Consider the following 57,671-nt stretch of genomic DNA (forward strand, 5'->3'; position numbering starts at 1 on the left):
TTTATGGCTGTGCCAAAGCTAATCGCCTTTTTCACTGCTTCACGATTAAGCACGGGCAGCGCGCCGGGCAGCCCTAGACAAGTGGGGCAGACATTTTTATTAGGCTCTTGCCCAAAGCTTGTGGCACAAGAGCAGAAAATCTTTGTAGCGGTGTTGAGCTGGACATGGACTTCAAGCCCGATGATGGTTTCAAAAGCTGACATAATATGACCTTTAGGGTGGAATCTATTGAATAAAAAGTGAAAGTATAGGCAAAAGCGTATAAAACATTTATAAATCCTTAAAAAGATTTGAGATAGAATATATTAAGCAGTGTTTTTTAGGATAGCGATTCTAGCAAGTGGCATAAAAGCCGATTTAATGGGATAAGAGAAGATTAAGATAGATATAAGGGTGCAGAAGAGTGAAAAAGATAATGTGTTTATTGGGCTTTGTGCTTGTTGTTGGTGGAGCTGAAGAGCTTATGCTGCGACAAGAAAACACAGAATCTTCCACAAATCCACTTGCAAAACAACTTGAAAAAAAAGAGAGCGAGGAGAAGTCGGGAGCAAAAGTTGGCAAGAATCTTTCTATAAAAGCTGATGCGTTTGTGAATGATGGATATTCCGAAATGGAGCTTGAAACAGGCAAGGCAAATCTTAATGAGCTTGATACGCCAATGTCTCGCTATGGAGCGGGAGTAGAGCTAAACTACTCTATAAAGCCAGATTCTCGTGTAGAGCTAGAGCTATTCTTTTCAAACGCTGTGGAGCTTAATACGCAAAGACGCAGTGGCAAGATAAAGGCATACGATACGGTGCAAAGATATGAGGAGAATGCCTATAACTATGGTAATAAGGTTATGTATCCTGCGTGGGTTAATAGCATTGGTATGACTATTACAATTTTAAAGACACATCGCATAATGCTGACTTTAAAGCAAACGCAACTCTCTGCTAATGATGCACTTTTGGCGATGAGTGCTTCGCAGGGTATGTCTCAAGCTCCTTCACAAACTATGCCAAATGGTGTAGTTGGAACGCCTGTTGTAGGCAATGTAGCCTCAAACACTGCTATCAATGCTAATCCGTATGTGCTAACAACGCAAGTATTTTTGACATATAGCTATGTATTTTGATAAGTGAAATAAGGGGAATATGATATGAATGTAAGTGTATTTGGCGGTGGAGCTTGGGGCAGGGCATTAGCCTTTGCATTGGCAGAAAAAAATGATGTGAAAATTGTCTCTCGGCGTGATATTAGCTCTCTTCTTGCACCTTTGAATGAGCGTTTGTTAAAGCAAGATTCTAAACCTATTATGCAGGTAAGTCATAATGAAGCTCTAGATTCACAATATTTTGTGATGGCTATTGCTACAAGTGCTTTGAGGGAGTGGCTTATGAGCGTAAAGCTCCCAAAGGAGATAAAAATTTTATGTGCAAGTAAGGGTATAGAATCTGGGAGTGGGGCATTTGTGAGTGATATTATGGAAGAGGAGATTTGGCATAAGAATCTTGCATATTTGTGCGGTCCTAGCTTTGCTTCGGAAGTGGTGCAGTCTCTGCCTTGTGCATTGGTTATCCATTCGCGTAATCTTGCTTTGAGTCGTGAGTTTGCCGCTTTAATGCCAAAATTTATTAAAGCCTATGTGAGTCCTGATGTGATAGGCGGAGAGATAGCTGGGGCGTATAAAAATGTCATTGCTATTGCCGCGGGAATCTGCGATGGATTGGAGTTTGGGGCAAATGCTAAGGCATCATTGGTTGCTAGAGGATTGGTAGAGATGTGCCGTTTTGGAGAACATTTTGGAGCAAAAATGGAGACATTTTTGGGACTTTCTGGAGCTGGAGATTTGTTTTTGACTTCAACTTCTACAATGTCGCGTAACTATCGCGTTGGACTTGGACTAGCCGCCAAAAAACAAATTAGCGAGATATTGCGTGAGCTTGGTGAAGTAGCTGAGGGTGTTATTACAGCTAGGGCAATTACAGAGATTGGGGAGGGAGAAGATATTTATACGCCTATTGCAAAAGAGATTAGCCTAATACTTGATGGAAAAAGTGTAAGTGAGAGTTTTAAGAAGTTAATGTCATAGCCTTTTTTAAAAGGCTATGAATGAGGATTTATTTCTTAGCTTTAGCCACTTGGTCTTTCAAACCTTTTCCTGGGCGGAATTTAGGCACAGCTTTTTCACTTGTTTTGTAAGTTTTGTTTGTTCCAGGAACTTTACCTGTTTTAGCTTTTTGAACAGCTGTTTCAAACTTACCAAAGCCTACAAGCTCAACGCTTTGTTTTTTAGTAAGAGCTTGAGAAATAGCATCTACAAAAGAATTAACTGCTTTTTCAGCATCTTTTTTTGTGTCGTATTCGCCAACTTTCTTTACTAATTCTACGAATTCTGCCTTGTTCATTGCAACTCCTTGTTGTTAAAATTTTGAACGCACCTATTCTATACGATTTTAGGCTTGAAGTCAAGGCATATGCGGATTTTTTGGGAAATTTGTCGCAAAAAACCCATCTAATAGGGAAAATACAAGTTTAAAGATGAGAATTTTGCTTGTTTGGCTCGTTAATTGGAGTTTTCAAGGAACTTTTTTGCCGCCTTGATTTGCTCCATATTAATTCTTACTTGAAGTTGTTTAGATTCTAAGAGAAGCTTGGTTTGAGAGATAAGCTCAAGGGCTTGGAGCTTGTCCTCAAGCGGTGCAGTGGCGAGATTTTCCGGGAGATTACTCACTAGGGCAAAGGCAGTTTTATCATCTTGATTCAGTAAGGCAACCTTTAGCTTATCGTGCCAATTCATCTTGGTTAATCTCTCTCCACGCTTCTAAAAGCCCTTTGGCAACATTAATAACAATATCAATCTTAGCTGTATCATTAGCGACATTGGCTTGAGTAAGGAGCTTGATTTGATGTGTGTAAAGCCCTGTAAGATAAGTTGCTACCTCACCACCTTTTTCATAATCAAGTGTATTGAGCAACTCTGTGAAAATATCTGTTGTGCGGTTGATATAGTAGATTTTTTTCTCAATATCTTCTGCTTCCATATGTCGCTTGGCTTGAGCACAGAATCGTAAAATGCCCTCATAGAGCATTTCTATAAGTTTTACCGGAGATTCTACTGAAACTGAATTTTGTTGATAAAGATTATACGCGTTATTGCCATACATTGCTTACTCCTTAGAATTTATTTTTTCGCCACAGATTGGTCAATCATCAACTGAACACTACTAAAGGCATTATTGGTTTTTGAGATTTGAGAATCATAGGCTGCAAATCTCTGTGCCATAATGTCATAGCGTGTGTTGAGCTGCTCAACAGCCCTTTTTCTGTCCTCACGCAACTTCTTGTCATCTTTAGTGAGACTTTCTTCAAGTAGCTTAAGCCTTGCATTGCCCCCATTAAGAAGTTTATCAAGCTCTTGGTCAAACTTTTTAAACACACCATCAGTTTGCACCTCCTTAAATTCTGTGGTTTTTATGCTCCCGTAGAAAAATTCCTGTGTCCCTTCTGGGTCAGTGCTTAGAGCCATTGAAAGCTTACTTGTATCAAGGCTCATTTTCCCTTTTTCATCAAGGGCAAGTCCGTATTTGGCAAGACTTTTAATCTCCGTTTCAGTTGGGATATTGGTAGAGAAGATTCTCGTGAGCGTGGGGCGTATCATACGAATATCGCTATTGCCATTAAAGATTCCAGCAATTTTGGAATCTTCATCATAACGCGTTACTTCATCAAGCTTGAGTGAAAGCTCATTGTAAGATTCTACAAACTTTTTCACACTCTCTGTTATCTCTTCATCATTGCGTGTAATGCTAATTACCGCCGGTTTGCCCGGCTCTGTTGTGGTAAGTAGCTCAATATTTACTCCACTCACAATATCATCAATATTATTTGTGGGGCGTTTCATAGCAATTCCATTATAGGAGAACTTTGCATCTTCAGCCATTTGCACTTTGCGTATTTTGAATAAATCCTCTTGTGTTTTGGCATAATCCATTGTTGTGCCTGATTTTAACCCCAAATCTTCTAATGCCTTTTTGCTTTCTGCATCATTGTTGGCATAAATATTGACTTCGCCGGTATCGGAGTTAATCACGAGTTTGCCCTCATCATTTACAGAGCCATAGATTCCAGCAATATTATTAATAGCATCGGCAATGGCTTGTGCATTTTGCTTAGCAGTGTTTTTCTTATCTGTCAAAGTTGAGAGATCAAGTGGCACACTGCCGATGTTGATTGTCCCAGTGAGTTTTCCTGCACCTATGCTTTTGGTGGTTACCATAAGATCTTCTTTTTGCGTGGTTTTATTATCCTCGCCAAAACCTAATGCTTGGGATTTTGCACCTTCTATCTTTATGCCATAGCCTCGTCTGTCATTGATAGTGATCATATCGCTATTAGCCCCACCTATGCCTATGTTTAAATCGCTATCAAGCAGTCCTTCAAAGTCTGCATTGTCCTTAATCGCAGCAATTAGAGCTTCTTTTAAAGCCTGTGCATTATCTTGTGTTTTAGATTCAGTAGCAGTTTTTGGAAGTTTGATAGATAGGGTTTTATCAATGCCTTTTTTATCTTTAAGAGTAATGTTCAAATCCCCATCATTAAGCTCAAAAGCACCACTTGGGACAACAGAGCCTGTGGCAGTTGAGCCAAAATACACTCTTGAGGCTTCGCCTGTATCTTTGGAATTTATCATAAGTTGATAAGGGTTTGAACCGCCTGTTTTCATCACAATCCCCATAACTTCGCCTTTTGTGGTGTCTGTGATGAGCTGTGCAACTTCAGCTAATCCCATACCTGCTTTAATTTCAATCTTGTAGTCTTGCCCTTTGTGATGAAACTTGAGTGTAGAATCTTTTTGACTAAATGCAGATTCTCTACTCTCATATTTTGAGCCTATCTCATTAATGTCTGAAGTCGCCACAGAATCTATGTCAATCTTAATATCTTGGGTTGGCACACCAGAAGATATAGTAGCTTTGAGTGCATCGCCGATGACATTGCTTGAGCGTCCCAAATAGGTTGAATAATCAGCAAGTTTGCTTGTGCTAGATTTTAAATCCCGCAAAGTAGAGGTGATGGCAACAAGCTCGGTTTGTTTTTCTACATTTTGTTCTATTTTTTTATCAATAGGATCAATATGTGTGCTTTCATCAGCTTTTCGTAATTTATCAATCACATCGTGATTTAAGACCTTACTTCCAAGCCCAAGAGAGCTTAAACTACCAAGTGCCATACAACCTCCTTTCGCAAATTTAGATTCTAGAATCTTAAGCTTATTTAACCTCTCTTTTTAACCCTGCTTGTCAAAAATCACACCAATAACTTCGCGCATTCTTTTCATAAGTTCAATAGCTTCTTTTGATGGAATTTCCCTTATGATCTTATCGCCATTAAATTCTTTGACCGTTACCATAAGTCCCGGAATATTCTCATTATACGAGAAGTTCAAATCTGTGCCGATTTTTTTCATCTCATCATTGAGCTTCTTGCTCAGTTCGCGTAGCTCACTTTCAAGTTGCTTTTTGTTTTCCTTATCGTGGTGCTGCGCTGTTTCTTGCTGCAAACGCACTTCAGTTGGGCGGGTATCTTCCGTGACTGCCCGACCACTCGCATTTACCATATTCACAAGCCGATTTTTAACAGCATCATTATTGTTGCCAATACTATTAACACTATTAATCATAGCTTCCTCCTTGAAGTTCTAAAATAAAGCAAAAGACATATCGGCTAAAAAAAATTTTTTTTTAATTGAGTTTGATAAAATCTGCTGGATTAATATGTTTATCTTTTTGAGTGATTTCAAAGCTTAAACGCTCATTGACCTTGCCTATAATTGCACCTTTTTTAACGCTTGAACCTACTTTGATGTTAGATTCTATTTTGTCTAAATATGCATAAATGGTGTGAATGGCATTGCTATGCTCAATAATGATGACTTTTTTTAGCCCCGGAGCGTCTTTGGCATATACAACCTTACCATCAAGCACACTTTTGACACTTGCATTAGCACTTCTAGGATTAAACATAATGGCGGCATTAAAGATTTTAAACTTATACACAGGATCAAAATAAGGTCCAAACTTTTTCTCAATCGTGTAGTTTTCAAGTGGCGGAATAGTTTTGCTCCCTTTGTATGCAATTGTTGGCACATCGCGGTATGAAGTGCCAAATTGTTTTGGGGCTTTTATACTATCTGGCTTCTTTTGGTTGTCAATAAAGGCTTGTTGGTTTTTGCTCTGTGATTTTTGCTCTTTTACAATATTGAGACGAGAGAGAATCTCATCAAGGCTTTTTCGCTCTTTGACAATGGCTTTAAGCTGCTCATCATAGCTTTTAAGTTCAGTTTGCATTTTGCTCAAAGTGGCTTTTTGCTGCTCTTTGGCAGATTGCAGGTTGTCTTTTTTGTTTGTTTGAATCTTGATTGAGCTTTGAAGTTGTGAGATTGTATTTGTGATTTTTTCAATCTCATTATTTAAAATGCTTTGCCTAGCATTGAGTGTTTTGATAGAATCTTTTGTATTTTTATGCAAGATTCTATAAACTTCATATTCTACCACACCATCAACAGAATCAATACTTCCTTCACGCTCCATAATCATACTAAATGCAATGTTTTGTGTAAGCAATTTAATCATTTGAGATTCAATCTCACGCTTTTGTTCAAGCAACATATTTTGTTGGCGTTGTGAATTTTTAAGCGTTTTTTCTTGACTTTGGGATTTACCTTGATTTTGGCTTATATCTTGTGAGAGTGTTTCTATTTGTTTGCCTAGCCTTGTAAGCTCGGCATTTTTAGCATTAATTGCCTTGCCTAACTCATCAAGCTTTTTGCTTATGGCTCGCTCTTGATTTTGTGCGTTAGCAAGTTTATCTTTATTTGTTGCAATATCTTTGTCAATATTTGCCAAAGATAGGCTAACAATAGCACATAATGCAAGAGAGGCAAAGCCTTGTTTCATTAGAGGTCTTTTTGCTTAATGATAACAAACACAACTGATACGATAGATACAAGTATAGATGTGAAAAGCAAAATGATAAAATCACTTCCCATACGGAAAATATCGCTTGTTACTTCAAGTGTGCTAAGCACCCCTTGCATTTTGCTGCTATTAATGAGATATGTCATACCCGCGATAATAGCAATCGTTGAGATAAATGAATCTATCAATGCAAGGCGGAATAAAATACCATTTTTCATCCACGCTGGAGCACCCAAAAATGCCATAATCTCCATTCTATCGCTATGCTCAAATTTCCATATTTCAATTTGTTTGACCATAAGAATATAACTCAAAATTGCAATGAGTGAAGCAAATACAACAATGGAGCTTTTGATGATAAGGAGCAATTTATAGACTTGTGAATGACTTTTACTAAAAGATTCTACTTTTGTTACACCATTAAGCTTTGAGAGTGTGGCATTTATCTTTTGCAAACGCTCTTCATCTGGGAATACGGAAAGTTTCAATGAATAGAAAAAAGGCAATTCTCTTTGCAATGTCTCTAAACTCTCTCGGCTAAGGTCCTTTTTTAGCTCATTCATCATATAATCAGGCGTAATCGCCTTAAGCTCCTTTGCCTCACGGATAAAGTTTTCTACCTTATCAAGTGTGAGAGCATTTTTTGATGCGATGACAATGGAATAATTATCCGAGAGTTTGTTTTCGTGCTTTGCCACCGCACGATTAACAAGTATAATGCTCTCCAAACTAAAAAGCAATGCAAGGAGAGGAACAATAAGTGCCAAGTGTCTTTTAAGCAAATTCATATACCACTCCTTCTTCAATATGTAGTCTTCTATAAGGGATATTGAGCCTATCTGGCATTCTGTGTGTTACGACAACAACGGTGATTCCAAGCTGTTCATTTACACCTTTAAGTAGATTCCAAATAAGCTCACTTGAGTAGTCATCAAGGTTACCTGTTGGCTCATCGGCTAGGATTATGGTTGGGTTATGGGCTAAAGCTCTTGCCATTGCTACGCGTTGTTGCTCCCCACCGCTTAACTCTAAAGGAAACTTATTTGCCTTGTGGGATAGCTTAATATGCACCAAAAGCTTTTCTACTTGAGATTTACACACTTCTTTTTTATATCCATTAATCACCATAGGCAACATTACATTGCGTTCTATATTCCACTCTTTAATAAGTTTATAATCTTGAAAAACAATGCCAATATTTCTACGAAGATGATTGATGCGGTTTTTTGATGCTTTTTGCATACTCACACCAAAAATATTCAAATGCCCACTCTTCACACCTAAATGTCCAAAAAATGAGCTTAAAATCGTGCTTTTACCACTTCCTGAAGCCCCGGTAATAAATACAAACTCTTTAGCATTGATATTAAAGGTTGCATCTTTGATGACAAGCTCGTCATTGTAGCCTAGATTCAGATTTTTTGCTTCTATGATTGGGCTCAAACTTCACTCCTTACTTTAGTAGAATCTGCTAAGTTTAAAAACTCTATTAAATGTTTATGTGCTAGATATGCTGCCTTTGTTGGGATAGGATCACCACTGATATAATGTGTCGTATAAGTTGCACAAAAAGAGATTTGCAAAAACTTGCTTTGTGGCTGATTGAAGTCTCCAAAACACAATGTCAACACATACACACCTCCAGCACAATACACATTGTCAATATGTAAGAACCAATCCTTAGCGATTTTCTTGTATGGAAAATCCGTGTAATTATCCAAATTTTTTCTTAGAATCTTATCAAAATTAAAGTTTTTTTCTGCATTTTGTGCGTTTTTTGCTGATTTCATATGAGAATCTTGACTTTCGCTTGAGGTTTTAAAAATTTTTAAATCAAAAATATCTTTGTTTTGTCGTTCCCACCTTGCTTCGTATTTGCTGACAATGGCATTTTTATGATTTTTTTGCACTTGCAAATTAATATGCTTATAAGAAAGGGCGAGATTCAGTGCATCGCGGAAGTATATCTCATCATCGCTCCTTAAATGCAATACCCCATTATCATCTAGCACACGCAAAGATTCTTGTAAGAAAGCTTTGCAAAATACACGCCTATGGGGCTTTTTGTTCCAAGGAACAGGAAAATGCACATAAATGCCCTCCGCAATACAAGAAGGCAAAATCTCAAGTAAGATTCTCGCATCAGTGTGGATAATATAGAGATTTTTAAGCCCTAAAAGCTCAATCTGCCTTAGAATCTGCTCAATAGAGGGGCTATGAATCTCAATGCCAATACAAATAAGATGTGGATTGCTCTTAGCTAAGTGTAAGAGATGTCGCCCCGAGCCAAAGCCCACTTCAATAAGGCATTTTTGAGAAAAATCTAAAAAATACTTTACGGATTTAAAAAATGGCGATTGTAGATTCTGCCTTGGGGAATTGTTGTTGAGATTGTGCGTGATGAGATGTTGATTGCTTTGTTGTTCCATAAGCGTTTTGATTGCATTTTTGATAATACCCGTTGGCTGGGCTTTGCTACTTTTTTCACATTTGATAATGCTGTTATTTTTGCTTGGTCGCTCTACTTTACGCAAAAAGAATTCATCGGGCAAAGATTCATTATGTGAGGTGTCATTTTGCCAAAACCGCACTAAAATAAGGCTTTGATGGGAATCTGCCCTGCATTGAGCCTCATAGGCAAACTCATACTCCCCACTTTTAAAAGGCAGGTTTGGCAGAGTGATGGTTGGAGAGAGAAAATGCGGCACATATAATCCTTACTCAAGTATCAGTTCAATTTCTTGGCTAGGCTTAGATTCTATCCCGTGTTTATCCACACTCACTACGCTATAACTATATTTTTTACCTTTTTGCATTTCTTTATCAATAAAGCCATTGTTGTGAATGTCAATAAACTTCGCACTTTGTGTCCATAACGCACCCTCTTTGCGATAGACAATATAACTCACAATGCGATCATCACTTGGTGTTTGCCAAGAAAGTGTTGCCTTGCCTTCTACCATTTTGCCTTCAAATTGTGTAGGTGTGCTAGGTGATGGGAGAGAAGAGCCTTTGGCAGGGTTGCTGCTCATTCTTCCTTCCAAGCCATTGTCTCCTAAAAGCACAACCTGATAATAGTAAGTTATACCATCATCTTTAGCTTGAAGTTTATGCGTGTAGTTTGTTTGGTTTGTGGTGGCTATGCTTTTGTAATCTTTGTCATTTGATGAGACAAGAATCTTGTAGTATTTTTTACTCACCCCTGCTGAATCTGGTGCGTCTTCCCAAGTGATATGAATGCTACGAGGTAAATCATTTGAAGCTTGTATGTTTTCAATCGGTGTGGGTTGTGGAATCGTGCTAACACTAATGCCTTGAGTGGGCTTAGATTCTACACCTTCGTGGTTTTTTGCGATAATGCGATAAGTGTAAGTCTCCCCATCTTTTAAATCTTCATCAAAATATTCCACGCTTAAGCGATGAGGGATTGTTTTAATTGTTTTAAACTCTCCGGCTTTATTGAGGCGTTGGATAAGATAAGAATCTACGCTAGGATTTGGGTGGGGCGACCATATAAGCTTAATGCTTCTTGGCTGATTATTGATAGCAAAGACACTCTCCACCGGGTCTATAAAGGAGGTTTGAATGTGTATAGGCTCACTTTTTGGCGAGATTGTGTCATTCTCCCCAAGGACAGCAAAGGCATAGATATATTTTGTTTGAGGTGAAAGATTGATATCATAAAAATGTGTTGCAAAGCGATTTTTGATTGTAGCAATTTGTTGCAAACCTTTGCCTTCACCAGATTCAGATCGGTAAATGACATAGCCTTTGACCTTTTCATTATTGATGAGTTTCCACTCAAAGCCCACAGATGAGACATCAATGAGCGTATTGACAGAATCTAATCGTGGGAGCGAAGAATCTTCTTGTAAATTTGCATTAAAAAATGAAAAGCATGCACTAAGAAAAACACTCAAAAGCACGGGTAATGCTATCAACCTCAAGTAGTTCCATAACATTCTTGCAACCATTTGGCAACTCCTTTGTGAAGTGATTTTGTATAAATTCTAGCATATCTAATAAAATGGGGGCTTTAAAAGTGTAGTTTTGCCCATTTTTAGGGTGGGTAAGGTAGAGAATGTAAGCGTGAAGCAAGATTCTACCTTCATAAAATACGCTCTTTGCACTTGGCTTATAACCATAGAGTGTATCGCCTAAGATATGGCGTGAAAGGCTCTCAAGATGTGTGCGGATTTGATGAGTTCTGCCGGTATGGAGCTTTATGGCAATCAGCTCAAGTGTGCCATCATTTGAGGTGGCGAGTTTGACAAAAGAGCTTTTAGAATCTCGCACACCTTGTGGTGGATTCTCATTTTCGTCAATATGAATCTTACTCATTTTCAAGCGGTTTGTGGGACATCGCCCCATAAAGCATTGCACTTGGAGATTCTGCTTTAAGGGTGTATCAATGATGGCTAGGTAGTATCGCCCCATTTGACGAGATTTTAGCTGATTTGGAAGAATCTCGTAGGCAAGAAGTGATTTAGCAATGCAAAGCACACCGCTTGTTTGCTTATCAAGGCGGTGGATAATCCCATATCGTTCCTCTCCACTAAGTGTATGCAGTATGTGGGAGTGGAGTTTGAGCCATTGGGTTAGGGTTGGGTCTTTTACACTTGGGGCATCGTGAATAACGAGATTTGGCGGTTTATTAAGGATAAGAATATCATCATCTTCATGCAAAATATCAATGCTAAGATTTTTGTAGAGATTTTGCAAAGATAGGCTCATATTTTGAGCGTTAGAATCTAGGCTATGAGGCTTTGGGAGATTAATATGAATCTTATCATTTGGCTTTAATAAAGTGCCATTTTTGATACAAGGCAGTCCATTGAGCGTGATATTGTTGGCTTGGATAAGGAGCTGAATCTGATTTTTGCTCATCTGCAATTGTGAGGAGAGAAAAGAATCAAGTCGCAATTTACCATTATTGCTATTATTTAAGTCAAGTTCTGTTACAATGAGTTCTCGCATTTGTTCCGCCATATTTTAAAGTTGATTTGGATTTTAGGAGTTTTTTGTGATTGATAGACGGATTCTAGCACATTTTGAATATATTTTATTACTTTTGATTCTGCCTTTGGTTGGGCTATCATTATTTTTGATTAATGAGCTAGATTCTATGCTTTTTTCTAAGCAAATCAAGTATATTACCTTAAGCTGTGGGCTTGTATTTTTTCTCTTTTTTGTGCCTTTTAGAAAGCTAAAAAGTTTTATCGTAGTGTCCTATGTGATTTGTCTTGTTTTGCTGATTTTGGTGCATTTTATCGGCACACAGAAGCTTGGCGCACAACGCTGGGTGGATATTCCTTTTACGAGTTTTTCAATCCAGCCAAGTGAGATTATGAAGATTTTTTTAATGTTGCTTTTAGCCTCATATATTGCAACGAATCCTCCGCCAAAAGATGGCTATGGTGTGAAGCAGTTTTGTATTATTAGCTCTTTTATTCTTATTCCTTTTGTGATTATTCTCAAAGAGCCGGATTTGGGGACGGCTATGGTGATTTTACTAACCGGATTTGGCACACTTTTTCTCATTGGTGTGAATAAAAAGATTTGGATAAGTTTAGGGCTTGTTGTTGTCTTTTTAGCACCTGTTGCCTATGTCGTAGATCCTTTGAAAGACTATCAAAAAAAGCGTATTATGGACTTTGTGTCTGATAAATATCCATATCAAGTAAATCAAGCTCTTATCGCCATTGGTGCAAGTGGGATTGTGGGGAAGTCAAAAGAGGAGGCGACACAATCTCAACTTAAATTTTTGCCCTATGCAAATACGGATTTTATCTTTGCGTATTTTGTGGAGCGGTTTGGATTACTTGGGGCTTTTGGGCTTTTGGCATTGTTTTTTTGCTTGATCGTGTATGTGCTAAGTCTTGGATTTGTGTATGAGAGAGATTATTTCCTGCGTGCAGTAACAGGCTATATCGCTATTTTGATTTTCTTGTATGTGGGGATTAATGTGTGTATGGTGATAGGATTAGCCCCTGTGGTTGGGATTCCCCTGCCGTTAATGAGCTATGGAGGCACGAGCTTTGTTACATTTATGACGCTTTTTGCGATTCTTGAAAACATTCTTGCCTTTAAGTTTATTTTTGAGTATAATTCCAGCCCTAACGCTCAGGGACCTTTAGCTCAGCTGGTCAGAGCACTCGGCTCATAACCGATTGGTCGCAGGTTCGAATCCTGCAAGGTCCACCACTGCTACTTTATTCTCTTGTAAATAAATACTGCAAAATTGTGAGCTAAAATCATTTCAATTTACATTTAGTTTGTTAGACAAATCAGGGACAGATTGGGATATTTTGGTTGGAAGATTCCTATAAATCGGCTAGTATTTTATGGATTCACAACTTTTAAGCAAACAATTAAATGGGGGGGGGCAGAACAAGAATCTACTAATCCCACATCTTTTACATCACACACTTTACACGCATTTCATACACTTTCAATCATCATTCCCTGCTTTAATGAAAAATCCACCATTTTAGACATTTTGCAAGTGGTGCAAAATGTGCAAATTCCCTATCATAAAGAAATTATCATTGTTGATGATTATAGTAGCGATGGCACAAGGGAGATTCTCGCCACCTTAGAATCTAAAAAATCTGCAGATTCTAGCTTAGAATCTAGCCTAGAATCCACTTCCCCTAACTGCTCTTTTAAGATTCTTTACCACGAGAAAAATCAAGGCAAGGGCGCAGCACTTCGCACAGGAATTACACACGCAAGCGGTGATATTGTGCTTATCCAAGATGCAGATTTAGAATACGACCCTAATGAATACCCAAAACTTCTAGCCCCTTTTGAAAAAGGTGTGGCTGATGTGGTGTTTGGCTCAAGATTTGTAAGTGGGGAATCTCATCGTGTGCTTTACTTTTGGCATAGAATGGCTAATGGGCTTTTGACACTCCTATCAAATATGATGACAAATCTTAACCTCACAGATATGGAAACTTGCTACAAGGTTTTTAAACGCGAGATTATACAAAGCATCACCATAGAAGAAAATAGGTTTGGCTTTGAGCCTGAAATCACAGCAAAAATCGCCAAAATTAAAGGCATTAGAATCTATGAAGTGGGCATAAGCTATTATGGCAGGACTTATGAAGAGGGCAAAAAGATTGGGGTTAGAGATGGCTTCCGTGCATTATGGGCGATAGTGAAGTATAGATTTAAAGGTTAAAAAGTATGGAATGGATTATAGTAAATCTTAAAATTACATTTGTGCTTTTGGGGTGGATTCTAGCTACTTATGGTTTTGGGTTGGCATTTTTTGCTTTACTTGTAAAGTTTTATAATACCTTTATAGTGCCTAGCACTTATGCAAATGTCATACCTAATCCTCCGCTTAGAAAAACATACATACATTACCATAAAAATTTACCATTTGGCTTGGCAATACCCATTATTGGGTTGCTTGGTGTCATTTGTGTGAGTGTCTTGGTAGGGTGGATTCATATCTTTATGCCTATTAGTCCTATCATTTCCGTTATGGGGCTTGTGCTGGGCGTGTGTTTTGTATTCTTTTTTATGACACGAGGATTATTCAAGGATATGTGCAACAAAACCTACATCTTTGCTTTTATTGTTGCATTTTTATTTGTGATGTGGGCTGGATGCTTAAGTGAAAGTGCTTATGATACGGGGCTGTATCACATACAAGCTACAAAATGGGTGCAAGAATCTCCGCTTATTTTTGGTCTTGCTAATATTCATACGCGTTTTGGATTCAACAATATTCTTTATAATTTTTCAGCCATAAGCGAAGTTTCACATATTGTTGGTATTCGTAGTTTTATCACTAATGAAATAATGACATTTTTCACGCTTATGGCTTCCCTTATGGTGTGTTTTAGTTTGCGTTTTGATAGTATTTATCGCTGCTTTGTTGCATTAGGCTGTGTATGGCTTCTTGCTGTATTTCTCAATCTGCAAGGATTGTATGCTGAGGGATACTTAGGACTTGTAGGATTTTGTATTGTAGCTTATCTCATTTATATGCTAGAATCTAGCCCATCGCATATACAAGATTCTCTTTTTGCTTTTTTTCTTCTTTTTGTTTTGGCATTTTTTAGCGTATATATTAAAATATCTGCTATTATGCTTATCCCTTGTGTTCTTGTGCTATTTTTTCAATATTTTAAGCTTTCAAAACATTCTTTTAAGATTCTTGTATTTTTGCTTATTATTCCTTTCTTGCTTGGCATTATATGGGGTATTAAGGGGATTTGTTTATCGGGTGCAGTAGCTTATCCTGCTGGTTTATTTTATTTTGAATCTTTACCTTGGGCTGTGGATAATACAATAAGAAGTGGAGAGGTTACAACTATCCATAATTGGGCAAAAGTTGGAGGCGCATCAAACCCAAAAGAGCTACTTGAAAGTGGAAAATGGATGGGGTATTGGTTTTCTCAATACATTATGCCCCTATCGTATAGAATAGGGCTAATCTTATCCATCATTGCAATCTGCATTGGTGCGGTTTTAGCATTCACCAAAAAAAGTGTTTTTAAAGTTTATACACCACTTCTTGTATGCTTATTTTTGGGCATTCTTTTTTGGTTTTTCTCAGCTCCAGACCCGCGTTTTGGTTGGCAATATTTTGTGCCATTTTTTGGGATTTTACTTGCTATGGGGCTATATCACATATCGCACAAGATTGTTTTAAAATCCCAAAATGCTCTTTTTTATTGTGCTTTATTGGGTATTGGTGCGGTATATGCTTTGGGTTCAAATAATGAGCCATTCAATTTAAAAACAATCAGCGGTTTTAAGGATACAAGCAAGATTCCATCTATCCCATTGCAAAAATATACAAATCATAATAATCTAAGCCTTTTTATCCCATTTGAGGGCGAAGATAGGGTGTATGATGCCCCACTCCCTGCCTCCACTTCTCAACGACCCAATCTTGCCAAAGGCACATTTTTAGGACGAGATATGTATTATATACAACCTCCGCACACAAAACAAAAAGCTCAAGATTCAAGCTTATCACAACCAAAGGATAAAAAATGAAAGAAGCATTGCTAGAATCCACACTGCGTAAAATGCGGCTATCCCGTGTCCTACCGACAATCAAAAGCTTTAAAAATCCAAATGTCTTAGATATTGGTTGCGGCTGGGAAGCAAGACTTTTAAAGGAAATTGAACCACATATTGCTAAAGGCATAGGCATTGACTTCAAAGCCCCAACAATACACACAGATAAGATTCAAACTTTTGCCTATTATTTTGAATCTAAAGATTCTCAAAGCGTAGATTTTAACGGGGGGGGGCAATGCTATTTTTCCGCAAAATTCAAAATGTCATCTCCCATTTGAAAATGAGAGTTTTGAAGTGATAACAATGCTAGCTGTTTTGGAACACTTGAATTATCCGTTAGAAATGCTCAAGCAAATCGCTCGTGTGCTAAAGCCAAATGGTGTTTTAATCCTTACCGTGCCAAGCCACTTAGCCAAACCTGTATTAGAATTTCTCGCTTACAAGCTAAAAATTGTCAGTGAAGCAGAGATAAGAGACCACAAAGCTTACTATGACAAGAAAGATTTGCAAAATCTCATCGCCCAAGTCCCTAGCTTACATCTCAACACACACAAATATTTTCAGTTTGGTATGAATAATTTTGCCATTGTGAGTAAAGCCTAGCCTATGCCCTCACATAATTCACAAAAGCAAGATTCTATAAATCCGCATAATACTAACTCTGCTTTCACAAGAGCATTTTACACATCATTTTTCACAAAACTTTACAAATACATACTTGTTGGCGGCTCTGCTGCCCTTATTAATTGGCTCATCTTTTATATCACTATAAAGTTTGGTTTGTGGTATATCACAGCTGGATTTATAAGCTTTATATTGGCGACTTTGTGGAATTTCCTCTTTGCAAGAATATTCATATTCAAGCACTCCACTCATCATCTTTTTAAAGAGAGTGTATTGATTTATCTTGTAAGCTTTTGTGGCTTATTGATTGATATGGGTGTATTATTTGTATGTGTGGAGATTCTAAACTTTCATACAATGCTTGGCAAAATTATCGCCACAGGCATTGCTTTTATTTTTAATTTTTCTGTGCGTTTTTTTGGAATCTACAAGGAATAAGCATATTTGCTTAAAAACTACCAAGCCTAAAATGTATAGCTTACCTCAACCAAATATGCTTTTGAAATATCTATAAACACAAACATCGGCTGATTTTTCTCTTCTAAACCTATCAAAGAAAGCCTAATCAATCTCTAAATCTTTTTAGGATTCTATAATGCCACCAAAGAGATAGAGCAATCAGCAAAGAGCCAAGCAAAAATTGTCCCAAATTCTCTATACTTTGTCCCCACACAAGAGTATTTGCCACAATAGCCAAGGGGATAAGCACATTATTCATAATCGCTAAAATACCACTATCCACACTACACGCCCCCTTATTCCACCAAAAATACCCAAGCCCTGAAGCAATCACACCAAGATAGAATAAGATAAGCCATTGATGAGCTTCACTTGGTAGCATATTTACATCGCCAAAACACGCATAGCTCACAAGCCCCACACTTAATGCCCCAATATAAAAATACCCAAAAACCTGCTCTTGCTTTGGCATAGTAAATCGCTCCATTGTATATTTATACGCACTCTGCCCAATACCAAAGCACATATTTGCCCCCTGAATCCACAAAAACCCTACAACAAAATCATCACTCACATCACCATATTTAATGATATACGCACCAATCACAGCTAGAGCGATACTTGGCAAATATCGCCAACGCATATGACGCTTACATATATCATAAAACACACTCACATAAAAAGGCGTAAAAATCGTAAATAACGCTACCTCGTGAATCTGCAAATACTTAAATGACTGATAATAGCAAATATACATTATGCCTATTTGCACTCCACCTATACCAATAAGTGAGAGCTTAAGCTTATGGGGCACACTTGCAAAGCGAATAAAGGGTAAAAACACAAGCAACGCAAGGGCAAATCTCGCCACAATCACAAAGTAGCTATCCACCGGATTTGCTACATTTCTCCCCACAAGATAATGCCCAATCAAAGGAAAAGAAAATGCCCAAATCACGCTCACAATTACCAAATACCGCATTTTGCTCCCTTTTATCAAAATAGAATATAGAATTCTAGCTTAATTTAGTAATATTTAATAAAAACTCAAGTAACATTAGCCCCTTTTCAAATTATATTAATGACGCGTTGTGCGGTATGCTGTAATTTGTGCAATTTATACTTTTAAAAGGTTTATGATGAATAATTTTAGTAAAATCGGCTTTATCCTTGCCGCGCTTGGTAGCTCCATAGGGCTAGGGCATATTTGGCGTTTTCCATATATTGCTGGGACAAATGGTGGCGGTGCATTTGTGCTATTGTATTTGTTTTTGGCTCTTACCATCGGCATTGCTATGCTTGTAGGTGAAATGCTTATAGGAAACAAAGGGCAGGCAAATGCATTTAAGAGCTATGAGAATCTTGACCCAAACCCTAGCAAAAAATGGCGATACGCTGGGCTAACGCTCATTGGTGGACCCATTATCCTTTCATTTTATGCCATTGTTCTAGGCTGGGTGTTTTACTATCTCTTTATGGTAAGTTTTAATCTCCCTAGTGATATGGAAAGTTCAGGGGCGATTTTTAATGCACTCTACACAGATGGCTTTGTTCCACAAACGCTTGGGCTGTTTTTTGTGATGGGCTTGACGGGCTGGATTATCTCTCGTGGGGTGAAAAAAGGCATTGAGCTTTTAAATCTTATCCTTACGCCTTTACTTTTTATTATTTTCTTTGGGCTGCTTATATATGCGATGAGTATGGATTCTTTTGGCAAGGCGGTGGAGTTTATGCTAAGTTTTGATATGCAAGAGGCAAAAAAAGCTCTTAGCCTTGATGTGTTTGTTGATTCCTTAGGGCAGGTGTTTTTCTCGTTATCTCTTGGAGTTGGGATTATCATCACTTACGCGGCAAGTTCAGATTCTAATCAAAACCTTCTAAAAAGCTCACTTTGGATTGTGTTATCCGGCATTGCTATTGCGATTATGGCGGGGCTTATGATTTTTACCTTTGTGTTTGAGTATGAAGGCGTTGTCAATAAGGGGGCTGGGCTTATCTTTGTAACCCTGCCTGTGATGTTCTCTCATCTTGGAATCTTGGGCAATATTATCGCATTTTTATTCCTTATTGCCTTTAGTTTTGCTGGGATCACTTCTACTATCTCACTGCTTGAACCTGCTGTAATGTATATGAGTGAGACTTATGGCTGGAGCAGGGCGAAGGCGACTTGGAGCATTACACTTGCTATCATCGCTCTTGGAATGATGATTGTCTGCTCTATTTGCACACCTGCGGCGGATTATTTGGCTGTTGGCGGAAAGTCGCTTATGGATATTATTGAGTTTCTTTCAGCAAACTTTCTTATGTCTATCGGTGGGCTTTTGGCGGTGATTTTTATCGGTTGGGTCGTGCCAAAAGAAAAAATAGAATCTTACACTGCCCACTTCTTTGGGAATTTTGGCTTTAATGTGTGGTATTACCTTATGCGTTATATCACGCCACTTATTACTATCATCATTCTTTTAGCAAAAATCGCAGAATTTTTTATGGGCGAAGATGCGGTAAAATCTGTCATTGAGAGTATGGGGCTTTAGGACTTAAGATTCCAAAAATGCTTAGATTCCTATTCTGCTATGGCGACTTCAAAAGAGTATAAGGACTATGTGCTGGAGCGTTTATGCGAGTATATGACGGATTTGAGCAAAGATTCTAAGGGCGGAGTAGAATCTTACACTGTTAGTGCAAGAAAAATGTTTGGGGAATATTGCGTCTATATACAAGATTCTAAATCTATGCAAAAGCCCAAAGCACTTTTCCTGCTTTGCGATGAGTGTGTATTTGTAAAACAATATAAGCTTTTAGAATCTCTTTTAGCCCACTCTCAAAAAGCAAAGCCATATCCGGGTGCAAAGGAATGGTATATGATTGATATAGATTCTAAAGAATTATTGCAAGAGATTATCACAACACTTGCTCCGATTTTATGTGCTAAAGATTCTAAAAATACTTAAGGCAAATATAGAATCTAGCACAATCTATCACACACTTTTACACAAACTCCCTTAGCAAACTTGGTTTATTTGCACTCATAAAGTGGAATTTATTATGCAAGGTTTGCAATTTGCTAAAAAGCTCCCTTGAAAGCTCTAAGCCCACTTTATACTCTTCTTCCTTGCCTTTCAAACTTGCTTGTTCTAGCTGCTCCACCCATTCATTTGGGATATACACGCCCGGTAGTTTATCACGCAAGAATAACGCCATTTTGTAGCCTAACACAGGGAAAAATCCTAGAATCATCACGCAGTTTTGCCCTAGCTCTTTATTAATATCTTGCAAACTCTCAAGTAAAAACCTTGCGGCTTCAAGTGAGAATACAGGCTGCGTGAAAAGCCCTTGCACCGCTGAATTACTAAGCTTTTTTAGCATTTTCTTTTTTAAAGATTCTGTGTTGTTAGCATAGGAGTTAATGACAGAAAAATTATAGATATGCTTCACGCTATCCCCCAAAGCCTTGCCATTTGCCGCTATGCCTTGATTTAACCCATCTATGATCCTGCCTAGCTTTAAAGAGCTTTCTTCAAACACACCTTTAGCCCCAGCACAATCGCCATTTTTCACACCATCGCCACTAAGGCTTAAAAATGCACGGAGTCCAAACTCATTTGCCCCCAAAATATCGCCACACAAGGCAATAGAGTTTCTATCTCGCATTGAAAGCGTGCAAATTAGAGGCTTTTGCAGGGCATTTTGCAATTTGATTGAGCTTAGGATTGATGAGGGTTTAAGCCGTGCAAGTGGAGAATCTGTGCAAACAAAGCAATCCGCTAAGTTTAAAGATTCTAACTCATCTATCACGCTTTGAGCGATTGTAGCACTTAGTCTTGGTGAGACTTCTACGCTTAGAAATGCTTGGCTGCTTTGGAGTTTAGTGATGAGTGCTTCTAACATTTTCTATCCTTTTATGTGAAGATTCGCCCTTGTGCTAACATTTGTAAGATTTTGTATTTTTTAAAACAAAAGAGCTTTGAATCTTGGATTCTATTTCTTTTTTTTTATAATGGGGGGGGGGCTTATATTGCCTTTTCTTTCTTTTCCGCAAAAAGAAAAAAGGTTTATCCCCCTTCCGTCCCCCTTAGCCCAAAAAAGAATAAAGCGACCGCTTTTTCTTTTTTGCAATCAAGGAGGAAACCTCGCTTATCCCTCTCTTGCTTCGCTTTGGCGGTGGCACTACTGCCACCTTGAATCCAAAGCTCCGCACCACGAGAGGGGCGAGAGTAGGACTTAACGCTTTGCGTGTAACATTGATTTTTATGGTGGCAAAGTCGTGCTTTACCACTTTGAGCGTTGCGGAATCCGCTTGAGATTTTAAGCTTGTAGAAACTTAAAAATGTGGGCTTTGAGTATCTACGATTCTAGTATTTGCGGTATTGCTAGTGGGGCTTTTTGTGGATTTTAGGGGAGAGCTAGACAAAGAGTCTGCGGTTTCCCTAAAATCCACAAAATCGCTACTATGATTACCCAAAGACGAATTGCAAAAACCTTGGCATTCTAATTGCAAAAACCTTGGCATTCTAAGATTGTGCTGCTAGTTTGGTAGTTGTCAAAAAAATCGCGATTGAGCTTACTAAAGGTAAGTGATTGAGCGATTTTTGCAGACTCCGCCAAAATAGCAGTGCAAGCTGAATGCCCTAGCCCCGCACTATCTTTACTGCCTCTACTATGTTCTTAAGGCTTGGCTTCACCTCTTCCCACTTCCTAGTCTTTAGCCCACAATCTGGATTTATCCATAACTGCTCTTTTGGCAACACTTCAAGCAGGGCTTTAATCTGTGCTACTAGCTCTTCAACACTTGGGATTCTAGGGCTATGTATGTCATACACTCCCGGCCCCACTTCATTTGTATAGCCAACTTTCTTAAAGACTTTAAGTAGCTCATTGCCACTTCGTGCAGTCTCAATGCTAATCACATCAGCATCAAGGGCTTCAATGGTTTTGATAATGTCATTAAACTCACTATAACACATATGCGTGTGAATCTGCGTCTTTGGCGTAGCAATCGCCACAGAAGTTTTAAAGCAAGATAACGCCCAAGTCTCATACTCTTTGATATTTTCAGCTCTCAAAGGATAGCCCTCTTTAAATGCTGCTTCATCAACTTGAATAACCTTAATCCCCGCCTTTTGCAAGTCATCAATCTCATCAGCAATACACAAGGCTAACTGCTCACAGACTTCCTTTCTACTCAAGTCATCACGCACAAAGCTCCAATTTAAAATCGTTACAGGACCTGTTAGCATTCCCTTCATTACTTTTTGTGTCAAACTCTGTGCGTAGGTAATCCACTCAATCGTCATAGCCTTAGGTCGCTCTACATCGCCATAAATGATAGGGGGCTTCACACAACGGCTACCATAGCTTTGCACCCACGCATTTACGCTAAACACAAAGCCGCTTAACTGCTCTCCAAAATACTCCACCATATCATTTCGCTCCGGCTCCCCATGCACCAACACATCAAGCCCGATAGAATCTTGAAACTCCACGCAATCCTTGATATATGCCTTTATGCCTTTTTCATACTCTGCCTTGTTTATCTCACCCTTTTTATAGCCTAGACGCAATGCCCTTATCTCACTTGTTTGTGGAAAAGAGCCGATAGTTGTAGTTGGCAAAAGCGGGAAGTTAAACGCTTCTTTTTGAATCTTAATGCGTTCTTTAAAAGGTAGGCTTCGCTCTTTCACATTATAAGATTCTACCCTTTGGCGTATGTTTTTATTATGCGTTTTGCTAGAATTTTTGCGGGATTGATTTATAGCTTTATTTTGGTCTAAAAAGCTTTGTGTAGCAGAATCTAGCTGCCCTCTATACGCCTTTTGTATCGCACAAATCTCTGCAATTTTCTCTCTAGCAAAACTTAGCCAAGACAAAATCTCTTTTTCAATCTTGCTCTCTCCTTCTTTGCTAAAAGGCAGGTGTAAAAGCGAGCAAGAAGAGCTAACTACAACCCTATCTTTTGGCACGATAGAGCTAATAGATTCTAAAAGTTCAAGCTTAGATTCAATATCTGCTACCCAAATATTTCGCCCATCAACAACCCCAGCATAGAGAATCTTATCACTCTGTGCGAGTATCTCTAAACTCTCTTTATTTTTCTCTCCATAGATAAAATCAAGCCCTAGCCCTGCAACTTTTGACTTCACAAGTATTTTTGTAAGCTCATTGCTATGCTCAAAAAATGTGCTTACAATAGCCTGTATGCCGCGTTCAGCGATGGTATTATAAATACTTAGCACTTCAGATTCTATATCAATGCCACTAAAAATATCCTTGTTTAGCCCACGCACAAAAAGCGGCTCACTAAACTCAATGACGACTTTAGAATCTAGCTTTGCTATCTCACTTATGATATCCAAATATGCTGCTTTTAGCTTATTAAAAATTGTAGAGCCATTGCCATTTATAATTTTACTTAGCCCAAAGAATGTAAAAAGCCCGATGAGTGAGATTTTAGGACTATAGCCTAGTGCTTTTGCTTCATTATAATAGGCTTTAATATTACTTATATCTGCTTTGTAGCTATCATTTTCACTTAGCTCTGGCACGACATAGTGATAGTTTGTATTAAACCACTTTGTCATCTCACAGGCTACACCGCTTTTATGCCCTCTTGCCATTGCAAAATAGCCCTCTAACCCATTTAGATTCTTAAATCGCTCTGGCTTTGCATTGAGTGCGTAGGCTAAATCTAGCACATTATCATACAAACTAAAATCATTTACACATACAAAATCTAAGTCCTTTTGCTCTGCCCAGTGCTTCTCTCGCAATGCCTTTGAGAGAGATTCTAACTCGCTTTGTGTGCTTTTACCACTCCAAAAGCTCTCCAACGCCTTTTTTAACTCTCTATTTTGTCCAACTCGTGGAAATCCTAAAATACTACTCATAGCAGTCTCCTTAAAGTTTAATTTTTTACACCGCTATTTTTGCATAAAATTTTTAAATACAATATGTAATTTTAATTTTTTGTAGAATATTTTGCATAGATTCAGAATCTTATCTTGTGAATCGCCCTAGCTCAAGGCTTTTTCACCATATATACAAAAAGTAACAAATACAATATGTAATTTTAATTTTATGAGAATAAGAAATGTTTGCAGTCTAATTCCACAAGCGGAATCCTAATCCTAAGCGATTGGAAGGTGTGTTGTATTCAAAGAGATTATCGCCATAGCCATAGACATACTGACAATAAATACCCATATTATTAGAAATACGGAAAGTATAGCCAAGCTCTACATAAGGATAATATCGCAATGCCACAGACGGACGCATATACAATTCCAAAAGATGCTTATTTGTTTTGTAATACAAATGTAAGTCATTGTATCCACGATACAGGGGCAAATCGCGATTATCGTGGATAAAGCCCTCAAAATTTGTCCCAATATACGCCCACGCTCCAAGCCTTATACCAAAAGTGCCTTTGTTTGCAGTATCGTATTCCCACAACACACGGAGCAAAAGGCGATCTTGTGTGCGAGAACGCAACGCCCTTTCGCCATTAGAAGTGTGATTGTAACCAAATGATATATCCTTAATCGCCCCACCCAAAAAGGCGATGGAAGCCTCATAGCTATAAAACAGCTCGGGCTGATAGTCAATATCGCGGAATGGGCGAGAATCTTCCTTGTTGTAGTTTTGAAACCACGCGGTTTGTGTATAGGCAAAATACAAACTCCCATAGGGTGAAAAATGCCCTTTTATCACAGGCATTTTAAAGCTAAATTGAAACTTCGTCTCTGTATCCTTATTCCCTATTGCAGGATCACTAAAACTATGATAAAAAGGCAAAATATATATAGATTTATGACTATAAAGCGCAAGATAATGACTTGCGAGGCTAGAATCTTTAGTGAGTTTAGTATCTGCATTTGATATATTTTGAGATTCTGCCTTATCATCTTGTTGTTTCTGTGTATCTTGTGAAAAAAGCTCCAAAGGCTCATTTGCTAAGTTTTCACCCTCTATCTTGTGTGCTTGTGTGGTTGTTTGATTAGCCACTTGAGCATCATCTGCCAACAAAGCACAACAACCCATAACAACACAAAACATAACCTGCGCAATTATATTTTCTCTCATTTCCCTGCCTAAAATCCCAAAGTCTAAAGTTTTACCTAAAATGTAAAGTGTATGAATAATTTTATAGTAGAATGTGCAAAATTTAGTTTAATCTTAGTAAGGAGTCTTTATGTGCGGTATTGTAGGCTATATGGGCAGAGATGAAAAAAAGCAGATTCTACTCAATGGCTTAAAAGAGTTAGAGTATCGTGGATATGATAGTGCGGGGATAGCCGTGCTTAGTGAAGATGAGCTGCAAACCTTTAAAGCTGTGGGGAAGCTAGAAAATCTAGAATCTAAATGCAAAAACTTTAGCTTTCAGGGCTTTGGTGTGAGTATTGGACATACGCGTTGGGCGACACACGGCAAACCCACTGAAGCAAACGCCCACCCACACATCGCTGATTTTAGCAATGTCGTGCATAATGGGATTATTGAAAACTATCAAGAGCTAAAATCTATGCTTGAAAGCAAAGGGCATAGCTTTATCTCCCAAACTGATACTGAAGTCATCGTGCATTTATTTGAAGAAAAGCTCAAAAACACACAAGATTGCTACACTGCTTTTACATCTACCATAGCCGAGCTTAGAGGGGCTTTTGCCATTTTGCTTATTACAAAACTCGCTCCAGATTCTATCTTTTATGCCAAAAATGGCTCTCCACTCATCATTGGCAAAAGTGCCACACAAGAAGATGAAATTTACTTTGCAAGTTCTGATGCACCACTCATTGGCTTTGTGGATAGCGTGGTGTATCTCAATGATGGTGATATGGGGGTAATGAAGCTTGGCTCTTTTTCACAGCTAAAAGATTCTAAAAAACTTGATAGCACTAAAGGTTATGCTCAAAAAGAGGGCTTCCGCTATTTTATGGAAAAAGAAATTTATGAGCAACACAAAGTCCTGCTAGAAACAATGATGGGGCGTGTGAGCGAGGGAGACATCACACTAAGCGAAATAGAATCTAGCTTTTTTGATGATATACAAAGCATTAGCATTTGTGCCTGTGGGACAAGCTATCACGCAGGGCTAAGTGCAAAATATCTCTTTGAACGACTAGCTAAAATTAAAACAAATGTGCTAATTGCAAGTGAGTTCCGCTACGCTCAACCTGTTATGGATAAAAATGAGCTTTTTATTGTCATCTCCCAAAGTGGCGAGACTGCCGACACACTTGAAGCACTCAAACTTGCCAAGAAAAATGGCTTAAAAAGTCTAGCTATTTGCAATGTGGATAATAGCTCTATCGTGCGTGAATCTGATGTATCTTTACTCACTCGTGCAGGGATTGAAAAGGGCGTGGCTAGCACAAAAGCCTTTGCTACGCAAATGATGCTGCTGTGGATTCTAAGTGTGCATATAGGCAAACTACGCGGACATATCAAGCAAGATGAGCTAAAAACCCATATCGCACAAATGGTAGAATCTGCTAAGGCTACAAAGGTAGATTCTGCGATGCACGAGCATATCAAACGCCTTTCAAAGCGGTATTTGCACGGACACGGCTTTTTCTTTATTGGGCGAGATATTTTCTATCCTTTGGCGTTGGAGGGGGCATTGAAACTTAAAGAGATTAGCTATCTTCACGCGGAGGGCTACCCAAGTGGTGAAATGAAGCACGGACCAATCGCACTAGCTGATGCGGAGCTTTTTACCCTAGCACTTATGCCTACACATTTGCTTTTTGATAAGATTAAAAGCAATGTAGAGGAGCTAAGTGCGCGAGATGCGACTATTTGTGCGGTAAGCACAGAGCAGATTCAAGGTGTTGATGATATGCTACTTGTCCCGCCTTGTCAAAGCTATATGGAGGAGTTTTTCTCTATGATGGTGGTGCTGCAAATCTTTGCCCTTGAGGTTGCCATTCGGCTAGGTAATGATGTGGATATGCCAAGGAATCTAGCAAAAAGTGTAACGGTGGAATAAAACTCAAACCTTGATGATCGCCTTATTATCTCTAATCTCTAACACCTGCACCCTATCGCCCTCTTTTAGTGGCGTATTAGATTCTAATGTGCCAGATTCTAATCCATTAGAATCTAATGCAAGGGCTTTTTCATACGCCCATAATGTGCCTTTGAAATACACCATTCCTTGCTGAATCTCCCCCACACCACCATTTTGCAGAGAATCTTCATAGACTTGCGAGCCTTTAAACCACGATTTTATGGGCTTTCTTAGCAAAACAAGGCAGAGTAGAGAAAAAAGACAGATACTTGATGCCTGCCACGCATACACGCTCTCCACACTTCCACCTATGATGTTGCCAAAGCCTATGAATGCTTCAATCCCAGCTGTGATACATAGCCCTAAACCGATGAAAAGCAAGAAAAATGAGCCAAAAAATATCTCCGCCACGATACAGCCAAGCCCCAACCCCAAAAGCATAAGTGCCGACATCTTACTTCCTTATATTTGCATTGTTTTTAGAAAACTCCCATAAGGGATTTGGATTCTAAGATTTGACACTCACAAGCAAACCCTAGAATCCACAAACCTAGTTTCTACGCCTTTTTGCCCTTGCCTAGAAACTCACTTATCACACTAAGCCCACCGATAAACTCACTCGTCTCATAGGGGATAATCACTTTGTCTTTACTTGGATTCTTACTTAGCTCCGTGAAAGCCACAATCCGCTCTTTTGTCAGCAGAAACTCCGCTGCCTGTGCGTTTTTAGCCATTTGATTAGCGATAAGCTCCATTGCATCACTCTGCCCTTGTGCTAGCGCGATTTGCTCATATTTTTTGGCATCTGCCATTCGTTCAATAGCTTCAGCTTGTAGCACCTTTTCTTGCTTTAGGGCTTCAGCGTTGCGGATTAGGGCTTCTTTCTCCGCTTGTGCTTTTAGCTCAATGGCACGCTTCTCTCTTTCAGCCTTCATCTGCAGATTCATCGCATTTTCTATATCTTTTGGCACGGAGATTTCACTTATCTCCACACGCATAATCTTAACCCCCCAGTTATTTGCCGCATCGCCCAAAGCCACTTGCAAGGCGGCATTAAGCCTATCGCGAGACGAGAGAGAGTCATCTAAATTTATCCGCCCTATCTCACCGCGAAGTGTCGTGGTAGCAAGGTTTGCGATGGCTTGTTTATAGTCATTGACACTATATACCGCGGATTTTGCATCAAAGACTTTCAAAAACACAATCCCATCAATGTTAATATTGACATTATCTTTGGTAATCACCTGCTGCCGCCCAATGTCTATCATCTGCTCCCTAGCACTCACCACCGCACTTAGCCTATCAATTATAGGAATGATAAAGTGAAACCCGCCATCAAGCACCCTATAGAATCTCCCCAGCCGTTCCACAATGGCAATATCTGTTTGTGAGATAATCTTTATCCCAAAAGCTAGCACCACCACACATAGCACAAGCACCACACCAGCAAAAATAAGCATTCTACACTCCTCTTATCACATTATGTTGGCGACATTATAGGTTAGATTCTTAAACTAGATTTGTTTTGTGATTTCATTCGCTTAAAAAACCCTAATCATTTTGAACTAAAGGGATTTTTTACTTTCATAGATTCTAAGCCTTGATAATTTGACAGATCTATACAAAAGGCTTAAATCTATTGGTTTTCTATCACCTTTTCATACGCTCTTTTTTGCTTCTCTTGCCACAGCACTACGCTTTTTATACATTCTTTTTCAATGGCTTTGATGAAGGATTCTATAAAATCCCTAAGCTTTATAAATCAAATCAAGGCTAATCGTTCCTTGCAGTTTATTTTCAGCATTTAAAAGAGGTTTAAATAAGTGTATTAAATCAAGATTAATAATAGCTACATTCCATAGTATATTTGTGTGTTTATCGCAAGAGTAAATCTCAAAAGCAAAGATATAATCAACGCTAAAAAGTGGCGATACAAAATCTTGCTTAAACTTTGAGCCAAGTCCTAAATATAAAGAATCTCTGTCTATGTAAGAAGTATGGATTTTGTGAAACAATTCCTGCAATGAATCAAAATGATTGTCTTTAATATCCAAAAGTTTTTTCTCATCTTGTTTTAAATCGTTTTTCTTTTCTTTATTTTCTTGTAGCAAAACAAAACATTTTTTAGAATCTTTATGGGCAATTATATCTACATAAATTCTTTTTGTTTTTCTGCCACTTCCTATCAATATAGCTTTATCGCCCTGTGATCCCGGGTAACTCACGCTGAGAATTTTAGCTCCAATTTTATGCAATAAAACCACACTGGCAAAAGTTATAATATCTTCTTTTGCATTTTGCATCGTGAGTGGATATAAAGCCGATACATTATTCACACTATTTCTTAGATTAAATAGATATTCTTTTGCAATATTTGCATTCCAAGATACTTCACATATTATATTGTTATAAGTATCGCATAGTCTTAAACTGCTAGAGTTTATAAAAATAGATTTATAAGTAATGCTATTGTAATTTTCTAAAAAATCTTTGAAGTCGCTATCCTCTATTTCAAAGTGATTTGAATCTATCTTTTTGCATAAAACATTAATATTTGTAGCCGTTTTAAAAACTTCTAACGCAATATCCGCATTAAAATATTTCCCAATTAATTTTTGAAGCTTATCTTGTATAGGGGTAGATAAACCATCAAAAAGAGAATCGTAACTTTCCTTGCCACTTTGCCTTTCTCTTTTTATGATAATTTTAGTAATGATATTTTCACTTTCAAAAAGAGCATTAACAAAAAATAAAATTCCCCTATCAGGATCCATTGCGTGTCCAAAACGATTGATTTTTATAATAAGCTTTTTATCTTCTTTTTGAAATCTTGTAGAATTTGAAAAAGAAGCTTTTAGCTCCACTAAATGTTTTTCATCAAAATACTGCATATTTTCACTAAGTAGCTCATCGTAAAAATTTAAAGCAGTGGAATTTAAATATTTTGATAAGATATTTTTAAGTATATTTTCTATGTGAATATTGTAAGAAATACAAGAGTTGCGTTTAGGGTTGGTAAGTAACAAATCGTTCTTGCTATCCCATTCTATGAAATATACAAGAGCGTTGATTTTTAGCGTGAGATTTTGTTCTCTTATAAGTGTAATCTTATCTCCACCGCCGTGATTATTAGACAAGCCTTTTGAATGTGGGCTAATCTTTAATACAGGTATTTTAAAAAGGCTAGAATAAAAATATACATCACTTCTTTGCATTTTGTGATCGTCTGTTGGCACAGCAGTTGAGTATTCCACCAACAAAATAGAGGTTTCTTGATTGTGTGAAACAATAGTGATGATAATATCAAAGTCTTTGAGCTTAGTAATTTTTTGTAAAATAGAATCCTTTGCTGTAATATTACCCCTAGCCTTTGTTGGATAAATGTTTTTAATATGAAAACTAGAATCTATATTGTGCAAATACTCCTTGAAATCCAACCCCTGCTCCAAACATTCTGCATAAATGCGTATTTCCATATTTAAGCCTTTTGAAAAATTAAAATATGCTCTTTTTTATTTTTAGTGCGAAAGGCACTTGAAAAAGAGCGACTTGTTTTATCTAGCTCACTATAAGAATGCTCAATAAGCCTCCATTGAAAAGCTTCACACAATGATACCAACTCATCTTTTGCGTGATAAATTTTCCCAGCAATTTTTCCATCACCCATAATAATCACAACAAAACCTTGTTGCTTTAAAACCTTGTTACATTCAGAAAAAATTTCAAATAAATCCTTATTAAATTTCTCTTTTGGTAATTTTAGACTTGAATATTCTCTTCTCGAACCTATCTCATTATCCATAGAAAATTTCACATTAAAATCAAGCCATAACATTCTGTGCTTATGATAAAGATAGTAATCATAGGTATTTGGATAAGGTGGAGAAGTAAAAATAAGTGATGTCTCGCTATTAAATTTCTTAGTAAGTGTTTTGGAATTATGTAAAAACACAGCACAATGATTATTGTTTAAGTTTAAATTTTCATAAAGTGCGATAGATTGATGTAGTTTTTCGTTAAATTTATCAAAAATGAAAGATTTGTTTATATGTGGCTTTTTAACCGCTGCATATCTCGTATCAGAGTCTTGATTTGAAGCAATATTGATAATTGATGAAAAAACCATATATAAGAATATTTTGTAGCTATGGTTGTTTTCCACAAAATTATTTATTTGTTCTTTTATGCTTGATAGAGATTCTATACTTTGTCGTTCAAACCAATGCGAAATATTGTCGTAATTATGTAGCACATTGGCAATATATGAAGAGTCGGGCTGAAATTTCTTAAGACATTTTAAATCATTGTCATTTAAATATAAAATTTTAGATTGAGATAAAATATAAGCGATATAGTTTATATCAAACCCTATCCCCTTTCTTTTTAAAACCCTTGAAGCTAAAAGAGTTGTGCCACTTCCACAAAATGGATCAAGCACTACATCATTTTGATTTGAATAGTTTGAAATGTAATGCAATGCCACATCAATAATAAACTTTGCTGGATAAGGGTGGATTCTATCAAGTTTTCTCAAAAGATTTATATCGCTTTTACACATTAAGGCTTCCTAAGCACAACGATAAAAGAATGATTTTGATTAACATAAAATACACTAGGATAACCAAGCAACACCAGCCTACGCCTCTCATTTTGGTCCCAAATAATCAAATCGTGATATTTAAACCCAGCCTTTATTCCAGCATTAGCGATATTTGAATGTAAATCAACATAGGGAATTTTATTTTTTGTATCTCTATAATCCTTAACCACCCATACATTATAACCATTGCTTTTAGTCTTTATATAAAGCTTTTGCATAAGCTTTGAAACCGCATCCATATAGCTATCAAAATCCATATTGCCAAAGTCGTGCGTATCGCTTGAATATATTTTTGTAGTTGCATTATTGTCTATTACAAATGCTGATTTTTTGTGCCTTTTTGCCCTATCATCTACCACCTTATGAATTAAATCTGCATAGGGAGGTGAGGTTATGGTTAGTTGCAATGAATTGCTTTCCAGCTCATCTACAAACTCTAAACAATCCCCCTGCTTTATGTTGTATTTATTTTTATCAAAAAGACTAGAGTCTTGTCTAAGAGATGTTAAGGCAATTTCATAAAATTCCCTATTAAGCTCAAAACCTATAAAATCTCGCTCTAGGCTTAAAGCACTTCTTGCACTCGTGCCTGTGCCTAAAAATGGGTCGAGCACCATATCGCCTTTTGTGGAGTATAGCGATATTACCCTATCGCTTAATTTTTGTGGAAAGGTTGCCCCGTGTTTTAAAGCATTTTTAGATCTTGGCGATGAAAGATCATTCCATACGCTACGAGAATTTTTAGCCCACTCTTGTGTGCTTAAACCATTAAACGCATTTTTGCTTTTTTTATCCATTTAGCTTCTCTCTCGCAATCCTTTTTGCCAAATCTAGCGCTTCTTTTATTGCATTAGGATTTGTGATTTTGCCTCCAGCGGTGGCAAAGTCATCTCTACCCCCACCATTGCCCCCTAGAATCTGTGCGACTTGCTTTACCCACGCTCCAGCTTTGAGTTTAGATTCTACGCCCTTTACTCCAGCGGTTAGGGCGATCTTGCCACTAGATTCTGTTACAAGTAAAATCGCTACTTTTTCATTCTCATTTTTTGCCCTATCTATGATGTCTTTTGCCTCTTTTGCTTCCACTAAATCTAGCTTTAACACGATGAGTTTCACCCCATTGACTTCCTCATAATCTAGGCTTTTGACACTCTGCTTTGCCTTGTTTGCACTCTCTCTTGCCTCTTTCAAAGCGTTTTGCAACTTTACCACACCTTGCAAGACATCTTGGGCTTTTAGCTGCTCTTTTAGGCTTTTTATAGATTCTAATGCTTCTTTGCCATAGTTATATGCGGCTTTGCCACACACCGCTTCAATGCGTCTAACACCGCTACTCACGCTACTTTCACGCACGATATAAAAGCTCCCAATCTCTGCGGTATTATGAGCGTGAATCCCCCCGCACAGCTCAATAGAATCCCCAAAGCTTATCACACGCACACTCTCCCCATACTTCTCGCCAAAAAGTGCCATAGCCCCCTTTGCCTTTGCTTCTTCAATCCCCATAGTCTCGCACACTTGTGGAGAAGACTGCGCGATTTTGTCATTCACTAGGGCTTGTATTTGCTCTAGCTCATTTGTGCTTAACGCCTTTGGGTGAGAGAAGTCAAACCGCAAACGATTTGCTTCTACAAGACTTCCAGCTTGTGCGATATGAGATCCTAGAATCTGCCTTAGAGCATAATGGAGTAAGTGCGTAGCGGAGTGATGCTTAATGATTTCAAAGCGAGTAGAATCTACTTGTGCTTTTACCAAATCCCCTGCTTTTAATGGGCTTAGGGCGTGGATTTTAGAGAGATTTAAGCCGAAGTATTTTTGGGTGTCAAGGACTTGTGCTATCTGCGTTGTCTCTTCTTGCAATTCAGCTTTTTCACTATTTTCTTTTCGCAAAAAGGGGTTTATCCCCTCCCGTTCGCAGTCGTGCTGCTCACCCCTTAACCCGAAAAAGCCGCCGCTTTTTCGGCAATCAAGGGGAGAGCCTCGCTTATCTCTCTCTAGCTCCGCCTTGATGGAGGCACTACTGCCGCCTTTCTCCCAAAGCTCCGCACCACGAGAGAGGCGAGATTCTGTCATAGTGGAATCGACTTGGGATTCTGTATTGCTAGAATCTTGGCATTCTAAGATTGTGCTGCTAGTTTGGGGGTTGTCAAGAAAATCGCGATTGAGCTTACTAGAGGTAAGTGATTGAGCGATTTTTGCAGACTCCGCCAAAATAGCAGTGCAAACTGAATGCCCCAATAAAAACCCTTTGTCTCCTACCGGTCCGCCAGATTCTGGATAAAATGGCGTAGCTTCCAACATTACATAGCCCTCTTGCCCTGCCTGTAAAGCTTCCACTCTTTTAAAGTTAGAATCTAAAAGGGCTAGAATCTTAGATTCCACACTCACGCACTCATAGCCTACAAACTCATTCTCTCCAAACTCGCTTAAAAGTGTGTTAAAATCACCATCTTTTACACTATCGCCGCTGCCTTTCCAATGTGCTTTGCTCCGCTTCTTTTGCTCCTGCATACATCTTTCAAAACTCTGTAAATCTATGCTTAAGTTAAGCTCCCTTAGCATATCTTGTGTTAAATCAAGCGGAAAACCATAAGTGTCATAAAGCGTAAAAGCAATGCTACCATTAAAGTTTTTTTCATTCTTTTGCTGCATAGAAATTAGCTCCGCTTGAAACAACGCCATCCCCGATTCTATCGTCTCAAAAAATCTCTCTTCTTCTGCCTTGCATTGCTCTTGCAGCGCGTTTTTACGCTCTTTTAAATAGTTATAATGTCCCCCCATAGTATCACACACAGCACCCACCACTTCATATAAAAACGCCTTTCTTAAGCCTAGCAAGTAGCCGTGTCTCACCGCCCTGCGTAAGATTCTACGCAAAACATAGCCCCTACCTTCTTTGTCAAAATTTACTCCTTGGGCGAGCAGAAAGGCTACGCTTCTAGCGTGATCAGCAATCACCCTAAAACTCGCCTGCGTTGCTTGTATGTCATTGCTGTTTAAAGTTTTATTTTCTTTTTCACAAGGGGGAGGGGCTTGAATTTGCAAGTGTGGATTATTGCTCCGCAAAAATGCGAAGTCGCTCCCTCCCCCTTGTGTATCCCCCACCCCTACAACGCTTTTAAGGTTGTGCTTCGCACTTTCATTGATTGTATTTGTGGCAAAGTCGTGCTTTGCCACTTTGGCGGTTGTGGAATCTGCTTGAGATTCTGCAATGCTAGAATCCATATCGCTAGAATCTTGGCATTCTAAGGATTGAGATGATAAATCGTGACTTTGCGAAGTGGAAGCAAGAAGCTTACTAGGCGTAAGTGCCGCAGATTCCGCTGAAGCAATCCGCGATTTATCGCTCAATACTGAATGCCCCAAAATCTCATCATCTCTATAATACTTCTTCCCCGTTACCCTCTCAATACACTCCATCAAAGGCTTAAACAGCGAAGTATCAAAGTTATTAATCTTTCCTTCTTTCAGTGCTATTACTCGCTCTAGCCCCATACCTGTATCAATGCTAGGCTTAGGCAATGGTGTCAAACTCCCATCAGCACTTCTTTCATACTGCATAAACACAAGATTCCATATCTCTAAAAATCTATCCCCCTCACCGCCGAAATAGTCCTCTTCTCCATTAAAAAACTCCGCTCCTTGATCCACATATATCTCACTGCAAGGTCCGCAAGGTCCTGTATCGCCCATTTGCCAGAAGTTATCCTTATCACCCATTCTTTTAATGCGACTAGATTCTATATGCTCCTGCCATAATTCATACGCTTCATCATCGCTTTCGTGAATCGTTACATATAAAAGGCTCTTATCAAAACCTAAAATTTCTGTTACAAACTCCCACGCATACGCAATAGCTTCTTTTTTAAAATACGCCCCAAAGCTAAAGTTACCAAGCATTTCAAAAAGCGTGTGATGTCGTGCTGTATAGCCGACATTTTCTAAGTCGTTGTGCTTCCCACCTGCACGGATACAAAGCTGTGAGCTTGTAGCGATATTGGGACTTGGGATTGGAATCTTACCTGTAAAAATATCCTTAAACTGCACCATTCCCGCATTGGTAAAAAGCAAACTCGCATCATCTGGCACTAAAGGCATAGAATCATAGACTTTATGCCCCTTGCTTTTAAAAAACTCCAAATACAATGCTCTAATATCTTTCATCACTTTGCTCCTTTAGAATCTATAACGCACATTTAGGCTTACTGTTGGGTTGCCTTGCATATCAGTATCAATATTTGGCGTAATCAGTGTATTTTTTGGCATATATTCCTTTGTAAAGACCCACGCAAAACCCCAAGCAAGAAACGCTCCAACACTCACTTGTAACACAGAATGCTTTTTTGCCTCCACTCTTGAAACTGCTGTGAGTGCCGCTAGAATCCCAACGGGAATGGCTGGCTTCCACCCATAGCGGTAATACACATACCCCGCCGCGCTAAATGCGCTGCTTGCGTGTCCGCTTGGCATACCTTTATAAATATCACAACAAGGGCGTTTAGCAAACTCAACCTTATAACCATTCTCGTGCATTGTTTGAAAAATCTCTTTAATACCCTCAGTGGCAAGTTGTGTGCTAAGTGTGCCAAGTGCAAGTTGCCCAGCACCCTCATAATCTTCCATTGCTATGGAGACAATCATTACATACAAAGGCAAAAACCTAAACGCATCGCCAAATTGTTCAAACTCATTCTCTCGTGCGTGAGATACGCTTAAGATTCCAAATATACATAGCACCATACAAAGCCGCTTCATTCCTATCCTTCATAAGCAAAAAATAAAAAGCGTTATTATAGGATTCTATCCTTAAAATTGCTTATGATAACACTCTCTTATAGCCCATCTACCGCATATTTCACGGCATTAATATAGCTTAAATTGTGAATCTCTACTTCCCTTTTATACGCTACATCAAAACCCACGCCGTGATCAACAGAAGTGCGGAGAATGGGGAGATTAAGGCTTACATTAATACTTTGTTCAAAATACAAGGCTTTAAGTGGAGCTAACCCCACATCGTGATACATACTTACAAAATATCTAAATCTTTTGCGATTAAGCGGAGAAAAAGCACTATCAGGTGGATAAGCTCCAAAAAATAGCTCCTTACCCAAAGCTAGATTTGCTTCACATACCGCTTGAGTAATATATTTATCCTCACTTCCCATAAGCCCATCATCGCCACAATGTGGATTTAGCCCAAGCACACAGCAAGGTTCATTTAGCCTAACCGCTCTAGCAAAACACACTAAAAATGCCCTCACAGAATCTTGGCTTATAGCTTGACTGACTTGACTAAGCGGTATATGATCAGTATATAGGGCTACAAACATCTCTTCACAGCCTAGCATCATAATAGAATCTGCTCCAAAATATTGTGATAACACTTGCGTATGCCCGATGGATTTTACCCCCGCTTCTTGCCACGCTTTTTTGTGTATAGGCAAGGTTACAAGGGCTTGTATTACGCCAGATTCTGTCATTTGAATGGCTTGCATAAAACTTTTATAGCTATATAGCCCACTCCCTTTACTCACTACACCGGGCTTTATATCAATATTACACAACTCAAAGTCCGCCACACATTGCATATCTTTTGGCACACACAAACCTAGAATCTTTGCCGCAGATTCTACAATCTCTAAATGTGTAACATACACAGGCTCACATATTTGAGATATAATATTATGCGATTTCAGGGCAATCTCAAGCCCTATGCCATTTATATCGCCTATGCTGATAGCTATCTTTGGCACATTGCCCTTCTCATATCTATAATTGCACGATCCAGCCCCACAAACACAGCCCTAGCTATAATGCTATGCCCTATGTTTAGCTCACTCACATAAGGAATCTGTGCTATTGCAGCGACATTTTGGTAATTTAACCCGTGTCCTGCAAAGCACTCTAATGCTCTTGTATCCATACTAGATGTGGCAAGTTTGGCACATTGAGCGATAGATTCTAAACTTTTTTGTATTTGTGCTTCAAGCTCTTGTGGGGGCAAGTCAAGCTCTGTAATTCTATGATGTGTGCGGGAAAGATTTGTATTTTTCATTAAATGCAAGTTTGCATACCGCCCCGTGTGTAGCTCCACAGCCTGTGCGCCAAGCTCACGCGCTAGAAAAATAGATTCTTTTTTAGGGTCAATAAACAACGCCGTGGCAATGCCTTGAGCTTCAAAAGTCTTTAGCACCTCACGAATGCTATCATAATGAGATTCTAAATCTAAGCCCCCTTCAGTGGTTACCTCCTCTCGCTTTTCAGGCACAAGCGTAATGCGTTGTGGGGCAATCGCACATAAATAATCAATCACCTTTTCATCAAGGGCAGATTCTATATTGACAGGCAAAGGGCTAGATTCTACAATGCGTTTGACATCGCTATCGTGGATATGCCGCCTATCCTCACGCAAATGCAAAGTGATTTGGTCTGCTCCAGCATTTTTAGCGATAAAAACTGCCTCCAACGGATCAGGCTCATAAATCGCCCTTGCCTCACGCAAAGTCGCTATGTGATCAATATTCACCCCAAGTCGCATAACACTCTCCTTATCGTTCCATTGCGATAACACCACTTCGCACAATCTCTTTTGGATTAAAAATCTTAATAGCTAAAATAAACTGCTCAATGGCAGAGGGCTTATCTGTGGCAATGACGATGACATATTTTTCATTAGCATTGACAATTTTTCCATTATAGGCTTTACATAGCACTTCAATATCAGCTAGTCCCTCACTGATTGGAATCTTCACAAGCACCGCTTCTTTCTCAAGCAAATCATCACTTGAAATCACACTCACCACAGGGATAAGCTTATGAAGCTGCTTGATAATCTGCTCAATAACCACTTCTGATCCTTGCGTTACAATCGTAATGCGTGAGAGGTTACTATTTGGAATAGGAGCGGTGGTAAGCGATTCTATATTATACCCACGCGCTGAAAAAAGCCCAGAGATTCTAGCCAAAACGCTATGTTCATTAATCACATTCACACAAATACTTTTTCTTAAAACCTTTGCTTCCATACATTCGCCTTTAGTCTTGTTTTGGATTCTTTTGCGTATTTGGGAGTATCATCTCATAAATCGCCCCACCGCTTGGCACCATAGGCAGCACATCTTCATACCTATCTACAATCACTTCAATAAACGCTACTTTTTTAGAATCTAAGGCTTTTTGCAAGGCTAAATCAAACTCACTTTTTTTCTCCACTCTAAAGCCCACACCACCAAAAGATTCTATAAGCTTTATAAAATCGGGCTGCAAAGTCAAATCTGTATGCGAAAATCTATGCTCATAAAAAAAACTCTGCCACTGCCGCACCATACCCAAATAATTATTATTCAAAATCACACTCACAAGCGGAATCCCATATGCCACGCAAGTCATCAGCTCTTGGATATTCATTAGAATTGAACCATCACCAGTGATATTAATAAGTGTCTTATCTTCACGCGCGAGTTTTGCCCCCATAGCCGCAGGTAGCCCATAGCCCATCGTTCCAAGCCCACCACTACTTAAAAACTGACGCGGAAAGCTAAAGGGGTAAAATTGTGCCGCCCACATTTGATGCTGCCCCACATCTGTGGTGATAATCGCACTCTCTCCTAGAATCTCACCTAGCCTTTGAATCACCCATTGCGGCTTAATACAATCAAGGCTATCTTCAAAACTTAGCGGATGCTGCCTTGCATACTCTCGCAAATGCTCTTTCCACTCTAGAATCTTAGCACTCTCATAGCCACTTAGCTCACTTAGCATATCACTCACAACACTCTTTAAATCCCCAACAATGGGATAATCCACGCCTACAACCTTACCAATAGAGCTAGGATCTACATCAATATGGGCGATTTTTGCCTGTGTGGCAAATGCACTTAATTTACCCGTTACCCTATCATCAAATCTAGCTCCCAAGCACACAAGCAAATCACACTCGCTCACTGCCATATTTGCCGCGTAGCTCCCGTGCATTCCTAGCATTCCTAGCAAATTATCATCATCATATCGTAGCACCCCGCGTCCCAAAAGCGTCTCCGTGCAAGGGATACCCGTGCAATGCACCAAGTCTCTAATCACTTCACCTGCACTTGAGAGAATAGCTCCTCCGCCAATGTAAAACAAAGGCTTTGAAGCTTGATTGATGGCTTCACAAAGTTTTTTAATTTGGCGAGGATTCCCTTTTAGCGTGGGCTTATAGCTCTGCAATGCAATAGAATCTGGATAAGAAAACTCACCCTGTGTGCCTGTAATATCTTTTGGAATATCTACAAGCACCGGTCCGGGTCGCCCACTCCGTGCGATATAAAAAGCTTCCTTTAAGATTCTAGGCAATTCTGCTAAATTCCTTACCAAAAAATTATGCTTCGTGCAAGGGCGAGAAATCCCCACCGCATCAATCTCTTGAAACGCATCTGTGCCAATTTGTGTGATGGACACTTGCCCACTAATCACAACAATGGGAATAGAATCTGTGTAAGCTGTGGCAATACCTGTAACTGCATTTGTAAAGCCCGGACCTGAAGTGATAACAGCCACACCTACATCACCACTTGCCCTTGCATAGCCATCAGCAGCGTGAATTGCACCCTGCTCGTGCCGTGCGAGAATGTGGGAAAAATAATTTTGTTTATAAATCTCATCATAGATGTGTAAAACTGCTCCACCCGGATAACCAAAAACAACCTTCACACCTTCTAAGTGCAAGGCTTCAATCACCATTTTCGCACCTGTCATCGTTTTCATAACTTATCCCTTCCATAATATTTGCTTGAAAAATGTGTAAGAAAAAGCTAAATCATACCAATTTTGCTTAATAATGCAATAAAATTTTCTAAACTTTGAGAGTTTTTCAAGGATTTATACTTATTTTATACAATGCCACGCACAACATCTCGCAAACATAAACCAAGCATAAAACTAGAATCTAAATCTATATGGAGCAAATCTTTTAATGAATGTGCGTCAAAAAATCTTTTTTGTCAATCTTTTGCCAATTATTCTAATCAGCCTCAACCTCCGCACACCAATTACTGCCATAGGACCTGTTGTTGATAGTGTTAAAGAATATTATCATTTAAGTGCGGCATTGACTGGCTTATTGACTTCTTTGCCACTTTTAGCTTTTGGGATTGTTTCATTTTTTGTGTCATATTTTCAACCCACAAGGGCTTTGTTTATAGGGCTTATGTGTATTTTTGTAGGCGAAATTTTACGATGTGTGGGGGAGAGTGCGGAGCTTTTTATTGGCACGGCAATTATGGGAGGCGGTATTGCCGTTGCAAATGTCTTGCTTCCTAGCCTTGTAAAAGCAAAATTTCCACGCAATATTCCAAAAATTATGGGGATTTATAGCCTTGTGCTTAATCTCTCTGCTGCACTTGGCATTGCCCTTATTTTGCCCCTTATGATGTTTTTACCCGTGCCAATCGCACTTGGAATCTGGGCAATTTTAGCTTTCATTGCTCTAGTGAGTTATATCCCACAAATGAAAAATCGCAGAATCTCACGCCCAAAGCTTAAAACAGATTCTAAAGGCTCACTTTTTAGCAATATCAATGCGTGGAAAATTACCATTTTTATGGGCTTAACAAGCACCATCTCTTATGGTTTTTTTGCGTGGTATCCTAGCTTTCTTATTTCTTTTGGCTACTCACAGAGCTTTGCCTCGCAGATGATGATTCTCTCCCATTGTGTCATTATTCCTGCGGCTTTTTTTATTCCACTCTTGCTAGGCTCACTCCCAAATAAACGCAGAGTTTTGCTTATGGGATTTACTTGTGGGCTATATGTGGTGAGCTATGCTCTTTTACTTTACTCACAGCAAATGTGGGTTGTTATCTTTATCTCAATCATCATTGGAATCCCCATAGGCGGTGTGTTTGGCATTGCCCTACTTTTTATTTCAATCAAAAGCTCAAATGTGCAAACCGCCACTAAACTTTCCGCAATGGCTCAAGGCGTGGGCTATCTTTTAGCTTCACTCTCACCTGTGGCAATAGTCAGAATCTATGATATGTTTCATCACTTCACCTATGCCCTTGTAGGCTTAATGATATTAGCCATATTGCTTAATATCATTGGACTTTTAGCGTATAAATCAAGTCAAATTTAGCTTAAATTTAGCAATTTTAATTAGAATGCAAAGCTTAATTCTCATTTTAGCAAGGAGCTTTACGATGAATACACTCAAAAAATTGGTGATGGCTTTAGCTTTTGGTGCGGTAGCACTTCTATTTGTCGCTTGTGGAAGCAGCGATCCTAAAGATGTCGCGGTGGCGTTTATTAAAAATGTATATAAGGGCGAGGGTGAAAACTTGCTCAAATATGTCTATTTGTCCGAAAAAGATGAAAATACAGCTGGTGTTAAAGAAATGGCAGAGGGCAAACTCAAGGCAGCTGCTGGGCAGGCTGCACAAAAAGCAGAAGATGCAGGTGGGCTAAAAAGTGTAGAGGTGGTATCTGAAGAGATTAAGGAAAATACAGCAACAATTAATTTGCGTGTAAATTTTGGCAATGGCAATGAAGATTCAGAGCGTGTGAGACTTATCAAAGATAAAGATGAGTGGAAAGTTAAACTCTAAATTCCTACTTTTAGGGGGCATTGGTAGCTTGTGCCTTTGCCTCTATTTCATTTATTTATTCTATCCGCGTATCAATCCCCCATTCACACTTTCCCAAAGACTGCTTAATAATATCCCAAAACTTGAGATAGGCGATATTATTTTACGCAAAGGCGTGGGTATGGAGAGCTTTGTCATAGAAAAACTAAGCCATCATCGCTATACGCATATTGGCTTAGTCATCTCCACACAGCCCATTATTATTCTCCACGCAAGTGCCGATGATAATCCAAAAAAGCCTAACCGCGTTATTCTTAGCTCATTTGATGAGTTTCTTTCCAAAGCTCAAAGTATTGCTATCAAACGCTATGTCTTAAGCAAACAAATACGAGAAAAAATACTCCTTGAAGCTCCGTTGTGGCTTGATAGAGAGTTTATATTAAGCACAGATTCTAATGCGTTATACTGCACAACACTTTTAGAATCTATTCTTTCACCACATATCACTTTAAACGCACAATATAAGGAGATTGACTTCCCTGCATTTCAAGGCAAATATCTTTTTCCAAAGGCATTTTACGAAGATTCAGAATCTGTGCTTGTTTATGAAAGCAAAACATACTAAATTTTGTTACTTTTTGTGATTAATTTTTGTAAATCTCCGTTTTTTTTGTCAAAGAATTAGATTTTTTTCAAATAGAATCTAGCCTTAATTTCGCTGGGGAGTTAGAATATCAATGAAAAAAGTTTTTGTCATAATTCTTTTAAGTTTATCATTGGCTTCAAACATACTTGCACAAGAAAAAAGTGGCTTATTTCTTGGGGCTACAGGAGGACTTGGCTTTATAACAGGCGTATTTTTTGATACAGCTGGTAATGACACATCGTGGGATAGTGTGCTAATGAAAGAGACAACCTACTCAACCGCACTTGGCGTAAAAGGCGGATATCAGTATTGGTTTTCTCCACGCGTTGGTGTTAGGACATATTTGCAATATGATTTCAATTCTGGTCGCACTTGGCACATCAACAACGATAAATTATTTATCCATTTTCAACACTTAACCGGCAATATGGATTTAATGCTTAATGTATTCAATACAGAATCTTTTTCACTAGGCATATTTGGTGGATTTGGGCTAGGCTATACTATCAGCACTTGGAATAATGCAAGTTTTCTTAACTTCCTTCAAAACAAATATGACTATTTTGGCTTGGCATTTATTACAAATGTAGGCGTTTCAACGACTTTTACACAACAGCACAAAGTTGAACTTGGCTTAAGACTCCCCCGACTGCCTGTATTTTATCAAAGCCTTGAGTCGCAAAACAGAAGCGGCTTTGGATTCACGGCAGCAAGTGTGAATCTAAGCTATTCTTATGTGTTCTAGCCATTACTTCATATCTAAGCCCATTTTGCCCGGATTAAGAATATTATTTGGGTCAAATGCTTTTTTGATATTTGCAAACAAATTCATCTCCGCTTCACTAAAAGCCAAACGCATAAAAGGTGCTTTTGACAAGCCTATGCCGTGTTCCCCACTAAGAGTGCCTTCAAGCTCAATGGCAATTTTAAAAATCTCCTCTATACACGCATAGCCCCTTTGCATAGACTCAGCATCATTTGGATCGCTCACCATTACATTCACATGCACATTGCCATCGCCCGTATGCCCAAAACAAGGAATCTTAAAGCCATATTCCTTATTCAACTCACCAATGCGTCTAAGCAGCTCTGGCAGGGCTGAACGAGGCACGGTGATGTCTTCATTAAGCTTCTTTTTGCCATAGATTGTGATACTTTGACTGACATTGCGTCTTGCAAACCACAAATCAGCCGCTTCATTATCATCTTTGGCGATTTTAAACTCCACACAACCATTTGCCTTAAAACACTCCTCTAGCACCCCAAGCTGAAAGTCTAACTGCTCTTGCAAATCTCCATCAACTTGCGTGATGAGAATAGCCCCTGCTTGAGTTGGCAGCCCTTTATGAAACCGCTCCTCAACCGCACAAATACTCAAATTATCCAAAAATTCCATCGCCACAGGCGTAATACCACTTGCCATACTCTTATACACTGCATTCATCGCCGATTCTATATCAGCAAACACGCCCATAGCCGAGCGCGTGAGCTTTGGCTTGGCAATGAGCTTAAGCGTAATCTCCGTAATGACAGCGAGTGTGCCTTCACTTGCGATTAAGATTCCAGCGACATTGAATCCTGCTACATCTTTTATCGTCTTTTTTCCCGCACGAATCACATCGCCATTAGGCAAAACCGCACGCAACGCCATTACATAGTCCTTTGTGATTCCATATTTTGCCGCTCGCATACCACCGGCATTTTCACTGACATTGCCTCCAAGTGTGCTGTATTCCTGACTTGCAGGATCTGGTGGATAGAATAAGCCTCGTGCTTCCACAGCTTCTTGAAATGCCTTATTGACTACACCGGGCTGCACTCTAGCGATAAGATTTTTTTCATCAATTTCTAGGATTTTATTAAAATGTCGCTCTAATGCTAAGATTATTCCGCCCTTGACCGGCAATGCCCCACCGGTAAAGCCACTCCCCGCACCTCTAGGAATGACAGGTATGCTTTGATCATTGCAATAGGCTAAAACCGCACTGACATCTTGCTCGTTTCTAGGAAACACCACAGCATCAGGCTCGTAACGCTCCCTTGTCGCATCATAACAATACGCCACCAAATGTGCCTTATCATCATAGCAATTCTCTTCTCCTACCATTTGCTTGATTGCTTGAATATGTCGCTTATGTAGCATTAATTACTCCTTATTTGTGGCATTAAAAGCTTGAATACTTGGGCTTAAAAGCTCATCATAATAGCTAAAATATTGACGCGATTTTTTTGAACGCATTTTACTTGCAAGCGAACCGGTATCAATATTAGCAATGCGTGAGAAAAATGGAGCGTGTGTCTTTTCTAGCTGTGGCTTATTAAAAGGCTGCACTTCAAGCAAAGCAAAACTTTGACAATCAAGCACATTAAGCCCATTTGTTGCTAAAATATACACAAGCCCTATACTATAAGCATTGCAAAATTGACGCAAATGCTTTGGCTTTGGATCATTGATACCATCTTTTGCTAAAAATGCCGCAAACAAATCAATATGTGCAAAATGCGTTGGATTCATAGAGAGAATCTTAGTATAGCTCTCTTGATCTGGAGCAATAACAATGGCTTTATTATAAAATCCGCCAAAGATCACCCTATCATCTTTTGTCGGTGTAGCTTGTGGTGTGGGGAGATATTTTTGTGCGATGTTTGTAAAAGGAGCAAATCTCGCATACGCATAACCATCATTAATACGCTCAATAACCGCACTTGCAATGATGACATTATAATCCCCATTTTGTGCTAAAACTACCCCACTCTGCCCCACTTTTAGCCCATCTGCCTTAAAGGTAAGCATTTTGCCATTAACTTCAGCAATGTCTTTTGATACAGGCTCAAGATTTAGAGCAAAGCCCACGCTCACCATACACACAATGCCAAACCACAACCGCCACAACATAAGATTCTCCTTTATACTATCTCTTTTTTATTGCTTAAAAACCACATCACACCAAAGGCTAAACCGGGCGTTTTAATCTTGCTTTCATCATACAAAAACTGCTCTAAACAATCTAGCCCAACAAACACAGATTCAATCACCTCTCCATCAACTCCCCCACCTGTGCCAATCCTATCGCTTTCATCAATCTCAGCATAAAAAAGGCTTTGCTTTGCTCCACTATGTCCCACCGCTGTGGAAAAAGAAGTGATATACTCCAATGACTTTACCTTATATCCACACTCTTCTTGCGCTTCTTCTTTAGCAATTTGCTCTACACTCTTACCCTCTTTATCCACAAGTCCCGCACATAGCTCATAGGTGTAACCTACCTCATTTTGTCCAAACTTTGAATCTGCTTGGCTAGATTCTAAATATGCTTCACCAAAATGCCGCACAAATACGGGCGGACGAAATTGCCTCACAAAAAGCAAACTTTGCTTTTGTGTGTGGTAAAGTAAAACAGACACAGAATCCAAACTATGGATAAAATCCCAACTGCGTTTTACTCCATTCTCCATATAGAGCATACGGCGAGGCTTTACATACGCTGAATCCACACATTCACAAAAGCTTATATCTGTGATAATAGACTTCATTTGGTTATTTTCCTTGTGAATCTATGGGTATATTCTGCTGCGTAGATTCAAGCTCTGTTGTCTCCCGTATAGAATCCTCAGAATCTTCAGCCTCTTTATTAGAATCTAAATTAAAACCTTCATTTGCAATAATGCTATTATTTCCATCTTCCAATGCCTCCTGTAAAAGAGGTATAAAATGCTCACTTACAGCGATAAACTTCTCTTTTTCCTTGCCTTGTAGCTCTTTGCTTACAGCTTTCACACTTGAGAGTGGGTTAATAGGCACATTATTGCGATATAGCCCAAAATGTAAATGTGGTCCCGTGCTTAAACCCGTTGAACCAACGCGTCCTATGAGCTGCCCACGCTTGACTTTTTTGCCACTTTTCATACCCGCAGCAAAAGAATTCATATGTGCATAAAGTGTTTTGAGGTTATTCTCGTGGCGAATCTCAATAAGATTCCCATACCCACCTCTTTTACCAGCAAAAATCACAACCCCATCAGCGGCTGCCACAATAGGCGTGCCTTTTGGTGCGGCATAATCCACAGCATAGTGCGGACGCACGGTGCCTAAAATGGGGTGCTTTCTACCAAGTGAAAATCTTGAGCTAATCCTTGCTCCTGCTACAGGCGTTTGTAGTAAGAAGCCTTGAATCTCTTTACCCTCTTTATTATAATAGCGTCCATTGTTGAATCTAAAGATGTAATGAGGCTTTTTATTTATCTCCACAACCGCAGCTTTGATATTTGCATTTTTAAGTGGCTTACCCAAACGATATTTGCGTTCATAAATCACTGCTAATCTATCATCTTTGAGAATAGAGCGAAAATTTACACTATTTTTATATGCGTTTAAAAACTCACTTACAAGCCCATTATCGTGTGTCATCTCAAGCAAATCTTGGTAGGGGGATTTTTGAATAGAGAGGCTAACCATCTGCTCTTGCTCAAAATAGATCATAGGTGTAAAATCAAGCCTAAACTCCCCATCTCGCTTAAAAATGTGAATCTGCATACCATCACCAATAGGGATAAGTGCCTGTAATAGTTCCTCATTATCATCTAAAAGTGTGTAGTAGGTAACACCTGCATATACTTCGCTGGTAAGCTCTCTGTCTTTGGGCGGGAGATTATAATACACACTTGTTGGGATATTATATTTTTGAAAAAAAGCAAAAAATGTATATCCGCTTTCCCAAATTTGACTATGTGCAGTTGCCCCAAAGCTTAGGCTACCCCACAAACTTACCATTACAATTATTTTTCTCACCATAGAATGCCTTAGATAATCTAGATAATATTGTTGCTCTTTTTAAAATGCTAGATTCTAGTATAAAAATTTTAATAAAAAATGCTAGAATACGATTTTGTGTTTTTGGCATTCTTTTTGCTGTCTTTGTGGCACAGAGTATTTTTTAAGGAGCAGAATATGAACATAGGCTTGAAAAATTGGCTATTTCCCACTATTAGCTTTGTTGCATTTTTATATGTGATGTTGCTTCTTGGGATTTGGACATATCGTGTTGATGCTAACAAGCCCTTATTTAGCTCTGATGGAAGCTCTAAGGGTGTAACTACACTCAAAGACTTTAAGCAAGAAATGCAAGGATATGTAAAATAGCTAAAGTTTTTTACATATTAGCCGATTTGGCATTAATCACATCAAAAAGGGGTGTCTTATGGTAAATGGTATCAATACAAGCATAAAAGCAACAACAGCTCTTAATAGGGACATACTTTCAAAGCAAAACGAAAACAATGAAGTGAAAGAAAAAGAGCAAGTGCAATTTTCTCGTGCTGAACAAATTAAAGAGCAAATCAAAAATGGCGAATACAAGATTGATTTGCAACAAACTTCCGAAAAAATGGCATCAAATTTGCTTAATCTTTAAAAACTCTTCCATTGTGGCTTACCTGCTTTTTAAAGTGAGTAAGGCAATGGAGTTTTAAGGATGGGCTATGCTACACACTTATATCAATGGTGCAATTGCAGATTTGGAAGCACTCATAGAACTCACGCAGCTTGATAACGCTGATATTCAAGTGGCAAATCACGAGGCAATTTTTGCTAGAGTTGAGCAAAAAGATTCTCTTGTGAAAGAATTTGAAAATAAAAAATCACTCTTACAGCAAGAAATGCTTCTACTTTGTGAGAAAAACCCCCATAAATCACTTCAAGACCTTTTAAGCGAGGAAGTAAGTATTTTGCTTGATACAATGCGTGCGAAACTTGAAGAACTCAAAGTGCTTAATGCCAACTATGCACGCAGTGTGTTTGCTGTGGCAGAATTTTACAATTCCCTTATTCAAAGGGTTATCCCTCACGAAAACAATGGCTATGGACACAACCGCCCACAAAGCCATATTCTTAAGATTCAGGCATAGGCTAGACTATGGGCGGCATTCTCTCCTCTCTTAACACCTCCTACACAGGCTTACAAGCTCATCAGCTTATGGTTGATGTAACGGGCAATAATATCTCAAATGCAAGTGATGAATTTTATAGTCGCCAACGCGTGCTTGTCCGCCCAGAAAAACCTTTGTATTTTCAAGATTACAATCTTGGAAGAGGTGTGAGTGTAGAGACGATTCAGAGAATCCACGATGAATTTGTGTTTAACCGCTACCGCAAAGCCGCAGAAGAAGCACAATATTATGATACACATTTTACGACATTGCGTGAGGCTTCAGCCTTTTTTCCAGAAGTTGATGGTGTGGGAATCTACAATGATTTGGAGGAGTATTTTAACTCGTGGAAAGATTTGGCTAAAAACTCCACAGACCCAGCACAAAAGCAAGTCCTAGCCAAAAATTCTCAAGTGCTTAGCACAAATATTAAAGATACTCGCTCACGCCTTGTGCGATTGCAGCAAAAGGCAAGTGAAGAGCTTGAAGTAACAATCAATGAAGTCAATCGTATCGCCAAAGAAATTGCCCACATTAATGGCAAACTCAAAGAAATGGAAGACCAAAGAGAGCTTAAACAAGCCAATGAATTACGCGATAGACGCGATGAGCTAGAATACAATCTCCAAACGCTTGTTGGAGCAAATGTCTTTAAAAATCATCTAGATTCTAATGCCTCCATACACCCCAAACTTGCGGATTTTGATGATGAGTATGTGCTTAATATCGGCTTTGGATTTAATATTGTTGATGGAGCGATGTATCACCCCATTGTGTTGAAAAAAGATGATAACCACCTCAATTTAAACCGCGTGTATTTTCAAGGTGATGACTTTAAAACCGTTGAAATCACAGATAAAATCGTGCAAGGCAAAGCCGGCTCACTCATTAGCCTATATAATTCAGGGGCAGATGGCACAAGAGTAGGTAAGATTCAAGATTATATCAATCACCTTGATATTTTCGCAAAAGGCTTTATTGAAGCGACAAATAGCATTTATTCACAAAGTGCGGCGACACAAATTCGCAGTGATAAACTTGATGTATGGAGCTTAAATGCCCTTGTGGATAGTAACTATAACATCAAAGAGGGAAGTTTTGATGTTGTCGTATATAGCACACAAGGTGAAGAGATTGCACGCAAAACCATCACAATTGATAGAATCACCACAATGCACGATGTAGTCAAAGCCATTAATGAAAACACCGATGACAACAAAGATAATAATGCCCTAAATGATGTTGATGACTATTTTCGTGCGTATTATGATAATGGCACAAAGGAGTTTAATATCCTATCAAAAAACCCTTCACAAGGCTTGTATGTGGCGATTCAAGATAATGGGAGTAATTTTACAGGAGCATTTGGGCTAAACAAATTCTTTGATGGACAAGATGCACACGATATTGCCTTAAATCAAGAATATGTTAAAGACGCTACACTCATACGCCCTTGGCTTACCCCTGTAAATGGAAACTTTGATGTGGCAAATATGATGCAACAACTTCAATATGATGATGTGGATTTTTATGTCAATAAGTATGAAAAAAAGCAAATGAGAATCCCGGAATATTTTCAGTTCCTAGCTGGACGCGTGGCAAACCAAACAGAAGCGGCTCAACGCACAAAAGAGACAAAAGATTCTGTTTTATCAGCTGTGAAAAAGGAGCATTTAGCTATCTCACAGGTAAGCCTTGATGAAGAGATGGTCAATCTCATCAAGTTTCAAGGTGGTTATGCGGCAAACGCTAAAGTCATCACAACTATTGATCGTATGATAGAAACTTTGCTTGGCATTAAGCAATAAGCATAATAAAGCTTAGTTATGCAAACTTCATCATCTTCTCTATTTACACTCTTGGGCAAAAGTCTCAATGACTTTTTTTCCGCTAAGATTCTAACACTCACCCTTTTCCCAGCACTCTTTGGCATTATGCTTTGGGGCGGTGTGCTTTATATTTTTGGCAATGAGATTTACACCTATCTTTCACAAATGCTTTTAGCTTTTGTGCCAGATTGGCTTAATACACAAGGGATTCTAGGAAGTATAGTCCGCTTTAGCATATCCTTTGCCCTTTATACTCTGTTTGGAATCTTTTTTCTTATCGCCATTTTGCTTACCAATATGCTTTTCTCCGTTTTTTACACACCCTTTATCGTAGAATATGTACGACAAAAGAGCTATCCACATATACCAAAAGCAGGGTTTGGCTCATTACTTAGCTCATTAGGTGTATTTATAAAAAATTTTTTGCTTTCTGCTTTTTTAGCCCTTTTTTCACTTCTATTCTATCTCGTGCCTTTTATTGGCTCATTGCTTGGCTCTTTTGCGTTATTTATTGTGTGGTATTTGTTTTTTAAAAATATGACTTTTTATGATGTGGGTGGCTCTAGTATGGACAAGCCTAGGTTTCAATTTGTCAGTCAAACGCGTCTTTTTGCAAATCACACTTATGCCCTGCTTGCTTATTGCTTTAATTTTATCCCTTTGTTAAATTTTTTCCTTATGCCCTTGCAGATTCTGCTTATCACGCATTATTTTTTCACAAGGCTAAGTGAAAATCTCACAGATTCATCAAATTTACAATCTTTATAATATCTCACAACACCACAAGTGGCAAAAAGCTCCATAGTTTCTATACTGCTTTCACTCCCCATATACATATCTATATCCACATTACTAAACACATCGCTAATCCGCCTAAGCAGTGGATACACACATAATGGCGGGGCAAAAAGCACAAGATTTTGCACCCTTAGAATCTCTTTAGTTTGTATCCGCTCCTGTATCAAAGTCCCATACGCCTTGCACTTTTCTAAACGCTCTAATGCTCTATCCAACGCATTTTGTGTTGAATCTATACGCGTATCTAGCCCACATTCTCCATAGCCTATAATCACATAATGGTTAAGCCCTTGCCTAGCTAGAATCTCACCTATGATTCTAACACTATGATTACCGCTCTCACAAACTCTCTTCATAAATGGCTTTAATTTCCTCTTTGCTCAAACGCTCCTTTGCCAAAAGCTCCTTTGCCACTTTTTCAAGCAGCGGCTTGGCATTTGTAAGAAACTCTTGCATCTCCTTTTGGGCAGTATCTAAAATATACGCCACATCACTCACATCGCCCAAAAGTCGCTCCGCCATACCATATTCTACGCACATCTGCGTAGCAATCTCCTTTGCCTTAGCAAGATCATCTTTAGCATTGCTAAAACTTTGCTGATAAATGAGCTTTGTAGCGATATTCCCAGACATTGCGACTTTAATCTTCCCCATAAGCTCTTGTTTGCTAATCAATTCCTTATCTGTCTGCTTAAAGCTTTCTCCCACAAGCCCAATCTTATCAAAATCAATCTCTAGCCAATACGCACTGAGTGCCTTTGCCCCTTGATAAATCGCTAGAATCTCCTTTTCTTGCTCACTCAAGCTCAAAGCCTTTTTCTTCCCTACAAGCACCTTATCTTTTGTGGCTAAAATATCCTCTTGTGTAATCTCTTTTCTTTTATGTCGTAACGCATTTAATGCACTCTCATTGACTAATGCTGCTAAGGCTGCACCACTAAAACCTACGCACAAACGCGCAATGTGATGAATATCTACATTGTGCGACTTACCACGCAAATATAGCTCTAAAATATGCTTTCTCTCCTCCAGATTTGGCAGCTCCACATAAATGCGTCTATCAAATCGCCCACTTCTTAATAATGCCTCATCAAGCACTTCAATCTTATTTGTCGCAGCAATCACAATCACGCCACTAGAATCTTCAAATCCATCCATTTCCGTTAAAAGCTGATTGAGTGTCGCTTCACGCTCATCGCTTCTTGTATTGCCCCTTGCCTTGCCCACCGCGTCAATCTCATCAATAAAAACAATACTTGGTGCATTTGCCTTTGCTTTCATAAAAAGCTCTCTTACCCGTTTTGCACCCATTCCTGCATAAATCTGCACAAAGCTAGAACCACTTTGATAAAAAAATGGCACACTTGCTTCCCCAGCTACGGCTTTTGCAATCATTGTTTTACCCACGCCCGGTGGTCCTACAAGCAGCACCCCTTTAGGTAAAGCTATGCCCAAATCCTGATAAAATTTAGGCTTTTTAAGATAATCAATGATCTCTAGCAGCTCCTCTTTAACCTCGCTAATCCCAGCAACATCTTTAAATCTAACCCCAGAATCTAAGGGTGTATATGTCTGCACACCTTGAGATATATGCGTTTCTAGGGGTGATTCATTCTCACGCAAAAACTCTGCTTTTTTTTGTTGGGGAACTTTTGGCTTTTTAAATAATAATCGCAATGCTTGTAAAAGCACAGCCAAGCCCAAAATCAGCACAATCACGATGCCAAACCCACCTAGAATCTCACTAAAAAAATACTGATTTTTCACAATCACAGGCTTATCTAACGCCCATATTTTAGAATCTAAGCCCTGCCCATAGGCTTTGTATTGCTTATTTTCAAGTGTAAAATAAATGTATTGACTATCATAGATAATATCACTCACGCCTTGCTTTACAAGCAAATGCTCTGCTTCTTTAGCACTCACTAGCTCTACATTATCTTTTAATATAAGCACCAAGCCCAAAACCACAACAAGCACAAACCCCACAATGCCTATAATCAAACTTTTAGATTTTGCCATTATTCTGCTCCATTACTACATCATAGTCTTTAAAAGTGAGCCATTGTCCTTCAATATTATCTTTTTCACTCTCAAATCTCATACGATTAAAAAATTCATCTAATCCTGTATAGACAAAGCCTTGAGAAGATTCTATTCTGCTTTCACATAGCACATTCAGTGGAATCTTGTGAGCTTTTCTAAATTCAAAATTATTCTGTGCCACGATGTCTTTAAGCGTATGCAGTCTTTGCTTACTCACATTGCCTTTAATGTCATTTTTCATCTCGCTAGATTTCGTGCCATCGCGTTTGCTATATACAAAAGGGTGTAGATGTGTGAGCGGAAAGCGTTTAAAATTATTTAACGCCTCTTCCCACACAGATTCGCTCTCTCCGGGGTGTCCTACGATAAAATCACTTCCCAAACAAAAGCCCTTCTTAGCAAAGTAATTAAAAAGCTCCAAATCACTCTCCACACGATTATGCCTATTCATAATCTTTAACATTGCATCACTTGTATGCTGCAAAGCGATATGCAAATGCTTCTCCATAACAGGTAACTCTAGCACCTCTTTAAACTCACCATCAATTTGACTTGGCTCAAGGCTGCCTATACGCAAACGCTTCAAAACCCCCAAAGCATAAATCTCTCTTATAAGGCACGATAAATTATAGCCCAAATCCTTGCCATAGCTCCCTACATTTGTGCCTGTTAGCACCACTTCGCCAATGCCAGATTCAGCTAAAGAACGGATTTGTCTTAGAATCTTCTCTTTTGGATACGACCTTGCCTTACCTCGCACACTAGGGATAATGCAATAACTACACGCGAAATCACAACCCTCTTGAATCTTTAAAAACGCCCTTGACTTCCCTGCAAACTCGGTTACAATCGTGCTATCAATATGCTCTGGGCTATCTTCTTTATGAAAAAATCGCTCCTTGCTTTGAAGCAACTCATCAATATTTTCCTTAAAACTATGTGCAAACACCCCATAAGCAAGATTGCGTGAGAATACTTCCTGCCCCCTTGTGCCAACGCCACAGCCTGTAAAATATACCTTTTTATTTAAATCTCGCATTTTATGCAAATAGCCACGCACACCAGCATCTGTCCCATTTGTTACCGTGCAGGAATTTACAATCACAATATCCGCTTCACTCTCGCACTCCACGCATTCAAACTGCTCTAAATTACTTTTCATCACCTGCGTATCAAAGAGATTTGTGCGGCAGCCAAAGGTTTTAAAATATACTTTTTTTAATGCACTCATAACACTCCTTTAATGTCTCCCTAGAATCTACATTTGCCGCTTAGAATCTACACATTCTCTTTAGAATCCGCCACCGCCCCACCAAGCAGGGCAAGATTCTCCACATTTGCTTCATCAATCTTTTTATCCTTATTGCCAATGCCATCATTTGCCGAAGTAACAACCTTGCTTGTGGGGTAAGCAATATGTATATCATCTTCTTTTAATATCTGCTCCATTATCTCACCTGAAATGGTGCTACGCAACGCTAAAGTCGCATAGGCATTTGTTTGATACCACATAGAGATTCTAAGCCCATTTGGCTCAATCATACAATAGCTTCTTACTTCCAAGTTTGGATTTCTCAAAGAATACTTATCACGCATACGATGCACCTGTTGTCGCACCATTTCTGTATAGCCTTTAGCGTATTTTTTGCCTGTATCCGTGGCGATTTTAAGGGCTTTTTTGTAATTGCTATCAAAAGTGATACTAAAGTCTATCCCGTCCCACACGGTTTTTAAGCCTCCGTGCGTATAGTTGGCAAACATCGTTGTAAAAATATAATTATTTGGGATAAAGATAATGCGTCCAGCACGGCGATTTTCCATATAGCTTGTAAGCGTTACATCTTCAAAAATAGTAATTCTAAGCATTGAAATATCAAGCACATCGCCCACATACACGCTTCCCTCTTTACACACACGCACCCTATCGCCCACATGCACGCTTCCACCTAAGATAATCACAAACCACCCCAGCACACTCATAAACAAATCTTTCATAGCAATAGCTAAACCCGCAGATGCAAACCCCACAATCGCCACGAGATAGCTGACATTCTCCATATAAGCAAAAAGCAAAATCAGCACAATAATGGTGATATTTAAAAAGTTTATAACCTTACTTGCTGTGTAGATTCTATCGGTATCAAGAATATATTTGCGTAAAGTGAGCTTTAATAAAAAAGCTAAAAGTATCGTAATCAGCACGGCTATGCCAATATATATCGTCTTTAAAAATTGTGCTTTGATTTGATGTTTAAGCTTTAAAATTGTGCTTTGGGATTCTTGATTATACAAATCCATAGAAGTAGCTAGAATCCTTTGTGCGCCCTCTAGCTCCTCTAGCATTGTTTGAATCCGCACAATCTTATTTGCCACCTCAATAGATTTATCCACAAAGGAAAGTTGATTTAAGATTCTATATTTTTCTTTCACCTGCTCCAAAAGGGCTTCTAAACTCTCTTGATTAGCCATAAGGGCATTTTTCTGCTCATCAATTTGTTTGATAAAAGAATAGCCCGATAGGATTAAAAAAGGATTTGTAATTTGTGGAATCTCTTCCATATTTTTGGCTTCTAGCAGTGAGCCATAAGGGTGTTTAGCATATTCTTTGAGTAAGTCCTGCTGCCTTTGCAATGTCTCAAGGCGATGCGTTAAAGAACGCGGAGGATTTGTATAATGAGATTCTAGCTCTTTTTGTAATGTGGTAATCTCATTTGTAATCTCATTATAATTTTCCAAGCTCACATAATGCTTTAGCCACACATTCTCACTGCTTTCAAACTTCGTATCAATAGCTTCTAGCTCTTTTTGTAATTGCGTGATTCCAAAATCCTGCTCTTGCTTTGGTGTTTTCTCCGCTAGTAGCACCGCACAACAGCACAACAGCCACAGCACAAATAACACAAAGACTTTTTTCATTTTTCAAACTCACCTAGAATCTTAAGCACTTTTTGCCTTGGCACATCTTCGCACAATGTTACATCTCCAAGCCCCTTTGGCAAAATAAACATTATCTTAGAATCCGCACTCTTTTTATCCAGATAAAACTTTTCATAAAAGCCTAGCGTATCGCTCACTTGAAAGAATGTCGGTAGATTATATTGCTCAAGCAAAGTTTTTATCGCTTCTGCTTCATCAGCTTGCAAGAATCCTAACTCACAAGCGAGCATATTTGCCATACACATACCAATGCTTACCGCCTCGCCGTGTAAATATCGCTTATAATCCGTAAGATTTTCAATCGCGTGTCCAAAAGTATGCCCATAGTTTAACGCCGCTCTAATGCCCCTTTCTTTTTCATCGCTACTCACTACCCTTGCTTTCATACTCACCGCTTGAGTGATAGCATACACAAGACTTTGAGTATCTTGCAGGCTTAAAGTGCGATTCTGCAAATACGCAAAAAACTCCCTATCAAAGCACACTGCCATTTTTATAATCTCTGCCACTCCAGCCCTAAACTCTCTTAAAGATAAAGTCTGTAAAAAATGTGGATCAATATACACTGCCTTTGGCTGATGAAATAGCCCTATAAGATTCTTGCCAAACTCATTATTAATGCCTGTTTTCCCGCCCACAGAAGCATCAACTTGAGAAAGCAAAGTCGTAGGAATCTGTATAAAGTCAATACCCCTTTGGTAGATTCCACTCACAAAGCCCACCATATCACCTATGACACCCCCACCTAGTGCAATCATCAATGACTTTCTATCAAGCCTATGAGAAAACGCACATTCAAGGATATATTCCACACTTTGCATATTTTTATACTGCTCCCCATCAGGCACAATACACACATACACTTCTTTAGATTCAAGGCGTTCTAATACCAAAGGAAGATACAACCCTGCAACTTTTGGATTTGAGACTATTAGCACCTTGTGGGCGTGAGTAATCTTAGGCAGTTTGCCTATGTGGATAGGATAGGTAGAATGTGGCGTTTGTATCTGCAATGTAGTCATTATGAGCCTTGCTTTTGTGGAAGTGGGATAAAAATTTGAGGATTCTTATGATTCATAGAGGCGATTTTATGCACATCAGTTGAAGTAAAGGCAAAGGTCTTTGTTTTTGCAATGTTTCGTTCAAAAGGCACAAAGCATAAATAAGGCGTAAAGCTATCTTGGATATAAGAGATAGGATTTTTAGAATCTGTTTGTATAGTA

59 protein-coding genes and 1 tRNA gene (2 of these 60 cut by a window edge) are annotated in these 57,671 nt (G+C 38.8%); 21 read left to right on the forward strand and 39 right to left on the reverse strand.

Translation table 11 applies throughout. From position 1 onward, the window contains the following. Positions 1–203, reverse strand: the start of a protein-coding gene (gene gatB, locus EBF12_RS05190; RefSeq protein ID WP_121726715.1) for an Asp-tRNA(Asn)/Glu-tRNA(Gln) amidotransferase subunit GatB. It extends 1,225 nt beyond the left edge of the window; the window shows 203 of its 1,428 coding nt (coding positions 1–203); the start codon lies at positions 201–203; its stop codon lies beyond the left edge, outside the window. Positions 204–403: 200 nt separating this feature from the next. Between gatB and EBF12_RS05195 the strand changes: the two genes are divergently transcribed. Both EBF12_RS05195 and EBF12_RS05200 read left to right on the forward strand, forming a co-directional pair. Next, on the forward strand, positions 404–1,117 hold the full coding sequence (locus EBF12_RS05195) for a hypothetical protein (RefSeq protein ID WP_244196379.1): 714 nt from the start codon (positions 404–406) through the stop codon (positions 1,115–1,117). A 24-nt stretch (positions 1,118–1,141) separates the two neighbouring features. After that, positions 1,142–2,074, forward strand: a complete 933-nt coding sequence (locus tag EBF12_RS05200) for an NAD(P)H-dependent glycerol-3-phosphate dehydrogenase (protein WP_121726716.1) — start codon at positions 1,142–1,144, stop codon at positions 2,072–2,074. A gap of 28 nt (positions 2,075–2,102) precedes the next feature. Here the strand turns inward: EBF12_RS05200 and EBF12_RS05205 are convergent, their stop codons facing one another. The 12 genes from EBF12_RS05205 to EBF12_RS11760 all read right to left on the reverse strand — a co-directional run bounded on the left by EBF12_RS05205 (position 2,103) and on the right by EBF12_RS11760 (position 12,110). Continuing rightward, positions 2,103–2,390 carry an HU family DNA-binding protein gene (locus tag EBF12_RS05205; RefSeq protein WP_002955597.1) on the reverse strand — a complete coding sequence of 96 codons (288 nt, stop codon included), beginning with the start codon at positions 2,388–2,390 and terminating at the stop codon, positions 2,103–2,105. Between the two features lie 158 nt (positions 2,391–2,548). Beyond that, positions 2,549–2,782, reverse strand: a complete 234-nt coding sequence (locus EBF12_RS05210) for a hypothetical protein (RefSeq protein ID WP_121726717.1) — start codon at positions 2,780–2,782, stop codon at positions 2,549–2,551. Continuing rightward, a complete protein-coding gene (gene fliS, locus EBF12_RS05215) occupies positions 2,766–3,149 on the reverse strand; it encodes a flagellar export chaperone FliS (RefSeq protein WP_104743848.1) in 384 nt (127 codons plus the stop codon). The genes EBF12_RS05210 and fliS overlap by 17 nt, the downstream gene beginning before the upstream one ends. Before the next feature lie 17 nt (positions 3,150–3,166). Then, positions 3,167–5,215 (reverse strand): flagellar filament capping protein FliD, encoded by a 2,049-nt coding sequence (gene fliD, locus EBF12_RS05220; RefSeq protein ID WP_121726718.1) that lies wholly within the window; start codon positions 5,213–5,215, stop codon positions 3,167–3,169. Positions 5,216–5,272: 57 nt separating this feature from the next. Further along, on the reverse strand, positions 5,273–5,665 hold the full coding sequence (locus tag EBF12_RS05225) for a FlaG family protein (protein WP_121726719.1): 393 nt from the start codon (positions 5,663–5,665) through the stop codon (positions 5,273–5,275). A gap of 61 nt (positions 5,666–5,726) precedes the next feature. Continuing rightward, entirely contained in the window at positions 5,727–6,941 is a 1,215-nt protein-coding gene (locus EBF12_RS05230) for a murein hydrolase activator EnvC family protein (protein WP_121726720.1), read from the reverse strand. Next, the gene (locus EBF12_RS05235; RefSeq protein ID WP_121726721.1) at positions 6,941–7,750 is read right to left on the reverse strand and encodes a cell division protein FtsX; all 810 of its coding nucleotides are present in this window, start codon (positions 7,748–7,750) and stop codon (positions 6,941–6,943) included. Before EBF12_RS05235 ends, EBF12_RS05230 begins: the two co-directional genes overlap by 1 nt. Then, positions 7,737–8,405 (reverse strand): cell division ATP-binding protein FtsE, encoded by a 669-nt coding sequence (locus tag EBF12_RS05240; RefSeq protein ID WP_121726722.1) that lies wholly within the window; start codon positions 8,403–8,405, stop codon positions 7,737–7,739. The genes EBF12_RS05235 and EBF12_RS05240 overlap by 14 nt, the downstream gene beginning before the upstream one ends. Then, positions 8,402–9,670 (reverse strand): tRNA (guanosine(46)-N7)-methyltransferase TrmB, encoded by a 1,269-nt coding sequence (gene trmB, locus EBF12_RS05245; RefSeq protein WP_121726723.1) that lies wholly within the window; start codon positions 9,668–9,670, stop codon positions 8,402–8,404. The genes EBF12_RS05240 and trmB overlap by 4 nt, the downstream gene beginning before the upstream one ends. A 9-nt stretch (positions 9,671–9,679) precedes the next feature. Continuing rightward, positions 9,680–10,936, reverse strand: coding sequence for a fibronectin type III domain-containing protein (locus tag EBF12_RS05250; RefSeq protein WP_121726724.1), 1,257 nt, complete (start codon positions 10,934–10,936; stop codon positions 9,680–9,682). Then, on the reverse strand, positions 10,866–11,939 hold the full coding sequence (locus tag EBF12_RS05255; protein WP_244196380.1) for an RluA family pseudouridine synthase: 1,074 nt from the start codon (positions 11,937–11,939) through the stop codon (positions 10,866–10,868). Before EBF12_RS05255 ends, EBF12_RS05250 begins: the two co-directional genes overlap by 71 nt. A gap of 33 nt (positions 11,940–11,972) precedes the next feature. Then, the gene (locus EBF12_RS11760; RefSeq protein ID WP_244196381.1) at positions 11,973–12,110 is read right to left on the reverse strand and encodes a hypothetical protein; all 138 of its coding nucleotides are present in this window, start codon (positions 12,108–12,110) and stop codon (positions 11,973–11,975) included. Between EBF12_RS11760 and EBF12_RS05260 the strand changes: the two genes are divergently transcribed. The 7 genes from EBF12_RS05260 (at position 12,046) to EBF12_RS05285 (ending at position 17,075) form a co-directional block, all read left to right on the forward strand. Further along, on the forward strand, positions 12,046–13,128 hold the full coding sequence (locus EBF12_RS05260) for an FtsW/RodA/SpoVE family cell cycle protein (RefSeq protein WP_244196384.1): 1,083 nt from the start codon (positions 12,046–12,048) through the stop codon (positions 13,126–13,128). The two genes, EBF12_RS11760 and EBF12_RS05260, sit on opposite strands and share 65 nt — an antisense overlap. Next, positions 13,090–13,166, forward strand: a tRNA-Ile gene (locus tag EBF12_RS05265). Before EBF12_RS05260 ends, EBF12_RS05265 begins: the two co-directional genes overlap by 39 nt. A gap of 94 nt (positions 13,167–13,260) precedes the next feature. Further along, positions 13,261–14,151: a glycosyltransferase family 2 protein gene (locus tag EBF12_RS05270; RefSeq protein WP_244196382.1), complete on the forward strand. Its 891-nt coding sequence runs from the start codon at positions 13,261–13,263 to the stop codon at positions 14,149–14,151. A 5-nt stretch (positions 14,152–14,156) separates the two neighbouring features. Continuing rightward, complete coding sequence (locus EBF12_RS05275) at positions 14,157–15,986, forward strand: LIC_10190 family membrane protein (protein ID WP_121726726.1); 1,830 nt, start codon at positions 14,157–14,159, stop codon at positions 15,984–15,986. Continuing rightward, the gene (locus EBF12_RS11400) at positions 15,983–16,291 is read left to right on the forward strand and encodes a hypothetical protein (protein WP_208630948.1); all 309 of its coding nucleotides are present in this window, start codon (positions 15,983–15,985) and stop codon (positions 16,289–16,291) included. The genes EBF12_RS05275 and EBF12_RS11400 overlap by 4 nt, the downstream gene beginning before the upstream one ends. Positions 16,292–16,316: 25 nt before the next feature. Then, positions 16,317–16,616, forward strand: coding sequence for a class I SAM-dependent methyltransferase (locus EBF12_RS11405; RefSeq protein WP_244196385.1), 300 nt, complete (start codon positions 16,317–16,319; stop codon positions 16,614–16,616). 3 nt (positions 16,617–16,619) lie between these two features. Further along, positions 16,620–17,075 carry a GtrA family protein gene (locus tag EBF12_RS05285; RefSeq protein ID WP_121726727.1) on the forward strand — a complete coding sequence of 152 codons (456 nt, stop codon included), beginning with the start codon at positions 16,620–16,622 and terminating at the stop codon, positions 17,073–17,075. Between the two features lie 127 nt (positions 17,076–17,202). Here the strand turns inward: EBF12_RS05285 and EBF12_RS05290 are convergent, their stop codons facing one another. Beyond that, positions 17,203–18,078, reverse strand: a complete 876-nt coding sequence (locus EBF12_RS05290) for an EamA family transporter (protein WP_121726728.1) — start codon at positions 18,076–18,078, stop codon at positions 17,203–17,205. Between the two features lie 154 nt (positions 18,079–18,232). On the opposite strand from EBF12_RS05290, the gene EBF12_RS05295 reads away from it, so the two are divergent. After that, a complete protein-coding gene (locus tag EBF12_RS05295) occupies positions 18,233–19,630 on the forward strand; it encodes a sodium-dependent transporter (protein ID WP_208630950.1) in 1,398 nt (465 codons plus the stop codon). Between the two features lie 39 nt (positions 19,631–19,669). Then, entirely contained in the window at positions 19,670–20,047 is a 378-nt protein-coding gene (locus tag EBF12_RS05300; RefSeq protein WP_121726730.1) for a transcriptional regulator, read from the forward strand. 37 nt (positions 20,048–20,084) lie between these two features. On the opposite strand, the gene EBF12_RS05305 is transcribed toward EBF12_RS05300, so the two are convergent. The 4 genes from EBF12_RS05305 to EBF12_RS05320 all read right to left on the reverse strand — a co-directional run bounded on the left by EBF12_RS05305 (position 20,085) and on the right by EBF12_RS05320 (position 25,175). Beyond that, complete coding sequence (locus EBF12_RS05305; RefSeq protein ID WP_121726731.1) at positions 20,085–20,984, reverse strand: methylenetetrahydrofolate reductase; 900 nt, start codon at positions 20,982–20,984, stop codon at positions 20,085–20,087. Positions 20,985–21,168: 184 nt separating this feature from the next. Beyond that, positions 21,169–21,372 (reverse strand): hypothetical protein, encoded by a 204-nt coding sequence (locus tag EBF12_RS11075; RefSeq protein ID WP_157979056.1) that lies wholly within the window; start codon positions 21,370–21,372, stop codon positions 21,169–21,171. A gap of 352 nt (positions 21,373–21,724) precedes the next feature. Then, on the reverse strand, positions 21,725–23,980 hold the full coding sequence (metE, locus tag EBF12_RS05315; RefSeq protein WP_121726733.1) for a 5-methyltetrahydropteroyltriglutamate--homocysteine S-methyltransferase: 2,256 nt from the start codon (positions 23,978–23,980) through the stop codon (positions 21,725–21,727). Positions 23,981–24,194: 214 nt separating this feature from the next. Beyond that, positions 24,195–25,175: a phospholipase A gene (locus EBF12_RS05320; RefSeq protein WP_208630951.1), complete on the reverse strand. Its 981-nt coding sequence runs from the start codon at positions 25,173–25,175 to the stop codon at positions 24,195–24,197. 109 nt (positions 25,176–25,284) lie between these two features. Between EBF12_RS05320 and glmS the strand changes: the two genes are divergently transcribed. After that, positions 25,285–27,081, forward strand: coding sequence for a glutamine--fructose-6-phosphate transaminase (isomerizing) (gene glmS / locus EBF12_RS05325; RefSeq protein WP_121726734.1), 1,797 nt, complete (start codon positions 25,285–25,287; stop codon positions 27,079–27,081). Between the two features lie 3 nt (positions 27,082–27,084). Here the strand turns inward: glmS and EBF12_RS05330 are convergent, their stop codons facing one another. From EBF12_RS05330 to EBF12_RS05385, 11 genes are all read right to left on the reverse strand, one after another. Beyond that, positions 27,085–27,555 carry an NfeD family protein gene (locus EBF12_RS05330; protein WP_121726735.1) on the reverse strand — a complete coding sequence of 157 codons (471 nt, stop codon included), beginning with the start codon at positions 27,553–27,555 and terminating at the stop codon, positions 27,085–27,087. A 104-nt stretch (positions 27,556–27,659) separates the two neighbouring features. Next, positions 27,660–28,562 carry an SPFH domain-containing protein gene (locus tag EBF12_RS05335; RefSeq protein WP_121726736.1) on the reverse strand — a complete coding sequence of 301 codons (903 nt, stop codon included), beginning with the start codon at positions 28,560–28,562 and terminating at the stop codon, positions 27,660–27,662. A 288-nt stretch (positions 28,563–28,850) separates the two neighbouring features. Further along, complete coding sequence (locus EBF12_RS05340) at positions 28,851–30,578, reverse strand: hypothetical protein (protein ID WP_121726737.1); 1,728 nt, start codon at positions 30,576–30,578, stop codon at positions 28,851–28,853. A gap of 2 nt (positions 30,579–30,580) precedes the next feature. Then, a complete protein-coding gene (locus EBF12_RS05345) occupies positions 30,581–31,660 on the reverse strand; it encodes a DNA methyltransferase (protein WP_121726738.1) in 1,080 nt (359 codons plus the stop codon). Beyond that, positions 31,660–32,499, reverse strand: coding sequence for a DNA methyltransferase (locus EBF12_RS05350; RefSeq protein WP_121726739.1), 840 nt, complete (start codon positions 32,497–32,499; stop codon positions 31,660–31,662). Before EBF12_RS05350 ends, EBF12_RS05345 begins: the two co-directional genes overlap by 1 nt. Continuing rightward, entirely contained in the window at positions 32,492–35,866 is a 3,375-nt protein-coding gene (gene alaS, locus EBF12_RS11765) for an alanine--tRNA ligase (protein WP_244196383.1), read from the reverse strand. Before alaS ends, EBF12_RS05350 begins: the two co-directional genes overlap by 8 nt. Positions 35,867–35,878: 12 nt before the next feature. Beyond that, positions 35,879–36,457, reverse strand: coding sequence for a phosphatase PAP2 family protein (locus EBF12_RS05365; protein ID WP_121726740.1), 579 nt, complete (start codon positions 36,455–36,457; stop codon positions 35,879–35,881). 77 nt (positions 36,458–36,534) lie between these two features. Further along, on the reverse strand, positions 36,535–37,458 hold the full coding sequence (gene pdxA / locus EBF12_RS05370) for a 4-hydroxythreonine-4-phosphate dehydrogenase (RefSeq protein ID WP_121726741.1): 924 nt from the start codon (positions 37,456–37,458) through the stop codon (positions 36,535–36,537). Then, the gene (locus EBF12_RS05375) at positions 37,446–38,243 is read right to left on the reverse strand and encodes a pyridoxine 5'-phosphate synthase (RefSeq protein ID WP_121726742.1); all 798 of its coding nucleotides are present in this window, start codon (positions 38,241–38,243) and stop codon (positions 37,446–37,448) included. The genes pdxA and EBF12_RS05375 overlap by 13 nt, the downstream gene beginning before the upstream one ends. A gap of 10 nt (positions 38,244–38,253) precedes the next feature. Continuing rightward, positions 38,254–38,730, reverse strand: coding sequence for an acetolactate synthase small subunit (ilvN, locus tag EBF12_RS05380; protein ID WP_121726743.1), 477 nt, complete (start codon positions 38,728–38,730; stop codon positions 38,254–38,256). A 10-nt stretch (positions 38,731–38,740) separates the two neighbouring features. Then, positions 38,741–40,450 (reverse strand): acetolactate synthase large subunit, encoded by a 1,710-nt coding sequence (locus EBF12_RS05385; protein WP_121726744.1) that lies wholly within the window; start codon positions 40,448–40,450, stop codon positions 38,741–38,743. 208 nt (positions 40,451–40,658) lie between these two features. On the opposite strand from EBF12_RS05385, the gene EBF12_RS05390 reads away from it, so the two are divergent. The 4 genes from EBF12_RS05390 (at position 40,659) to EBF12_RS05405 (ending at position 43,658) form a co-directional block, all read left to right on the forward strand. Then, positions 40,659–41,819 carry an MFS transporter gene (locus EBF12_RS05390; protein ID WP_121726745.1) on the forward strand — a complete coding sequence of 387 codons (1,161 nt, stop codon included), beginning with the start codon at positions 40,659–40,661 and terminating at the stop codon, positions 41,817–41,819. A gap of 64 nt (positions 41,820–41,883) precedes the next feature. Next, entirely contained in the window at positions 41,884–42,288 is a 405-nt protein-coding gene (locus tag EBF12_RS05395; RefSeq protein WP_157979057.1) for a DUF4878 domain-containing protein, read from the forward strand. Continuing rightward, the gene (locus tag EBF12_RS05400) at positions 42,266–42,892 is read left to right on the forward strand and encodes a YiiX/YebB-like N1pC/P60 family cysteine hydrolase (protein WP_121726747.1); all 627 of its coding nucleotides are present in this window, start codon (positions 42,266–42,268) and stop codon (positions 42,890–42,892) included. Before EBF12_RS05395 ends, EBF12_RS05400 begins: the two co-directional genes overlap by 23 nt. 112 nt (positions 42,893–43,004) lie before the next feature. Continuing rightward, entirely contained in the window at positions 43,005–43,658 is a 654-nt protein-coding gene (locus tag EBF12_RS05405; protein WP_121726748.1) for an outer membrane beta-barrel protein, read from the forward strand. Positions 43,659–43,661: 3 nt separating this feature from the next. Here the strand turns inward: EBF12_RS05405 and EBF12_RS05410 are convergent, their stop codons facing one another. From EBF12_RS05410 to EBF12_RS05425, 4 genes are read right to left on the reverse strand one after another with little or no spacing between them, the layout of a single operon-like run. Continuing rightward, the gene (locus tag EBF12_RS05410; RefSeq protein ID WP_121726749.1) at positions 43,662–45,056 is read right to left on the reverse strand and encodes an FAD-linked oxidase C-terminal domain-containing protein; all 1,395 of its coding nucleotides are present in this window, start codon (positions 45,054–45,056) and stop codon (positions 43,662–43,664) included. Positions 45,057–45,059: 3 nt separating this feature from the next. Then, the gene (locus EBF12_RS05415) at positions 45,060–45,809 is read right to left on the reverse strand and encodes a plasminogen-binding N-terminal domain-containing protein (protein WP_121726750.1); all 750 of its coding nucleotides are present in this window, start codon (positions 45,807–45,809) and stop codon (positions 45,060–45,062) included. Positions 45,810–45,820: 11 nt separating this feature from the next. Further along, the gene (locus EBF12_RS05420; protein ID WP_121726751.1) at positions 45,821–46,447 is read right to left on the reverse strand and encodes an NUDIX hydrolase; all 627 of its coding nucleotides are present in this window, start codon (positions 46,445–46,447) and stop codon (positions 45,821–45,823) included. Positions 46,448–46,451: 4 nt separating this feature from the next. Continuing rightward, on the reverse strand, positions 46,452–47,705 hold the full coding sequence (locus EBF12_RS05425; protein WP_121726752.1) for a peptidoglycan DD-metalloendopeptidase family protein: 1,254 nt from the start codon (positions 47,703–47,705) through the stop codon (positions 46,452–46,454). A 156-nt stretch (positions 47,706–47,861) separates the two neighbouring features. On the opposite strand from EBF12_RS05425, the gene EBF12_RS05430 reads away from it, so the two are divergent. From EBF12_RS05430 to EBF12_RS05450, 5 genes are all read left to right on the forward strand, one after another. Further along, positions 47,862–48,053, forward strand: coding sequence for a hypothetical protein (locus tag EBF12_RS05430; protein ID WP_121726753.1), 192 nt, complete (start codon positions 47,862–47,864; stop codon positions 48,051–48,053). A gap of 58 nt (positions 48,054–48,111) precedes the next feature. Next, positions 48,112–48,324 (forward strand): flagellar biosynthesis anti-sigma factor FlgM, encoded by a 213-nt coding sequence (locus tag EBF12_RS05435; protein ID WP_121726754.1) that lies wholly within the window; start codon positions 48,112–48,114, stop codon positions 48,322–48,324. Positions 48,325–48,391: 67 nt separating this feature from the next. After that, a complete protein-coding gene (locus EBF12_RS05440) occupies positions 48,392–48,817 on the forward strand; it encodes a hypothetical protein (RefSeq protein WP_121726755.1) in 426 nt (141 codons plus the stop codon). A gap of 8 nt (positions 48,818–48,825) precedes the next feature. After that, positions 48,826–50,646, forward strand: coding sequence for a flagellar hook-associated protein FlgK (gene flgK / locus EBF12_RS05445; RefSeq protein WP_121726756.1), 1,821 nt, complete (start codon positions 48,826–48,828; stop codon positions 50,644–50,646). Positions 50,647–50,664: 18 nt separating this feature from the next. Then, positions 50,665–51,435 carry an EI24 domain-containing protein gene (locus EBF12_RS05450; RefSeq protein WP_121726757.1) on the forward strand — a complete coding sequence of 257 codons (771 nt, stop codon included), beginning with the start codon at positions 50,665–50,667 and terminating at the stop codon, positions 51,433–51,435. On the opposite strand, the gene EBF12_RS05455 is transcribed toward EBF12_RS05450, so the two are convergent. The 6 genes in view from EBF12_RS05455 to EBF12_RS05480 are tightly spaced (at most 47 nt apart) and all read right to left on the reverse strand, a layout consistent with a single transcriptional unit that may run on beyond the window. After that, positions 51,375–51,821 (reverse strand): hypothetical protein, encoded by a 447-nt coding sequence (locus tag EBF12_RS05455; RefSeq protein ID WP_121726758.1) that lies wholly within the window; start codon positions 51,819–51,821, stop codon positions 51,375–51,377. The two genes, EBF12_RS05450 and EBF12_RS05455, sit on opposite strands and share 61 nt — an antisense overlap. Further along, a complete protein-coding gene (locus EBF12_RS05460) occupies positions 51,805–53,487 on the reverse strand; it encodes an AAA family ATPase (RefSeq protein ID WP_121726759.1) in 1,683 nt (560 codons plus the stop codon). The genes EBF12_RS05455 and EBF12_RS05460 overlap by 17 nt, the downstream gene beginning before the upstream one ends. Next, complete coding sequence (gene mtaB / locus EBF12_RS05465) at positions 53,474–54,742, reverse strand: tRNA (N(6)-L-threonylcarbamoyladenosine(37)-C(2))-methylthiotransferase MtaB (protein ID WP_121726760.1); 1,269 nt, start codon at positions 54,740–54,742, stop codon at positions 53,474–53,476. The genes EBF12_RS05460 and mtaB overlap by 14 nt, the downstream gene beginning before the upstream one ends. Positions 54,743–54,789: 47 nt before the next feature. Then, a complete protein-coding gene (locus EBF12_RS05470; RefSeq protein ID WP_121726761.1) occupies positions 54,790–56,427 on the reverse strand; it encodes a mechanosensitive ion channel domain-containing protein in 1,638 nt (545 codons plus the stop codon). Beyond that, complete coding sequence (gene aroB / locus EBF12_RS05475) at positions 56,424–57,470, reverse strand: 3-dehydroquinate synthase (protein WP_121726762.1); 1,047 nt, start codon at positions 57,468–57,470, stop codon at positions 56,424–56,426. Before aroB ends, EBF12_RS05470 begins: the two co-directional genes overlap by 4 nt. Continuing rightward, positions 57,470–57,671: the final stretch of a COG3400 family protein gene (locus tag EBF12_RS05480; RefSeq protein ID WP_121726778.1), read on the reverse strand. It continues 1,235 nt past the right edge of the window; only the last 202 of its 1,437 coding nucleotides appear in the window; its start codon lies beyond the right edge, outside the window; it ends in the stop codon at positions 57,470–57,472. The genes aroB and EBF12_RS05480 overlap by 1 nt, the downstream gene beginning before the upstream one ends.

The organism is Helicobacter labetoulli (assembly GCF_003670275.1).
Taxonomy (GTDB): domain Bacteria; phylum Campylobacterota; class Campylobacteria; order Campylobacterales; family Helicobacteraceae; genus Helicobacter_C; species Helicobacter_C labetoulli.

What these genes read in the sequence shown, in the direction of transcription:
- mtaB (WP_121726760.1), bottom strand. Translation starts at nt 54,742, where the DNA reads ATGAGTGCATTAAAAAAAGTATATTTTAAAACCTTTGGCTGCCGCACA.
- EBF12_RS05200 (WP_121726716.1), top strand. Translation starts at nt 1,142, where the DNA reads ATGAATGTAAGTGTATTTGGCGGTGGAGCTTGGGGCAGGGCATTAGCC.
- ilvN (WP_121726743.1), bottom strand. Translation starts at nt 38,730, where the DNA reads ATGGAAGCAAAGGTTTTAAGAAAAAGTATTTGTGTGAATGTGATTAAT.
- EBF12_RS05330 (WP_121726735.1), bottom strand. Translation starts at nt 27,555, where the DNA reads ATGTCGGCACTTATGCTTTTGGGGTTGGGGCTTGGCTGTATCGTGGCG.
- fliS (WP_104743848.1), bottom strand. Translation starts at nt 3,149, where the DNA reads ATGTATGGCAATAACGCGTATAATCTTTATCAACAAAATTCAGTTTCA.
- EBF12_RS05305 (WP_121726731.1), bottom strand. Translation starts at nt 20,984, where the DNA reads ATGTTAGAAGCACTCATCACTAAACTCCAAAGCAGCCAAGCATTTCTA.
- EBF12_RS05300 (WP_121726730.1), top strand. Translation starts at nt 19,670, where the DNA reads ATGGCGACTTCAAAAGAGTATAAGGACTATGTGCTGGAGCGTTTATGC.
- EBF12_RS05375 (WP_121726742.1), bottom strand. Translation starts at nt 38,243, where the DNA reads ATGCGACTTGGGGTGAATATTGATCACATAGCGACTTTGCGTGAGGCA.
- EBF12_RS05210 (WP_121726717.1), bottom strand. Translation starts at nt 2,782, where the DNA reads ATGAATTGGCACGATAAGCTAAAGGTTGCCTTACTGAATCAAGATGAT.
- EBF12_RS05235 (WP_121726721.1), bottom strand. Translation starts at nt 7,750, where the DNA reads ATGAATTTGCTTAAAAGACACTTGGCACTTATTGTTCCTCTCCTTGCA.
- EBF12_RS05340 (WP_121726737.1), bottom strand. Translation starts at nt 30,578, where the DNA reads ATGGAAATACGCATTTATGCAGAATGTTTGGAGCAGGGGTTGGATTTC.
- alaS (WP_244196383.1), bottom strand. Translation starts at nt 35,866, where the DNA reads ATGAAAGATATTAGAGCATTGTATTTGGAGTTTTTTAAAAGCAAGGGG.
- glmS (WP_121726734.1), top strand. Translation starts at nt 25,285, where the DNA reads ATGTGCGGTATTGTAGGCTATATGGGCAGAGATGAAAAAAAGCAGATT.
- EBF12_RS05425 (WP_121726752.1), bottom strand. Translation starts at nt 47,705, where the DNA reads ATGGTGAGAAAAATAATTGTAATGGTAAGTTTGTGGGGTAGCCTAAGC.
- EBF12_RS05385 (WP_121726744.1), bottom strand. Translation starts at nt 40,450, where the DNA reads ATGAAAACGATGACAGGTGCGAAAATGGTGATTGAAGCCTTGCACTTA.
- EBF12_RS05415 (WP_121726750.1), bottom strand. Translation starts at nt 45,809, where the DNA reads ATGTTGTGGCGGTTGTGGTTTGGCATTGTGTGTATGGTGAGCGTGGGC.
- flgK (WP_121726756.1), top strand. Translation starts at nt 48,826, where the DNA reads ATGGGCGGCATTCTCTCCTCTCTTAACACCTCCTACACAGGCTTACAA.
- EBF12_RS05230 (WP_121726720.1), bottom strand. Translation starts at nt 6,941, where the DNA reads ATGAAACAAGGCTTTGCCTCTCTTGCATTATGTGCTATTGTTAGCCTA.
- EBF12_RS05420 (WP_121726751.1), bottom strand. Translation starts at nt 46,447, where the DNA reads ATGAAGTCTATTATCACAGATATAAGCTTTTGTGAATGTGTGGATTCA.
- fliD (WP_121726718.1), bottom strand. Translation starts at nt 5,215, where the DNA reads ATGGCACTTGGTAGTTTAAGCTCTCTTGGGCTTGGAAGTAAGGTCTTA.
- EBF12_RS05335 (WP_121726736.1), bottom strand. Translation starts at nt 28,562, where the DNA reads ATGCTTATTTTTGCTGGTGTGGTGCTTGTGCTATGTGTGGTGGTGCTA.
- EBF12_RS05470 (WP_121726761.1), bottom strand. Translation starts at nt 56,427, where the DNA reads ATGAAAAAAGTCTTTGTGTTATTTGTGCTGTGGCTGTTGTGCTGTTGT.
- metE (WP_121726733.1), bottom strand. Translation starts at nt 23,980, where the DNA reads ATGAGTAGTATTTTAGGATTTCCACGAGTTGGACAAAATAGAGAGTTA.
- EBF12_RS05255 (WP_244196380.1), bottom strand. Translation starts at nt 11,939, where the DNA reads ATGCGAGAACTCATTGTAACAGAACTTGACTTAAATAATAGCAATAAT.
- EBF12_RS05390 (WP_121726745.1), top strand. Translation starts at nt 40,659, where the DNA reads ATGAATGTGCGTCAAAAAATCTTTTTTGTCAATCTTTTGCCAATTATT.
- EBF12_RS05430 (WP_121726753.1), top strand. Translation starts at nt 47,862, where the DNA reads ATGAACATAGGCTTGAAAAATTGGCTATTTCCCACTATTAGCTTTGTT.
- EBF12_RS05395 (WP_157979057.1), top strand. Translation starts at nt 41,884, where the DNA reads ATGAATACACTCAAAAAATTGGTGATGGCTTTAGCTTTTGGTGCGGTA.
- EBF12_RS05440 (WP_121726755.1), top strand. Translation starts at nt 48,392, where the DNA reads ATGCTACACACTTATATCAATGGTGCAATTGCAGATTTGGAAGCACTC.
- EBF12_RS05460 (WP_121726759.1), bottom strand. Translation starts at nt 53,487, where the DNA reads ATGGCAAAATCTAAAAGTTTGATTATAGGCATTGTGGGGTTTGTGCTT.
- EBF12_RS05345 (WP_121726738.1), bottom strand. Translation starts at nt 31,660, where the DNA reads ATGTGTAAAAGCGATATAAATCTTTTGAGAAAACTTGATAGAATCCAC.
- EBF12_RS11400 (WP_208630948.1), top strand. Translation starts at nt 15,983, where the DNA reads ATGAAAGAAGCATTGCTAGAATCCACACTGCGTAAAATGCGGCTATCC.
- EBF12_RS05320 (WP_208630951.1), bottom strand. Translation starts at nt 25,175, where the DNA reads ATGAGAGAAAATATAATTGCGCAGGTTATGTTTTGTGTTGTTATGGGT.
- EBF12_RS05435 (WP_121726754.1), top strand. Translation starts at nt 48,112, where the DNA reads ATGGTAAATGGTATCAATACAAGCATAAAAGCAACAACAGCTCTTAAT.
- EBF12_RS05350 (WP_121726739.1), bottom strand. Translation starts at nt 32,499, where the DNA reads ATGGATAAAAAAAGCAAAAATGCGTTTAATGGTTTAAGCACACAAGAG.
- EBF12_RS05250 (WP_121726724.1), bottom strand. Translation starts at nt 10,936, where the DNA reads ATGGTTGCAAGAATGTTATGGAACTACTTGAGGTTGATAGCATTACCC.
- EBF12_RS05365 (WP_121726740.1), bottom strand. Translation starts at nt 36,457, where the DNA reads ATGAAGCGGCTTTGTATGGTGCTATGTATATTTGGAATCTTAAGCGTA.
- EBF12_RS05285 (WP_121726727.1), top strand. Translation starts at nt 16,620, where the DNA reads ATGCCCTCACATAATTCACAAAAGCAAGATTCTATAAATCCGCATAAT.
- aroB (WP_121726762.1), bottom strand. Translation starts at nt 57,470, where the DNA reads ATGACTACATTGCAGATACAAACGCCACATTCTACCTATCCTATCCAC.
- EBF12_RS05225 (WP_121726719.1), bottom strand. Translation starts at nt 5,665, where the DNA reads ATGATTAATAGTGTTAATAGTATTGGCAACAATAATGATGCTGTTAAA.
- EBF12_RS05455 (WP_121726758.1), bottom strand. Translation starts at nt 51,821, where the DNA reads ATGAAGAGAGTTTGTGAGAGCGGTAATCATAGTGTTAGAATCATAGGT.
- EBF12_RS05275 (WP_121726726.1), top strand. Translation starts at nt 14,157, where the DNA reads ATGGAATGGATTATAGTAAATCTTAAAATTACATTTGTGCTTTTGGGG.
- EBF12_RS05290 (WP_121726728.1), bottom strand. Translation starts at nt 18,078, where the DNA reads ATGCGGTATTTGGTAATTGTGAGCGTGATTTGGGCATTTTCTTTTCCT.
- EBF12_RS05410 (WP_121726749.1), bottom strand. Translation starts at nt 45,056, where the DNA reads ATGCTACATAAGCGACATATTCAAGCAATCAAGCAAATGGTAGGAGAA.
- EBF12_RS05450 (WP_121726757.1), top strand. Translation starts at nt 50,665, where the DNA reads ATGCAAACTTCATCATCTTCTCTATTTACACTCTTGGGCAAAAGTCTC.
- EBF12_RS05400 (WP_121726747.1), top strand. Translation starts at nt 42,266, where the DNA reads ATGAGTGGAAAGTTAAACTCTAAATTCCTACTTTTAGGGGGCATTGGT.
- EBF12_RS05205 (WP_002955597.1), bottom strand. Translation starts at nt 2,390, where the DNA reads ATGAACAAGGCAGAATTCGTAGAATTAGTAAAGAAAGTTGGCGAATAC.
- EBF12_RS05405 (WP_121726748.1), top strand. Translation starts at nt 43,005, where the DNA reads ATGAAAAAAGTTTTTGTCATAATTCTTTTAAGTTTATCATTGGCTTCA.
- EBF12_RS05295 (WP_208630950.1), top strand. Translation starts at nt 18,233, where the DNA reads ATGATGAATAATTTTAGTAAAATCGGCTTTATCCTTGCCGCGCTTGGT.
- EBF12_RS11405 (WP_244196385.1), top strand. Translation starts at nt 16,317, where the DNA reads ATGCTAGCTGTTTTGGAACACTTGAATTATCCGTTAGAAATGCTCAAG.